Origin of the sequence: Ottowia beijingensis (assembly GCF_042680925.1) — a bacterium.
In the GTDB taxonomy this organism is placed as follows: domain Bacteria; phylum Pseudomonadota; class Gammaproteobacteria; order Burkholderiales; family Burkholderiaceae_C; genus Ottowia; species Ottowia beijingensis.
Genome location: NZ_JBHUEP010000018.1, coordinates 1 through 54,315, shown reverse-complemented (window position 1 = coordinate 54,315; position 54,315 = coordinate 1). Strand labels below are relative to the sequence as shown.

Sequence of the window (54,315 nt, the reverse complement as noted above, 5' to 3'; positions counted from 1 at the left end):
CACCACCTCCGCGCCAGTGCTAGCTTTTCGTACCGTCACTTATTGCACTGAAAACGAGGAGACCCCAACAGCACCGGCACCACATCGAGCGGCTTCGAGCAGTTCGGCGAGACGGTCAACCGGCTGGACCAGATCAGCAAAAGTGTGGCGGACACGACGGGGCTCACGCAATCTCAGGTGGCACGCATTGCCATGGGTGCATCCGGTCACGTGGGAATCAATACCCCCCTTGCGGGACTAGGCGCAAACGCGTCTGGCGACAAGAGCTATTTATCGGGGCTATCTGCCGCTGAACAAAAGGTGCTGACCTCCATGAACAGCGAGCAACTGGCCGAGTTCAAGCAGTTTGGCGACCGGGTGTCTCGGGACAGAAGCTTCATCAGCATGGTCGCCAGCGATAGCCGTGAAGCCCAGGACCTGTCCGCCCGGCTGGCATCGACCACCGCGCGGACCGAGCGGGCTGACGCCAGCCTGAACGAGCGTAGCGCCTTCGCAGAGCGGGTCTCGACGGCCTATGAGCGAGGAGAGACTATCTCGATCGATATCGCCCAGGATCCCCACAACCTCGCGATGTTCACCCGCTACGCCGAGCAGTATGGTGGCAACAGCGCGTCGGCGCGCGTGCTGATGGAAGCGGAGCTGGCCAGGCAGTCGCTGCAGCCCAACCGGGTGTTCTCGGACGGCACTGCAGTGCCGTCCGCCTTTGGGGACCTGTCCGTCCAGCACCTGCAGAATTCCAGCAGCCCTGCCCTTGCGCCGGATCTTGGAGGCCAGCACCGCGCCAACCAAGGCAGCGTGCGCAGCTCTGGCGGTGGGCCCAGGGCTGCGTCGCCGGGCGAGTCCCCGTCGGCCATGCGCAGCGAGGTCCAGGCAGAAGGCCAGCGTATCCGTGCAAGCTCCTCCGCGGATCAGGCCACCTTCGAGCGCAAAGCGCAGATCACCAAAACGCCGGATGGGACCCTGGCTTCGGAGCGGTCCCTGATGCTGCAAACTGGCAAGCAGGTGAAGGAGGATGCCGCCCCCATCGTTGAGGACGCCAAGCAAGCTGTCAAAGATGCGCTGAAGAAATAGACCCGTTAGAGGCTCTTGTCTGCGTCGTGCATGCGATTGCCGTACTCAGAGTGCGGCGGCTTCATGAACGGCGGATGTCCTTCGTCCCGCCAGTAGTTCGCCGCCAGGTCTCGACCGGAGGTACCCATTCCGGGGATCGGATTGAGTTCCTCCTCCGTCGGAGCTCGGCGAAGCAAACGCTGCCGCTTCCCAACTTGCGATAGCGCTCCTCCGATTGCCCCCCCGAACAGCATCCCCAAGACCATCATGACAACGCGTACCCCCCAGTCTTCGTGGCGCGCAGGCAGGTAGCCGAGACCTGCGCCCAGCACTAGGATGAAGAGGAAGATGGCTTTTCGCATAGAACCTCCTTGCGATACGAGACACCTTACTGATCGACAGCCAGAAATCAAGGCGATCGGCGCATCCGCCACCGAGCTTCAAGCTCCTGTAACGCGCTGAAGCTATATCAGATTGGCTACGAGCTGTTCCAGTGTGAGGCGTTCTCGCGGAAATTGCGCTCGCACCGCGCTAGGCTCGGCGATACCCAGTAGCAGTCCAACTTGCACTTCGTCCGCCCCTCTCGCATACAGCTTTGCCGCAACAGTATGGCGCGCTCGAAGCGCCGTCATATTCTTGAGCTCGGCATAGCAGAAGATCTTGCGATAGGCTTCCAGGATGCTGCGGCATTGAAACTGCCTCTGACCGTTCGCTTCGTACGGCGTGATTTCAAAACCCCGTCCACTGGAAGACAAGAACAGTCGAGTGGTTGGATCGAGCCCTCTATATGCCCTATCGTCACCAAGTCCGAGTTTTCGGAGAACGCGCTCGGCGAGATAGCTGCTCAGAACCTCATCTAGCCTAGAGCTGCGAAAGAACAATGGCCGCGACCGGCCATTGATCGCGACCTCTGGTCGAAACTCGGACGAGTGGCGCACGCCCCCAGTGGGGTCAAGGTAGTCTCGGATCTCCAGACGCGCGATCTCCAACGGTCGAGCCCCAGTGGCCAAGAGGAGAAAGTACAGCCCCAGATCTTCATGAGGCTGATGACTACGGCCGCGGATGCGTTGAGCACCTTCAGCGATCTCCTCTTCACTGAGGACGTGAGTGTTATGACTTGGCATAGGCTTCCCCCTCTGTCCGCCCACTTCGAGAATTGAATCGCCATCCGATGCAAGCGAACTTGCTGCACAAACCTCTCGTTCTGGACTCCTGAACGCCCCCCACCACCCTTACATCCTCCGAGCAGATACGTGCCCATTCAGTCGTCGTATCAGTTCTCGGACTCGACTCGCACACTCGCCCTCAGCCTTTGAGCGCGGCCAGCCCTTCGTCCAACATCTTCTTCGCATCCCCGAACAGCATGCGGTTGTTCTCTTTGTAGAACAGCGGGTTGTCCACGCCGGCGTAGCCCGAGGCCATGGAACGCTTCATCACGATGCTGGTCTTGGCCTTCCACACTTCCAGCACCGGCATGCCGGCGATAGGGCTGTCCGGGTCTTCCAGGGCGCTGGGGTTCACGATGTCGTTCGCGCCGATGACCATGGCCACGTCGGTGTCGGGGAAGTCCTCGTTGATCTCGTCCATCTCCATCACGATGTCGTAGGGCACCTTGGCCTCGGCCAGCAGCACGTTCATGTGGCCGGGCATGCGGCCCGCCACCGGGTGGATGGCGAAGCGCACTTCCACGCCCTTGGCGCGCAGGGTCTGGGTGATTTCGTTCACCGTGTGCTGGGCCTGGGCCACGGCCATGCCGTAGCCGGGTACGATGATGACGCTCTTGGCCTCGCGCAGCAGCTCGGCCGTTTCGACGGCGCTGATGGGCACCGCCTCGCCCTGCGGCTCGGCGGCAGCGGCGCCACCATCGGCCTTCTTGGGCGCGCCCGAGCCGAAGCCGCCGGCGATCACGCTGATGAAGTTGCGGTTCATCGCGGTGCACATGATGTAGCTCAGGATCGCGCCCGACGAGCCCACCAGCGCGCCGGTGACGATCAGCAGGTCGTTGTTCAGCATGAAGCCGGTGGCCGCGGCCGCCCAGCCCGAGTAGCTGTTGAGCATGGACACCACCACCGGCATGTCGGCGCCGCCAATCGCCATCACCATGTGCACGCCGAAGAGCAGCGCGATCACGGTCATCACGACCAGCGCCGTCATGCCCGCGCCGGGGCCGTGCGCGTTCAGGAACACGCGGCCGAACCAGATCACGACCAGGAGCGCGACCAGGTTGAGCCAGTGGCGCGCCGGCAGCAGCAGCGGCTTGCCGCCGATCTTGCCGTTGAGCTTGCCGAAGGCGATCAGCGAACCGGAGAAGGTGACGGCGCCGATCAGGATGCCGATGTAGATCTCCACCTCGTGGATGATCTTTTCCGCGCCCTGGAACTGCACCGAGGTGTCGATGTAGCTGGCAAAACCCACCAGGCAGGCCGCCAGGCCCACCAGGCTGTGCATGAGCGCGACCAGCTCCGGCATCTGGGTCATCTTGACGACCTTGGCCGCGTACAGGCCGATGGCGCCGCCGATGACCAGCGCGATGACGATCCAGGTGATGCCCGAGGGGCTGACGCGCGGGCCGAACACCGTGGCCAGCACGGCCAGCGCCATGCCGATCATGCCGAACAGGTTGCCGCGGCGCGAGGTCTCCGGGTTGGACAGGCCACCCAGGCTGAGGATGAACAGGATGGCGGCGCCCAGGTAGGCGACCGTGGCGAGACTTGGGGACATGGTGTTGTGCTCTCCTCGTTCTTCTTGTTGTGGCGATGCCTACTTGCGGAACATGGCCAGCATGCGGCGCGTGACGGCAAAGCCGCCGAACATGTTGACGGCCGTGAGCACCAGGGCGGCGAACGCCAGCCACATGATGAGCCCATCGGGCCGTCCGTTGGTCCCCGCCTCGGGGGGTGCGATCTGCACCAGCGCGCCGATGGCGATGATGCTGGAGATGGCGTTGGTCACGCTCATCAGCGGCGTGTGCAGCGCGGGCGTCACGTTCCACACCACCATGTAGCCGATGAAGCACGCCAGCACGAAGACCGTGAAGTGGCCCAGGAAGGCCGCGGGCGCATAGGCGCCAATGAGCCAGAACAGCACGGCCGCCACGGCGAAGATAATGGTCAGCGCCTTGGCGGACATGGGCGCGCCCGCGCCATGGCCGTGGCCGTTCTTCTTCTCGGCCACCGCCGCGGCCGCGGCCTTGGGCGCCGGTGCGGGCGCCTGCTTGAGGGGCGGTGCGGGCCAGGTGATGGCGCCGTCCTTGACCACGGTGAGGCCGCGGATCGCCTCGTCTTCCATGTTGACCACGGCCACGCCGTCCTTGGCCTTGCACAGCTCTTCGGTCAGGCGCAGCAGGTTGGTGGCGTACAGCGTGGACGACTGCTTGGCCAGGCGCGAGGCCAGGTCGGTGTAGCCGATGAGGGTCACGCCATGGCGCACCACGGCCTCGCCGGGCACGGTGAGCTCGCAGTTGCCGCCCTGCTCGGCGGCCATGTCCACGATCACGCTGCCGGGCTTCATGCTCTGCACCATCTCGGCGGTGATGAGCTTGGGCGCAGGCTTGCCGGGGATCAGCGCGGTGGTGATGATGATGTCGGCGTCCTTTGCCTGCTCCGCGTACATCTTGCGCTGCGCAGCCTGGAAGCCCTCGCTCATGACCTTGGCGTAGCCGCCGCCGCCCGAGCCGTCTTCCTCGTAGTCCACCTTGACGAACTCGCCGCCCAGCGACTTGACCTGGTCGGCCACCTCGGCGCGCGTGTCGTTGGCGCGAACGATGGCACCCAGGTTGGCCGCCGTGCCGATGGCAGCCAGGCCGGCCACGCCCGCGCCGGCGATGAAGACCTTGGCCGGAGGCACCTTGCCCGCGGCCGTGATCTGGCCGTTGAAGTAGCGGCCGAAGGCATTGGCCGCCTCGATGACGGCGCGGTAGCCGGAGACGCCGGCGGTGGAGGTCAGCGCATCCATCTTCTGCGCGCGCGAGAGCGTGCGCGGCAGGCAGTCGATGGCCAGCACCGTGGTCTTCTTGGCGGCCAGCTGCTGCATCAGCTCGGGGTTCTGCGCGGGCCAGATGAAGTCGATCAGCGTGCCGCCTTCGCGCATCAGGCCGACTTCGGCCTCGCTCGGCGGGCGCACCTTGAACACGATGTCCGACGCGGCCCACAGCGCGGCCGCGTCCGGCAGCACCTCGGCCCCGGCGGCGCGGTAGGCATCGTCGCTGAAGTTGGCGGCTTCACCCGCGCCGGATTCGATGGAGACCTTGAAGCCCAGCTTAATGAGCTTTTCGACCACGTCGGGCACGGTGGCGACGCGTTTTTCGAGCGGGAAGGTTTCGCGGGGAATGCCAATGCACTGGGCGTCACGGCGATGCATTGCTGCGCTGGGGGCTGACTGCATGAATACTCCTCTCGATATGTGGCATTCCTTCTGGTGCATAGCGGTGCACCTGCCCTCGAAGGAGCGTTGAAGAAACTACTTCGTCAAACCTCTTCTCTTCACCGCCTCTAGCAACCATCCCTCACTGGCGGGTATCCCGGAATGAACACCTGCAGCGGCATGAGATAGAGCGACGGTTTCGCAGGCGGCATTCCCAACGAGAATCCCCACCGGGGCTTCCCGCAGATTCAGGCCGCTTGACTGGCCGATTGCAGCATTCGCAGGTTCACGGCACAGAGAGTGACCGCGTCTGCAATACAAGCAATTGCCTCTTCAGAACGCTGCGTCAGAGAACTCCAGCGTGGCGCCCGAGCCAGAGACGATTGCATGCCGCAGCCCCGCCGATTTGGAAAGAACGTGGTCACCGTAGAAGCGGCAGGTCAAAATCTTGTAGGTCAAGAAGTCCGAGCCAGGATCCGATGCGAGGAGGCGGTCGGCAGCCAATGCGGCCCGTCCCATTTGCCATCCAGCCGCGACGATGCCCAGGAGTTCCAGGAACGGACCAGAACCCGCCAGGGCAGGCTTGGGACCGCCCTCCCAAGACTTCACAAGCGACTCCACTGCTGCCTCGAGGTCGCCGATACCCTTGTTCAACTGAGCACCAATGGCGCGGAGTTCGGCATGCGCATGGGATTCCAGGTCAGCCTGGACCTGCCGCATACGCACGATCACCGCACCAATCGCGCGTCCGCCATCGCGGCCGATCTTGCGTCCCACCAGATCCATCGCCTGGATGCCGGTCGTGCCCTCATAGATCGTCGTGATGCGGGCGTCGCGGAGATACTGCGCGGCTCCGGTTTCTTCGATGAAGCCCACGCCGCCGTGAACCTGGATCCCCATGGAGGCGATATCCAGACCGGTTTCCGTGAACCACCCCTTGGCGACCGGCATCATCAGTTCGACGAAGGCCTGGTGGGCATCCCGGACTTCCGGATCCTGATTCAGCGCAGCCTGGTCCATGCTTGCCGCCATCACCGCCGCCAGCGCGCGCATGGCCTCAATCCGGGATTTCATGCTCAACAGCATTCGGCGCACATCGGGGTGCCGGATGATCGCAACTTTGGCGCTGGTCTCACCGCCTTGCTCCACGCCTTGAACCCGCTCCCGCGCATATGCCCTGGCCTTCTGGTAAGCGCGTTCGGCCAGCCCAATGCCCTCCAGGCCCACGGCGAAGCGCGCCGAGTTCATCATGATGAACATGTACTCCAGCCCGCGGTTCTCCTCACCGACCAGATAGCCGACCGCTCCCGCACCGTCGCCGAAAGCCATGACGCACGTGGGCGTGGCATGCAGGCCGAGCTTGCGCTCGATCGACACTGCTCGCACGTCGTTGTGCTCGCCCAGCGAACCATCTTCATTGACCAGCACCTTCGGCACCGCGAACAGCGAGATCCCCTTGGTTCCGGCCGGGGCGCCTTCGACCCTCGCAAGCACCAGATGCACCACGTTCGGAACCAGATCGTGGTCCCCGTAGGTGATGAAGATCTTGGTGCCATGCAATCGGTACGAGCCATCGGCCGCGCGGGTGGCGCGGGTGCGCACGGCGGAAAGGTCAGAGCCTGCCTGCGGCTCGGTCAGCACCATCGTGCCGGTCCATTCACCGCTGACCATGCGCGGCAGGTACCGCTGCTGCAGTTCAGGCGAACCAGCGTGACGCAGCACGTTCACCGCGCCTCGCGACAGCAGGCTCAGCAGGCCAAACGCGACGCTGCCGCTGTTCCACATTTCTTCGACTGCAGCGGCCAGCACGCCGGGAAGATTCTGTCCGCCCTGCTCTTCAGGCGCGGACAGTGCAGGCCAACCGGCCTCGACGAAACGCGCATACGCCTGCGCCCAGCCCGCTGGCATACGGGGCGCGCCACCTTCAAGGCGAACGCCCTCAATGTCTCCCGAGTGGTTCAGAGGAGCGATGACCTCCGAGGCAAAGACTCCAGCCTCTTCCAGCACTGCGCGAGCAAGGTCGGGAGTGGCCTCGCCATAGCCGGGCAGCGCTGCGATTTCATGCAGGTCCGCGAGCTCATTCAGAACGAACTGCATGTCCTGCAAAGGTGGGGTGTACTGACTCATAGTGCCTCCTGTGGCGAAGCGCTTGCGTTCAACAACGCAAACAGATGGATAAATTTCTTATTCGGATCTCCAACCGTGTGCGATGCCTCGGTCGTGAAGTACCGCTGCCTGAGACATCGCAAGGGCTTGCTGCAAGAGCATGCCGCTCACTCGCCGGTGAAGTTCGGGGGCCGCTTTTGGGAGAACGCCTGCAGACCTTCCCGGTAGTCGGCACTCCAGCCCATTTCGCGAATGAAGCTGGCCTCCATGGACAGTTGCTGCTCCAGCGAATGGCTGGTGGCCGCATGCATCAACTGCCGGGTGCGTACCAACGCCTTGGTCGGCATCTGGGCGATTTGTGCTGCCAAGGCATCGATGGTGCCGGCGAACTTCGAGTCCTCGACCACCTGCCAGATGAGCCCCCACTCAGCCGCCGTCGCGGCTGGGAGCTTCTCGGCGAGCATTGCCAGACCCAGAGCACGCACGGTGCCAACGGATCGCGTGAGAAACCAGGTACTGCCGGTATCCGGCGTCAGCCCGATCCTGGAGAAGGCTTGCAGAAAGTAAGCGGATTGGGCGGCCACCACCAGATCGCAAGCCAGCGCGATGGATGCGCCGCCTCCCGCAGCCAACCCTTGCACCGCCGCGACAGTAGGAACCTGCAGGCTCTGCAAGCGCATCACCAGCGGCTTGAAGTACCGCTCCACCAGATTGCCGATGTCCGGCAACTTGCCATCGACCTCCTGCATGGCGGGATCGGCAAGATCCTGCCCCGCGCAGAAGGCACGTCCCGCCCCGCCAAGCACCAGCACCCGCAACTGGCGGTCGGCTTCAATTCGGGACATGGCCTCATGGAGCTCCACCATGGTCTCGGCGTCCAGGCTGTTGAGCTTCTCCGGCCGGTTCAGCACGATGCGCGCCACGCCGCTGTCCACCGTGAAAAGAATGTTCTTGAATGTCATGCTTCAACTCCTTCAGGACGTGATCGGAATCAGTTCGGCTTGCGCACGACGATCCCGACGCCGATTGCGGTGACGACCATCCCGGCGACCGTCAGCCCCGTGACCGGCTCGCCAAAAAGCACCCACGCCATCACCGCTGTCGTGGGAGGTACTAGGTAGAAAAGACTGGTGACGGAGGTTGCGGCGCCTCGCTGGATCAACAGATACAGCAAAGAGCTGCCTCCCAACGTCAGCCCCAGCACGGACCAGGCCATGGCCCCCGCCAGCTCCGAATTCAGGCCCCCAGCGGCGCCGACCCACCGCATCGGCTCCGTTTCCAGCAACGCCAGAGGTGTGGTCACCACAAACGCCGCCAGCAATTGGATGAAGCTGGCGGTCCGAACATCGCAGGGAGCCACGAAGCGCTTCTGGTACAGGGTTCCCATGGTGATGGCCAGCAGAGCCGTCAACGCGCAACCCAAACTGGCAGGGCCGACCTCCCCGAACCCCAGCTTTGCCCAAACCACCAGCAGCAATCCCAGCAGTCCGAGAACAAGCCCCACCCATTGGGCTCTTGTCACGCTGCCGCCTCGGCGGGAAAGCCAGATCGCCGTCAGAACGGGCTGCAACCCGACGAGCAATGCAGTCAGGCCCGCGCCCATCCCCATCTTCACTGCGGCCCACACGCCGCCCAAGTAGATGGCGTGCATCAGCATCCCGGTGACGCTCAGGTGCAGCCAGCTCCGGGCGTCCCGCGGCCACGTCGCCCGGGCGGCAACGGCCCAAATGCCAAAGCAGCCGACGGACAAGGCATAGCGAACCGCCAGGAACTTCATGGGCGGCGAATGCGGCATGCCGTACCTGGCCACGACAAAGCCCGTGGCCCAGATGACCACGAACACAAGGGGCATCGAGCGCACCAGCATCGGACTTGCCGCCGAATGCGCTGGCTCCCGGAGATCAGATGCGCTGGAAATAGGGACTCCCTGAATCAAAGACTGCGTGGGGAAACCACTCAGTGTCCGGTGAACAGAGGCTTGCGCTTGCCCAGGAAGGCAGTGACTCCTTCGACGGCATCACCGGTCTGGGTCGCCGCCGAGAAACACTCCGCCTCCTGCTGCAGCCCGTCCTCCATGCGCATGGACTGCGAATGCCGGATCGCCTCGAGCGCATGGCCCAGGGACGCCGGAAACGGCTCGCCGAGGCTCTTCAGATAGGCGACTCCCGCATCGATCGGATCCTCGACCTCGACGATGCGATGGATCAGGCCGATGCGCTCTGCTTCCTGGGCATCGATCGCACGGCCGCTGGCAATCAACTCCACAGCTCGCCCAACGCCCACCAGGCGCGGCAGCCGCTGCGTTCCCCCGTAGCCGGGAATCAGGCCCAGCTTGATCTCGGGGAGGCCGAGCCGCGACGTGGGCGTCGCGATCCGAAAGGTGCACGCCATCGCCAGCTCGAGCCCGCCCCCGAACGCCACGCCAGTGATGACTGCGACGGAAGGAATGCGCAGGCTGTCCAGCTTGGCGAACGCCAACTGACCACGCCGTGCGGTTTCGCGCTGCTCGCCGGCATTCTTGCCCTGCAGTTCGCTCACATCGGCGCCCGCGCAGAAGGACTTGCCGCCGCCTGCACCAACGATGAGCAGTGCCCGGGCGTCCGATACCGCGACCTCGTCAAGACGGTTGGAGATCTCTCCGACCATCTCGGCGTTCAGCGCATTCAAGGCCTTCGGGCGGTTCAGCGTCAGGATCGCGACACCATCACGGTAGGTCAGCTCCGCGCTCATGCCTGGCTGCCTTCGTCGGATTGGGGACGGAAACGCGGCTTGCGCTTCTCCAGGAACGCCTTGACACCCTCGTGAGACTCTTCGGTACCGTAGTACAGCGCCAGCGCCTGCATGCCCAGGCCGCCAATACCACGGATCGAATCCGAATCGGCGTTGAAGGAGCGCTTGGCGATGGCAATCGCTGTCGGGCTCTTTTCCATGATTTCCTGGCACCAGCGATCGACTTCGGCATCCAGTTCCGCCATGGGAACGACAGCGTTGACTAGCCCCATGGCGAGCGCTTCCTGCGCCTTGTAGCGGCGGCACAGATACCAGATCTCACGGGCTTTCTTCTCGCCAACCACGCGGGCGAGATAGGCCGTGCCAAAGCCGGGATCCACCGAGCCGACCTTCGGGCCGACCTGGCCGAACTGAGCCGTGTCCGCAGCAATCGCGAGATCGCAGCAGGTCACCAGCACGTTGCCGCCACCGATGGCAAAGCCATTGACGCGGGCAATCACGGGCTTCGGCACCTCGCGGATCATTCCTTGCAGTTCCTCGACCGGCAGACCGATCAGGCCCCGGCCGTCGTAGCCACCATCATGGGCCGACTGGTCGCCCCCTGTGCAGAACGCCTTCTCGCCCACGCCGGTGAGCACGATGACGCCAATGCTCTTGTCCCAGCCGGCACGGTGCAGCGCGTCGATCAGTTCGTCGCAGGTCTTGCCGCGAAATGCGTTGTACTTTTCGGGACGGTTGATGGAGATGCGGGCAACGCCGCCCTTCACTTCGTAGAGGATGTCCGTGTAGTTGCTCATGGTCGTCTCCTGGTGGGGTTAGCCGTGCATGGTCAGGCCGCCGGACACCGAGATGACCTGGCCGGTGATGAAGTTGGCGTCGTCGCTGGAGAGGAACGCCACGGCGCCGGGAATGTCCTCGGGCTGGCCAAGGCGCTTCAGGGGAATGGCCCGCTTGAGACCGTCGTAGATCTTCTGGCCGAACTCGCCGCCGCCCGTGAAGGACTGCAGCAGCGCGGTATCGGTGGGCCCCGGGCACACCACGTTGACGCGCACATTGCTGCGTGCCGTCTCACGGGCCAGCGTCTTGCTGAAGGCGATGATGCCGCCCTTGCATGCGGAGTAGACGGATTCGCCGGACGAACCGACGCGCCCCGCATCGGAGGCGATGTTGACGATCTTGCCGCCGCCGGCCGCCACCATGAAAGGCACCACGGCATGCTGCAGGCTCAGGGGGCCCTTGAGGTTGATCGCGATCAGTTTGTCCCACAGATCGGGCGTGGTCTCGACAAACTGCTTGGCCACGTCCCAGCCGGCGTTGTTGACGAGGATGTCGATCTGCTTGAGATCGGCGTGGATCTTCTGCACAGCCTTGGCAACCGCGTCGTGATCCGTGATATCCAGCTGAGCCGTGGTCAGCTGACCCGCGTACTGTTGGAACTGGCCCTTGATTTCATCGAGGCCAGCCTGGTTCAGATCCAGTGCGGCGACGCGCGCACCCTCCTCCAGGAAACGCTGCACCAGGCTGCGCCCGATGCCGCCGGCTGCGCCAGTGATGATGGCCACTTTGTCTTTGAGTCCACGCATGGGAATGCTCTCCTGTAAATAAATTGAGTCAGTGATTGCGGTTGGCGATGACCTGAGCGACGTGGTCGCGCAGCTTGAATTTCTGCAGCTTGCCGGTGGCAGTGCGCACGATGGGCTCGAAGAGCACGTGCTTCGGCGTCTTGAAACCCGGTAGCCTGGCGCGGCAGAACTGGATGACCTCTTCCTGCGTCAAGGTGCCGACGTGCTGCGGATGCAGCTCCAGCACTGCACAGGGGACCTCACCCCATTTCTCGTCCGGCACGGCGACCACCGCGGCCTGGAACACCGCCGGGTGCGTGAACAGGACCTCCTCGACCTCGATGGAAGAGACGTTCTCGCCGCCGGAAATGATGATGTCCTTGGAGCGGTCCTTGATCTCGATGTAGCCGTCCTCATACACCACGGCCAGATCGCCACTGTGCATCCAGCCACCCTCGAAGGCCTCTCGCGTAGCCTCGGGGTTCTTGAGGTAGCCCTTCATGCCCAGATTCCCTCGGAAAAGCACCTCGCCGATCGTCTTGCCGTCGCGGGACACGGGCTGCAGGGTATGGGGATTGGCCACCATCATGTCTCCCGCGACCGCCGTGCGAACGCCCTGACGGCCCATGTGGCGCAGACGCTCTTCAGCCGGCATGGCGGCCCACGAATCCTGAGGCACGCAGGTGGTGTTGACACCGTGCTGCTCAGTCATGCCATACACGTGCAGCACCTCGAAGCCCAGGGCCTCGGTTTGAGCGATCACCGACACTGGCGGCGAGGCTCCGGCGCAGGCGACCCAGATGGGGGAGCTTGGCTTGCTCCAGTTCTGCGGCTTGCCTGCGATCAGCGAACTGAGCACCGCCGGGGCGCCGCAGAAATGCGTCACGCTATGCTGGCCGATGGCGTCGTAGATGTCCTCCGCGACCACCTTGCGCAGGCACACACTCGTCCCGGCCACGGCGGCCAGGGCCCACGCATAGCACCAGCCGTTGCAATGGAACAGCGGCAAGGTCCACAGGTAGACCGGGACTCCTACGTTCAACCGCGCATAGAGGGAGGTGCCGAGCGCATTGAGATAGGCCGCACGGTGGTGGTAGACCACGCCCTTGGGGTTGCCCGTGGTTCCCGAGGTGTAGTTCAACGCGATGGCGTCCCACTCGTCCTCGGGGTAGCGCAGCTGCGCATCAGCAGGCGCATCGGCCAGGAAACGCTCGTAGTCGATCACACCCACCGGGTCGGCGTCTGGGACGTCGCTTGCACGGATGTCCACCACATCCATTTGCAAGCCGGAGAGCTTCACCGCCGCACGCGCCACCTCGGCAAATTGCTGGTCCACCATCAGCAACCGGGTCTCGGAATGCTGCAGGATGAAGGCGATCGCCGCCGCGTCCAGGCGGATGTTGATGGAGTTGACGACAGCGCCCGCCATGGGCACCCCAAACTGCGCCTCCAGCATCTCGGGGATATTGGCCGCGAGGATGGCGACCGTATCTCCACGCTGGATGCCCGCGCCGATCAACGCGCGTGCCAGGCTGCGGCAACGCTGGGCGTAGGCGGCCCATGTATAGCGCCGCTCGCCATGAATGACAGCGATGCGGTCTGGATGGATGTCCGCCGCTCGGTCGAGCAACGCCAGCGGGGTCAGTGGCTGGTAGTTGGCCGGGTTCTTGTCAAGACCTTGTTTGAATTTGTTCGTCATGCTTGTCTCTGAGTTAGGGCTGTCAAAGTCAGAACGAAACGGCCAGACGCGTTGCCTGGTCGATGGCGCGCAATGCGTCCAATTCGGCAGCAACATCGGCTCCGCCGATCACGTAGGGCTTGACGCCTCGCTCGGCCAAACCATCAAACAGCGTCCGGTTCGAGAGCTGTCCCGCGCAGAGGATGACAGTGTCCGCGTCCAATACGCGAGCCTCGCCATTCACGCTGTAGTGCAGGCCCTGGTCGTCAACGGCCTGGTAACTTGCTCCGGCCGTCATCGCCACGCCTGCCTTGCGCAGCTTGGCCTTGAGAATCCACCCGGTGGACTTGCCCAAGTTCTTGCCCAGTGACTCGGGCTTGCGTTGGAACATGTGGATGACGCGCTCGGTGCCGTGCTGCGCAGGCGCCTTGAGCCCGCCCGCGCTGCGAATGGCCGTATCCACACCCCAGGCATCCATGAATACCTTTGGCTTGAGCGACTCCTCGGCACTGCCGACCAGGTACTCGGCCACGTCGAAGCCGATTCCGCCCGCGCCGATGATAGCGACCTTGTTGCCCACCGGCACGCCGTTGGCCAGCACATCCAGGTAGCTGACCACCTTCGGGTGATCAAGGCCTTTGATCTCGGGCTCGCGCGGGATCACGCCCGTCGCAATCACCACCTCGTCGAACTCACCCGAACGCACACGCGCGGCGAGATCCTCCGCATCGGCTCGGGTTTTCAGATGCACCGCGACCTTCAGGCGCTCCAGCGAGACCCGGAAGTAGCGCAGCATTTCGTTGAACTCGTTCTTGCCCGGCACTTTGCGAGCCATATTCAGTTGGCCACCGAGCTGATCGCCTGCCTCGAACAAGGTGACCCGATGACCACGCTGCGCGGCATTGATCGCAAAGGCCATGCCGGCAGGCCCGCCACCGACAACGGCGAAATGCTTGGGCGCGGTGGTCTTGCTATCGTCGAACTCGATCTCGCGCCCTGCCCTCGGGTTCACCAGGCAAGTCGCCACGCGGTCGGTAAAAATGCGGTCAAGGCAGGCTTGGTTGCAGGCGATGCAGGTATTGATCTCGTCGGCGCGGTTCTCGCGCGTCTTGCGGGCGAACTCGGGATCGGCGAGCAGCGGACGGGCCATCGAAACCAGATCGGCAGCGCCGGAAGCGATGATCTCTTCAGCCACATCAGGAGCATTGATGCGGTTGGACGCCATCACCGGAATGCCGACCGCACGCTTCACGTTGCGGATCGCGTCGATCCATGCCGCACGCGGGACCGGCGCTGCCATGGTCGGCACGGACGATTCGTGCCAGCCGATGCCGGTGTTGATCATGTCGGCACCCGCCGCTTCGACCCGGCGGGCGAGTTCGGCCACTTCTTCGCCGGTCATACCCCCGTCCATCAGGTCGATGGACGAGATGCGGTAGATGACCATGAATTCGGGCGAGACCCGCGCCCGCACGGCCTTCACGATTTCAAGGGGGAAGCGGATCCGGCGATCAAAGTCGCCGCCGAACTCGTCGTCGCGCTGATTGGTCAATGCTGCGGTGAACTCGTTGATCAGGTAGCCCTCGGAGCCCATGATTTCGACACCCACGTAGCCAGCCTGCTCTGCCAGTGCCGATGTGTTCGCAAAGCTCTCGACCGTTGCCCAGACCTCTTCGGTCGTCAGCGCACGTGGAGGAAAGACGTTGATCCGCGCCTTGCCGGCCGACGGCGCCACACAGGTGGACACCTTGGCATAACGGCCTGCGTGAAGAATCTGCAGGACGATGCGTCCACCGGCCTCATTCACCGCCGAGGTGATCGCGCGATGCTCGCCCAAATCCCCGGGCTTTTGCAGCACCAGACCACCTTCATCCATCACCCCTTCGGGCACGGGGGAGTAGCCGCCGGTAAGGATGAGGCCGATCTCACCTGCGGCACGGGCCGCGTAGAAGGCCGCCAGTCTTTCATGGGGACGATCCATTGTTTCCAGGCGCGTATGCATTGCGCCCATCACCATGCGGTTCGGCAGATCTACCCCAGCGACGCGCAGGGGGCTCAGGAGGTGTGGATAGGTTGACATGTTTGTCTCTCGTGCTGGGTTTGGGGTGAGTGCAATGATCCTCGCCCCATCAATTTACGTCAAGATCATGACGTATTTTATTTGAGAAATACAGGGTTAACACCTACTTCATATAACATCTCAATCCAAATAACCATCAACATCACTACACAAATGAAAGCGATCGGCGCTACGACGATGACAGCTCCTACAGGCGTGCGGGGATGCCGAACCAGGTGTGGAACTCGCATTCGACGCGCGGCGCCCCCTCCCCCCGGCAAGGCGAGGTTGGGCTAGCAGCACCTGGCCAGGCCGCGAGGCCCCCACATCCATGCCACTCACGTGGCAGTACTCGTCTTGAGGGTCTTGAGGGTCAGTTCCGAAGCCGATCGGCCATGGTTGATGCACGCAAGCGCAATCGCTCCCACAACGCCTGCGGCACCGATGACCAGGAAGTTCTGCTCAAGAGGAAGTTGCAGGGACACGATCAACCCGATCAGCAAAGGCGCAGCGATCGCCCCCATGCGCCCGATGCCCGACGCCATGCCGATGCCGGTGGACCGAATGTCTGACGGGTAGTACTGGCCGCTGTAGGCGTAGACCACAATTTGCGCCCCCGTCGAGCAAGCCCCAACCGCTGCGATGATGAAATAGAGCACCTCCGTCGAGGTTTTCAGCGTCATCATGTACAGGAAGACGCCGCCCAACGCGTACATGCAGACCACGACCCATTTGATGTGGAACCGGTCCGCAAGCCACCCGCCGCCGATCGATCCGATCACCGCACCCACATTGAGTGCGATGACAAAACTCAATGCGGAGCCAAGGCTGTAGCCCGACATGGCCATCAGCTTCGTCAGCCAGGTGCTGAGCGCGTAGATCATGAACAAGCCAGTGAAGAAAGCCACCCAGAACATCACCGTGCTCAGTCCGCGCCCATCTTGGAACAGTTGCGCTACGGTGGCACCGGCCCCAGCATTGGTGGCCCGAGGCGGATGGAAGGTGTCGTTGGCGCCGATCTTCAACCCCGGATCGATGGATTGGGCGATCTGACGCAGTTGCGCACTGTCTCGCCGGGATACCAGGAACGACAGCGATTCAGGCATCGACTTCAGGATGAAGGGGATCAGCAGCACCGGGACACCGGCGGCAAAGAACACGATCTGCCAGCCAAACTGCGCAATGAACTGCTTTCCCAGCACGGCAGCCAGAATGCCGCCGATGGCGTAGCCGGAAAACATCACGGTCGTCAGGAAACTCCGGATCCGCTTGGGCGCGTACTCGGTCATCTGAGCTGTGATGTTCGGCATCACGCCGCCAATGCCCAGCCCCGCGATGAAGCGCGCGATGCTGAAGGTGACAGGATCTTTGGTCAGCCCCGCTGCCGCGGTGAATACGCTGAAGAGAAACACACAAAGAGAGATCGTCCAACGGCGGCCGATCTTGTCCGACAGCGCGCCCAGAAAGATAGCGCCGAACATCATCCCGAACAGAGCCGAGCTGGCCATGAAGCCAGCGGTCGCGGCTTCCACGCCCATCTCCTTCATGATGGCCGGAAGCGCCGCTCCAGCGACCGCCAAATCATAGCCATCAATGATGATGACCACGAAGCACCAGGCCAGCACCTTGGCATGGAAACGATTGAACTTGGCCTCATCGGCAAGTTCGTGCACGTTGATCTCTCGCATGGGTCTTGTCTCCTTGTTTCGGTAGGGATACATCGGAACCACGACCAAGACGTGCTACATCGGCGCGCTCATGCGAAGCACAAGCGACCAGAACAGACCTGCGCGCAGCCCATCGCTCTAGCGACGGCGCGATCTTTGCAGAGCCAGCAATTTATATCAAGTTATTGATACATAATTTCTCTAAAGACTAGGGTTTACACCTATATTTATACGGAAAATCAAACCGATCTATGCAAATATGATTACATAATTCCAAGAATCGACGCATCAGAATCATCAGCAGAATTGGGCAACTTGAGTCCGTAGTTTTGACACGTCCCCATCACCCCTCCCCCTCCGAGCAGCATGAAAGCCGTACTCATTCGTCAGTTCAGCGAGGACCCTCGCACACATCACGTCGAAGAAGTGGCCGAACCGGTTGTCGGCTCCGATGACATCCTGATCGCTGTCAAAGCAGCGTCTCTCAACTTTCCCGATCTCCTGGTCATGAGCGGGAAGTACCAAATCCTTCCCGAGCGCCCGTTCACTCCTGGAAAGGACGCAGCTGGCATCGTGGAGGCCGTCGGCCCGAACGTCCGCACCTTCAAGCAAGGGGACCACGTTGTGGCCCAAGTGGAGAACGGCTGCTTCGCAAGTCGCCTGTCCGTTCCTCAGTCGAGCGCACAAAAGATACCAACAGAAATGCCCTTCGCTGATGCGGCCGCGATGGGCCTCGTGTACCAGACGGCGTACTTTGCGCTCACGGACCGCGGCAATTTCCGCAACGGAGAGACCGTGCTGATCAGTGGAGCTGCCGGGGGTGTAGGGCTTGCCGCCGTTCAGATCGCCAAGGCCCTAGGCGCGAAAGTCCTCGCGGGCGTGACCTCGGAAGCCCAGGCGAAAGCAGTGCATCAATCCGGAGCCGATGAGGTGATTGACCTCTCGGCCGCCAACCTTCCCGAGTCCACTCGCGAGCAAGTGCATCGCGCTACGAATGGAAAAGGAGCCGACGTCTTCCTCGATCCCGTGGGCGGCGATGTGTTCGATGCGTGCATTCGCTCGCTCGCGCGGCGCGGCCGGGCGGTGATCATCGGGTTCGCCGCTGGCAAGATTCCGGTGATCAAAGGCTCCTACCTGCTGCTCAAGAACATCTCTGTCTCCGGTATGCAGTGGACGGACTACCCGACCTACTCGCCCGAGCTCGTCGCAGAGGCTCAAGCAAAACTGAACGAACTCTACCTGCAGGGACTCTTGCGCCCACACATCACGCAAGTGTTCGCTCTTGAATCTTTCGCTGACGCAGCCGCCCGGCTGACATCAAGAGGGGTGATCGGGAAGCTTGTCCTAACCATCCACTAGCACTGTTCACTACTCACTTCGGAGACTTGGATGAAAGGCTACGTGCTGGCATTCATTGACGTGGAAGATCCGTCAAGCTATGCCCCCTATGCAGCAGGCGCACCTGCAACGATCGCAGCCCATGGCGGCAAGTACCTCATCCGCAACGGAGCCAAGGAACTGCGCGAAGGAGCGCTTCCAGCAGACCGCCTCGTCGTCCTGGAGTTCCCGTCCGTGGCCCAAGCCCGCGCCTGGTACGAATCACCCGAGTACCAGGCGCTGGTACCAATTCGCCAAGGAGCCTCGAAAGGATCTCTCATGATCGTGGAAGGATTTGGCGAAGTTTCGTGAGGCGTGCAGACGGACACCCTTGCTCCCCGATCAAGCAAACGCTTGAACCACCGTTGCCGTTGCATTGCCTCGGATCCACCTCCGGCGACGTGGCGCCCTAGCCATGACGCTCAACCAGAACGCCCTACAGCGGACGATAACTCACCTCGGAATCTCGGTTCTAGCCCTCATCTTCCTCAGGGATAGCATCCATTTCCAAGGCGACCTTCGACATCCCGTCATTGAGCTGGTTAATGTGGTGCAGCAGAGAGATCTTGTCGTCGAAGCGAAAGCTTGCCACCGCTTGACGATAGAACTCGTAGATTCTTGGCTGGATTCCGTCCCAGAACGCCCGACCCGGTGGCAGCATCACAACTTTCTTGGCGCGCCTATCAGCTGGATCCACGACGCGAGCCACGTGCCCTTCGCGCTCCAGGCGCTTGAGAACCCCATCGAGACTCTGGCGGCTCACGACCAGATAGTCCGCCAGGTCGGAAAACGACATTCCATCCTTCACCTGCTTACGCGACAAGGCTCCCAGCGTCGCCCACTGGACTGTGGTGATGCCAAGCTCCTTGACGGACTGGCGATCCAAGGTGTTGCCAGCTTGGAACAGGCGAAAAAACAATCGGTTGTGAACGGCGGAAACCGATTGATCGTAGTTTTCGTTATCAGACATGCGCAGGTTAGTAGTCAGGGAGCTTCAAAGAGTTCAGAACCGAGCCATCAGGTAGCTGAACACCTCACGGGAACGACGGACAGGCGCCGTACCGCGATCCGCGAAAACGCGTCTTCCCCTAAGCGCCGCGAGCATCGACAGCCATTTGTCCATCTTAGCGGCTTTGCGCAAGGATGTTGACATAAACCCCCTTTGGATTGAAGGCCGGGCCCAAATTGCCCGTCAGGTACTCGCCAAGAGATGGGGCACTCCTCATGTCGGCGCTTTACCGCAGTTGCCGCGGTCGCCCGGATCATCGGCGTCGCCAAGAGTCGTTCAAGGAAGTCATCACCCCGCTGTCCGACAAGCTGACGCCCGCGGCCCGAAAGGAAAAGCGGCCTAGTCACACAAAGCCCATCACGGCGACGGACTTCGCGGCCGCTCGCGCAGTGTCTCGCGGCCTTGGCGCCCAGCAGTTCATCAGGGGGAAACATGGCACCCCAAACAGGAGCCAGAGCCAAGGACACCCCGGATTCACATCTACATCCTTATATACCTTAACCACCCACATCTCTCACACCACAGTAAAAGCCCCAGGTTTTCCCTAGTTTTTATATCAAGTTATTGACGTATATTCTCGGCATCCAAAAGACTTCAAGAAGTTTCACGAGACAACGTATGGGATCCGGTATCTGCTTTCCAAGGGCCGTCCACCCGGGCCGGCCCACTTCTTCCCGACAGCTTCGCACGACCGATTTAGCCACCCGGCGACGACCGAATGCGACCGAGGCCCTCGCCTCCCGCAACGCCTGACGCGCCGCTCTGCCCACCATCAGCCCGAGAAGGACGCCCATGGGATCCGACACCATCCTCGAGACCACCGATCTCACCAAGACGTTCAGTGGCTTCACTGCCGTGAACAAGGTCAACCTGCGCGTGCGCCGGGGTTCGATCCACGCCCTGATCGGCCCTAACGGCGCTGGCAAGACGACGGTGTTCAACTTGCTGACGAAGTTTCTGCCGGTGTCCAGCGGCACCATCCGCTACCGCGGCGACGACATCACCCACGAGACCCCCGCGAAAACTGCTCGCAGGGGCATCGTCCGGTCCTTCCAGATCTCGGCCACGTTCCCGCATCTCACCGTGTTGCAAAACGTGCGGGTTGCGCTTCAGCGCAGGCAAAGCGCGTCCTTCGAGTTCTGGCGCCATGAGAAAGCGTTGAGCGTGCATGACGCCAGAGCCATGGAACTGCTCGAGTCGGTCGGCCTCGGTGGCCTGGCCGGCGTGAAGGCCGTGGAACTGCCCTACGGCCGCAAGCGCGCGCTCGAACTAGCCACCACCCTGGCCCTCGAGCCAGAGCTGATGCTCCTGGATGAACCGACCCAGGGCATGGGCCACGAGGACGTGGGACAGGTGGTGGGCCTCATCCAAAAGGTCGCCGCCCACCGGACGATCCTGATGGTGGAACACAACCTGTCCGTGGTCTCCCAGTTGTGCGACACGATCACCGTGCTGCAGCGCGGCGCCATCCTCGCCGAAGGCGATTACCAGACTGTTTCGAACGACGCGCGTGTGCGAGAGGCCTATATGGGCGCCGAAGCGGAGGCAGCATGAGCGACATCCTCCTTGAAGTACGCGATCTGAACGCCTACTACGGCGAGTCCCACGTGTTGCATGGCGTTGACCTCGAAGTCCGCACGGGTGAACTCGTCACCCTGCTGGGCCGCAATGGTGCAGGCCGGACAAGCACCCTGAAGGCGATCATGAACCTCACCGACCGCAAGACCGGCGCGGTGCGATTCAAGGGCCAGGACATCGGCAAGCTCGAGCCCCATGAGATCGCCCGGCGCGGCATCGGTTACTGCCCGGAAGAGCGAGGCATCTACGCCGGCCTGTCGACGGAGGAAAACCTGCTGCTGCCACCCGTGGTGCAGCCGGGCGGCATGAGCGTGGACGAAATCTACGCCATGTTCCCCAATCTCCACGAGCGCCGTCGCAGTCCCGGCACGCGCCTTTCCGGCGGAGAGCAGCAAATGCTGGCCATGGCCCGCATCCTTCGCACCGGCGCCCGACTGCTGCTGCTCGACGAAATCACCGAAGGCCTCGCGCCGGTCATCGTGACCGCGCTGGGCAAAGCCATCCGCCAGCTCAAGGAGCGCGGCTACACGATCGTCCTCGTGGAGCAGAACTTCCGGTTCGCCGCACCGCTAGCCGATCGCCACTACGTCCTCGAGCACGGCCAGGTCGTTCTCACCATCGACCGGACCGAGCTTGCGGACCGCACCGATACCTTGCACGAACTGCTCGGTGTCTAACACCCCCACCCCACCCAGGAGACAGCCATGAAATTCAAGGCGCTGGCGCTTTGCGCCGCCATTTCCACCTTGTTCGGAGCATCGGCGCACGCGCAGATCTCCGACAACGTCGTGCGCATCGGCGTGCTGACCGACCTCTCCGGCACCTATTCCGACCTTGCAGGTCCTGGCTCGGTGGTCGCCACGCAGATGGCCATCGACGACTTCATCGCGAAGGAGAAGCCGAATTTCAAGATCGAGATGGTCACGGCGGACCACCAGAACAAGCCCGATATCGCTTCCAACAAGGCGCGCGAGTGGTTCGAGCGCGACAAGGTGGACATCGCCTCCGAGCTGGTGACCACCTCCGTCGGCCTGGCGGTGCAGAAGATCGCGAAGGAAAAGAACAAGATCGCGCTGAACACTGCGACTGCGTCGACCCGGGTCACCAACGAGGACTGCAACGACGTCACGATCCATTGGACCTACGACACCTACGCGCTGGCCAACGGCACGGCGCGTGCAATGGTGCAGAAGGGCGGGAAGAGCTGGTACTTCATCACTGCCGACTACGCGTTCGGGCATTCGCTCGAGAAAGACGCCTCCGACGTCATCAAAGCCAACGGCGGCACGGTCGTCGGGGCGGTGCGCCACCCATTCCCCGGCAATGACTTCTCGTCCTACTTGCTCCGCGCGCAGAGCTCTGGCGCGCAGGTGATCGGCCTGGCGAACGCCGGCAACGACATGATCAACACCATCAAGCAGGCGGCCGAGTTCGGCATCTCGCAGAAGCAATCCCTGGCGGGCCTGCTGGTGTTCCTGTCCGACGTCCATTCGCTTGGCCTGAACTACACCCAGAACATGTACCTGACCGAGGGGTTCTACTGGGATCTCAACGATGAGACCCGCGCCTGGTCCAAGCGCTTCTTCGAGAAACGCAAGAGCATGCCCACGATGATCCATGCGGGCCAGTATTCCGCGATCACGCATTACCTGAAGGCCGTCAAGGCCGTCAACAGCGACGACACCCAGAAGGTGTTGGCGCAGATGCGCAAGACGCCGGTCAACGACTTCTTCGCCAAGAACGGGCAGATCCGCGAGGACGGCCGCATGGTGCACGACATGTACCTGTTCCAAGTCAAGAAGCCGTCCGAGTCCAAGGCCCCCTGGGACTACTACCACGTCCGCGCGACGATTCCCGGTGCCGAGGCCTTCCAGCCGCTGTCCGCGTCGCGCTGCCCACTGATCAAGAAGTCCTGAAGTCCGGCCGGAGATCCCGATGAGCACCCAAGCCCTCCTGAGCCAGCTGCTGCTGGGCCTGATCAATGGCTCGTTCTATGCCATCCTGAGTCTGGGCCTTGCGGTGATCTTCGGCCTGCTCAACATCATCAACTTCGCCCATGGCGCGCTCTACATGATCGGCGCGTTCTGCGCTTTGCTGGCCATGCAATGGTTTGGCATCGGCTACTGGGGGGCGCTGATCATCGCCCCCGTCGTCGTGGGCGCGCTGGGGGTTCTTATCGAACGCCTGCTGCTGCGGCATCTCCACCAGCTTGACCACCTCTACGGCCTGCTGGTGACCTTCGGACTCGCTTTGATGGCCGAGGGCTTCTTCCGCTGGGCCTTCGGCATCTCGGGGGCGCCCTATCCCATCCCTGCCGCGCTGCAAGGCGGCGTGGACATCGGCATCATGTACCTGCCCCTGTATCGTGCATGGGTCGTGGTCGCCTCCCTGATCGTCTGCTTCGCGACCTGGTACGTGATCGAGCGCACGCCCATTGGAGCACGGCTGCGCGCAGCCACCGAACGCCCTCGGCTGACGCAAGCGCTGGGAATCAACGTGCCCGTCATGGTGACCGCGACCTATGCGGTCGGCGTAGCGCTGGCGGCTTATGCCGGGGTGCTGGCGGCGCCCATCATGCAGGTCAACCCGGTGATGGGATCGAACCTGATCATCGTGGTGTTCGCTGTCGTCGTGATCGGAGGCATGGGCTCGATCCTGGGCTCCATCGTCACCGGTCTGGGACTTGGTCTGCTCGAGGGCCTGACCAAGGTCTTCTATCCCGAGGCGTCGGCCATCGTCATCTTCGTCGTCATGGTCATGGTCCTGCTGGTACGTCCCGCCGGTCTCTTCGGCAAGACGGCCTGAGCGGCGCGTTCAACTCGAATCCAAGGAATCTCAGCATGCGCGCGCGCTACATCCTCCTAATCCTGCTGGCCATCGCGGCCCCCTTCTTCATCTACCCAACCTTCCTGATGAAGGTCCTGTGCTTCGCGCTGTTCGCCACGGCCTTCAACCTTTTGCTCGGCTTCGGGGGCCTGCTTTCCTTCGGTCACGCGGCCTTCTTCGGCGGCGCCGCGTACATCTGCGCGACGGTGGTCCAGCAATGGGGCCTGACGCCGGAACTGGGCATCCTGGCCGGTGCGCTGTACGCGCTGGTACTGGGGGCGATATTCGGCTGGATCGCCGTGCGCCGCGCCGGCATCTACTTCGCCATGATCACGCTGGCGCTCTCGCAGCTGATCTTCTTCCTGGCCCTGCAACTGCCCTTCACGGGTGGCGAGGAAGGCATCCAGGGTGTGCCGCGCGGCCGCCTGTTCGGTGTCCTCGACCTCTCAGACAACCTTGCGATGTACTTTTTCGTGCTCGCCGTCTGCGCAGCAGGCTTCTGGCTCATCCATCGAACCATCCACTCGCCCTTCGGACATGCGCTGACCGCGATTCGTGAAAACGAGCCCCGTGCGATCTCTCTCGGCTACGACGTGTCACGCTACAAGCTGCTGGCATTCATCCTCTCGGCGACGATGGCCGGCGTCGCCGGCGCGCTCAAGTCGCTGGTCTTCCAACTCGCGACACTGACGGACGTGCACTGGCACATGTCGGGCCAAGTGGTCCTGATGACGATCGTCGGAGGCCTAGGAACGATCTTGGGCCCTGCCGTGGGCGCGCTGACCATCGTCTCGCTGGAGAACCAACTCGCCGACCGCGTCGGCTCCTGGGTCACCGTGATCATGGGCGCAATCTTCGTGCTGTGCGTCATGCTGTTCCGCCGCGGGATAGTGGGCGAATTCAATGCGTGGCGCGAAACCCGACGCCGACGCTCCGCGCGAGGATCCTCCGGCCCGACCGACGCGCCCTGATTGCCTGCCTAGCATCCCGCTCTGACCAGATTCCCCCCCCCCGCACTCCGCGTCGGCACCGTGCTCAGTGAACTCATTCAGAGCATGCCGGCGCCGCGATCCACCCGAGACATCGGGCCCTAGCTAACCAGTGCCCGCATATGCCCATTGATCCCGTCCGCCTGAAGAATTGGCCCTTCCAAGAGGTCGTGCATGCCTACTCGGCGCGCGACACCATTCTTTACGCGCTGTCTGTCGGCCTCGGCGCCGACCCCACGGACCCCCATCAACTCCGGTACGTGTACGGAGAGGCACTTCAGGTGCTGCCGACAATGTCCCTGGTGCTGGGCGACTCCGCACTGTGGTTCCACGACCCCGAGTTCGGCCTCGACTGGTCCCGCGTGCTGTACGGTGAGGTCAGCATCGAGCTCCATGCGGCGCTGCCCAGTCAAGGGGTGGTGATCGGCCGAACGACGATCGACGACGTGATCGACAGAGGGATCAACAAGGGCGCCTTGATCTATACATCCCGCACGGTGACCGACCAATCGAGTGGACAACGGCTTTGCACAGTGCGCTCTACCTACGTCTGCAGGTCCGAGGGAGGATTCGGCGGCCCCGCTGCCACGGCTCGGCCTCTGCACGCACTCCCCGCGCGACACCCTGATGCCAGCTGCGAGCTCCCAACTCTGCCGCAGGCTGCACTGCTCTACCGCCTGAATGGGGACTCCAACCCACTGCACGCTGATCCTGTCGTGGCACAAGGCGCAGGATTCGAGCGGCCCATTCTGCATGGCCTATGCACGGTCAGCGTTGCCGGCCATGCCCTCCTCAAGACACTGTGCCACTATGACTCTGCGCGTGTTCGCAGCCTGCGCGCGCGCTTCTCCAAGCCGGTTTATCCCGGCGAAACACTCTGCACCGACATTTGGAGGGAGGCACAAGGGCTGGCGGGCTTCCGGTGCCGGGTGATCGAGCGCGGCATCGTCGTGCTCGACAACGGGTTGCTCGAGTACGAAGAAGCCTGATGCGTCAGCCGCTGGGACTGGCCATCCCAGACCGTTGGCCATTCTCCTGCGCTGAGCGCCGCGTCCTTCAGCTTCGGCAAGCTCTTCTCGGATGCCTCGGGATGCCTCGGGATGCCTCGGGATGCCTCGGGATGCCTCGGGATGCCTACAGGGTATTCCTGGGCAGACACCGGGCTCGCAGCAAAGGGGTGCAGAGGGTCAAACACACTTTGGATGCGCCGATCTAGCGTGATTGGCTCTGCAAGCCGCCTGCAATGGCTTTGATGTACTCATCCTCAAGGCCAAGCTCGATCAGCGCTTGGTGAAGTGCAAGAACATAGTCGGCGTTCGAGCCAAAGCGGCCTGCCGCCTTGGCAACCAATCGGGTAACCGTTTCCACAGATACATCCGTTTCATGCTGTGGGTGAGCAGGGTTACCCACGAAGGCCAGGGCCTCGACACTATCGCCACTAGCAAGCACAACGGGAACCCAGCTCGGCAAGTAGGCGCCCCCGGCCATCTCGCGCAGCCATAGGAGCCGCATTTCGGTGTCGACAACTTCTGGGCGGATGCGCAAGGCAACCCCCTGTACTTGTCCACCTGCTTCCAAAGCCAGCACACGGCCTGGGTGCTCTAGCGTGCCGCGGCCTGAGATCGAGCGCACGCTGAAGCTGCGATGCCATCCGTCGAGCACAGCCGGTGATTTGTCCGCCAGCTCCAGCATTGGATTCCACATCAACGAGCCGTAGGCGAACACCCAGATCATGTCGGATGGCCTGCCTTCAAGCGCTTGCGCCAGGGAACGATTGACATCTTCCTCAGACCAGGAAAAGTCTGCCGGCAACGCCAAGCGGGCCAGATAGCTTCCGTCGAGAAGGTGCTCGCGTGTCAAGATGTTCATCGGCGAAAAGGTTACCTCATGTGGTTGGACACGGGCGGCGCCTACATCCCGGCGTAGTTCGGCCCGCCGCCGCCCTCCGGGGTGACCCAGACGATGTTCTGCGTCGGGTCCTTGATGTCGCAGGTCTTGCAGTGCACGCAGTTCTGCGCGTTGATCTGCAGGCGCTCGCTGTTGTCGTCGTTCGTCACGAACTCGTAGACGCCGGCCGGGCAGTAGCGGCTCTCGGGCCCGGCGAACTTCGCGAGGTTGACCTGCACCGGCACCGCCGCATTCTTCAGCGTCAGGTGGGCCGGCTGATTTTCCTCGTGGTTGGTGTTGCTGATGAACACCGACGACAGCCTGTCGAAGCTCAGCCTGCCGTCGGGCTTGGGGTAGCTGATCGGCGAGAACTCACTCGCCGGACGCAGCGCGTTGTGGTCGGCCTTGTGGTTGTGCAGCGTCCATGGCGGGCTCTTGACGCCCAGCTTGGGCAGCAGCCACTGCTCAATGCCGGTCATCAACTGGCCGGTGGTCTTGCCCTTTTTGAACCAGAGCTTGAAGTTGCGGGTCTGCTGAAGCTCTTCGTTCAGCCAGCTCTTTTCGAAGGCTTCCGGATAGGCCGTCAGCTCGTCCTGCGCGCGGCCAGCCTCCAGCGCAGGGGCCAGCGCCTCGGCGGCCAGCATGCCGCTCTTGATGGCGGCATGGCTGCCCTTGATGCGGGCCGCGTTCAAATAGCCGGCATCGCAGCCGACCAGGCAGCCACCAGGGAAGACCGTTTTGGGCAGGGCCTGCGGCGTGCCGTTGTTGATGGCGCGGGCGCCGTAGCCGATGCGCTTGCCGCCTTCGATGTGGGCGGCGATGGCCGGGTGGGTCTTCCAGCGCTGCATTTCCTCGAAGGGGCTGATGTAGGGGTTGGCGTAGTCCAACCCGATGACGAAACCCATCGTGACCCGGCTGCCCTCGAGGTGGTAGAGGAAGCCGCCACCGAAGGTGTCGCTCTCCATCGGCCAGCCGGCCGTGTGCACGACCTTGCCGGGCTGGGCATTGTCGGCGGGGACCTCCCACAGCTCCTTGATGCCGATGGCGAAGGTCTGCACGTCCTTGCCTTCGGTCAGCTTGTACTTGGCAAGCAACTGCTTACCGAGATGGCCGCGCGCGCCCTCGGCGAAGACGGTGTACTTGCCCAGCAGCTCCATGCCGAGCTGGAAGTGGTCGGTTGGTTCGCCGTCCTTGCCCAGTCCCATGTTGCCGGTGGCCACGCCCTTCACGCGGCCCTGCTCATCGTAGAGCACCTCGGCGGCGGCGAAGCCCGGGAAGATCTCGACGCCCAGGCTCTCGGCCTGCTGGGCCATCCACTTGGTGACGTCGGACAGGCTGATGACGTAGCAGCCATGGTTGTGGAAGTTGCGCGGCACCAGCCAGTCGGGCGTGCGCGAGCTGCCCGTCGCGCTGAGGAAGAGCACGTCGTCGCCGGCGACGGGCTGACCCAGCGGGGCGCCCAGCTCCTTCCAGTTCGGGAACAGCTCCTCCATCGCGCGCGGGTCCATCACCGCGCCTGACAAAATGTGGGCGCCGGGCTCTGAGCCCTTCTCCAGCACAACGACACTGGCGTCGGGCTTGAGCTGCTTGAGCCGGATAGCGGTGGCGAGGCCCGCCGGGCCGCCGCCAACGACAACCACGTCGTACTCCATCGCTTCACGCGGGCCGTAGGTACTATGAATGTCCTCAGGGCTCATGGGTGGGTAGTCTCCATTGACTGTATTTCTGGCTATGCCACTGCTCCCCGTCCGGAAAAGCGGCCCACCGCGCCGGACAACGCGGTGATCGATTGGCTTGGAACGTCAGACTTTTTCGAGAATGACAGCGATACCCTGCCCCACACCAATACACATGGTGCACAGCGCGTAGCGGCCGCCCAGCGTGTGCAGCTGGTTCACGGCGGTGGTGGCCAGGCGTGCGCCCGAGGCGCCCAGCGGGTGGCCCAGCGCAATCGCGCCGCCCCACTGGTTGACGCGCCGGTCGTCGTCGGCGATGCCCAGGTCGCGCAGCACGGCCAGGCCCTGGGCGGCAAAGGCTTCGTTCAGCTCGATCACGTCCATCTGGGCCAGCGTCAGGCCGGTCAGCTCCAGCACCTTGCGCACGGCGGGCGCGGGACCGAAGCCCATGATGCGCGGCGCCACGCCGGCGGTGGCCATGCCGACCACGCGGGCGCGCGGCGTGAGGCCATACTGCTTGGCGGCCTCTTCATTGGCCAGCAGCAGGGCGCAGGCGCCGTCGTTCACGCCGCTGGCGTTGCCGGCGGTGACGCTGCCGTCAGGCCGCACCACGCCCTTGAGCTTGGCCAGCGCCTCCTGCGTAGTGGCGCGGGGGTGCTCGTCCTGGCTCACGACGATGGGGTCGCCCTTCTTCTGCGCGATGGACACGGGCACGATCTCTTTCGCCAGGTGGCCGGCGGCAATGGCTGCGGCGGCCTTTTGCTGCGAGGCCAGGGCCATGCGGTCTTGGGCTGCGCGCTCGATCTTGAAGTCGTCGGCCACGTTCTCGGCGGTCTCGGGCATGGAGTCCACGCCGAACTGGGCCTTCATCAGCCTGTTGACGAAGCGCCAGCCGATGGTGGTGTCGTACACGGCGTTGTTGCGGCTGAAGGCGGTTTCGGCCTTGGGCATGACGAAGGGGGCGCGGCTCATGCTTTCCACGCCGCCGGCGATCATCAAGCGGGCCTCGCCGGCCTTGATGGCGCGCGCGGCCGAGCCCACGGCATCCAGGCCCGAGCCGCACAGGCGGTTGATGGTGGCGCCGGGCACGTCGATGGGCAGGCCGGCCAGCAACGACGACATGCGCGCCACGTTGCGGTTGTCCTCGCCGGCCTGGTTGGCGCAGCCGTAGAGCACGTCGGCCACGGCGGTCCAGTCCACGTTGGGGTTGCGTTCCATCAGCGCCTTGATGGGCACGGCGCCGAGGTCGTCGGTGCGCACGCCGGCCAGGGCGCCGCCGTAGCGGCCGAAGGGGGTGCGCACGGCGTCGCAGATGAAGGCTTCTGAAGTGTTCATGATGATCTTTGAATCAGGTTGAAAGCAGCGGGTCGAGGTCGCCCAGGGTGAAGCCGAAGCCGGCCTCCTCCGCGAGACGCTGGAGATCGTTCTCGAGCTGGTCGCGATCCTGCTGGCGCGCCCAGAACACCGGGCCGCCCTCCCAGCGAGGAAAGCCATAGCCTTGCACCAGCACTACGTCGATGTCGCTGGGGCGGGACGCCACTCCTTCGGCGAACAGCAAGGCGGCCTCGTTGACCATGGCGAGTAGAGCCCGGCGTTGGATCTCTTCAGGTGCGAGCCTGCGCCGGGTGATGCCGCGCTGCGCGCTCGCCTGCTGGACCATATCGCGGACAGCCGCATCGGTGGTCTTCTCTTGCTTGCCGTCTACATAGGCGTAGTAGCCCGCACCTGTCTTGCGCCCCAGGCGCCCAGCCTCGCACAGCTGATCCAGAATGGACACGTAGCGTTCGCGCGAATCACGCGTCGCCGCCTGCGCCTTGCGCATGCGCCAGGCAATGTCGAGGCCGGAGAGATCGGCCACAGCGAACGGTCCCATCGCAAAGCCCAGCCCGGTCAGCGCGTTGTCCACATCCTCAGGCCAGGCTCCGTCCTCGAGCATGAACTCGCACTGGCGGCGGTAGGCGTTGTAGATGCGGTTGCCGATGAAGCCGAAGGCATTGCCGGTCAGCACGGGCATCTTTTTGAGGGTGGCACCGAGCGCCATGCCGGTGGCCAGCACATCAGGGGCGGTCTTTGCGCCGCGCACCACCTCCAGCAGCTTCATCACGTTGGCCGGGCTGAAGAAATGCAGCCCCAGCACATCCTGTGGCCGCAAAGTGGCCGCAGCAATCGGGTCGATGTTGAGGTAGGAGGTGTTCGTCGCCAAGACGGCACCCCGCCGCGCATGGGCGTCGATCTTGCGAAAGACCTCCTGCTTGACGGCCATGTCTTCGAAGACCGCCTCGATCACCAGGTCGACCTGCTGCAGACGTTCCCATTCGAGGCTGGTCTGAAGGCGTGCCTCATTGGACGACGCGGCATCGGCCGAGAGCTTGCCTGCAGCGACGCGCTCACGGTAGTGGTCCGTGATGCGTTGCCGCCCTCGTTCCAGCGCAGCTCCGTCCTGCTCAAGCAACAGCACGGCCAAGCCCGCGTCGAGCGCCGAGATGGCGATGCCCGAGCCCATGGTGCCAGCCCCGATCACGGCAATGGAACGCACCTCGCGCGCAGGAGCCTGAAACGCCTGCGGCAGCTTGGTGGCTTCCCGCTCGACCTTGAACTGGTATCGCAGCGCCTGGGCGGCAGTCGTGGGCACAAGGGCCAGAAACAGTTCGCGCTCCTTCTGCAGGCCTGCGTCGAACGGCAGCGTCGACGCAGCCAGCGCGTCGAGCAGCGCGCCATAAGCCGGCTGCAGCTTCTGACGGGCGGTGAGCTTCGCCCGCTGCGCAGCCACCGTGGACTGCACCTCCGCAGCATCGAGTTCGCCATCCCGAGCCCGCGGATAGGGAGCGCCCTTTTCCGCGAGCGCCGTCGCGCGCGCAGCGGCTGCGCCAATGACATCGCCGGCCACCACGTCGTCGAAAAGGCCCGACGTGGCGAGTTGTCGAGCGCCCTGGGGCTGACCGCCGGACATCAGCGCATGGGCGGCGGCAATGCCTACGAGGCGAGGCAGCCGCTGCGTTGCGCCAGAGCCGGGGATCAGGCCCAGCGTGATCTCGGGAAGCCCGATTCGGGCCTTTTCCTGTGCGATACGCCCATGGCAGCCCAGCGCCAGTTCCAAGCCACCGCCCAAGGCAACGCCGGAGATCGCGGCCACGACGGGCTTGCTGCTCGCCTCGAGACGGGCGATAACTGTGCGGAGGATGGGCTCCTGCAACTGGCGCGGCGTGCCGAACTCGGTTACGTCCGCACCGGCCGAGAATGCCTTCTCGCTACCGGTCAGCACAATGCCTCGCACGGCGGAGTCGGCCTCCGCGGCGTCGAGGTGCTGCACGATGCGTTCGCGCAATGCGTGGCCCAGACTGTTGACGGGCGGGTTGTCCAGGGCGATGACGGCGATGCCGTTGCGTATGTCGAGCATGGGCAACCTCACTCGGCCTTCATCAGCTGCTTGCCGATGACCAGTTGCTGGATCTGCGTGGTGCCTTCGTACAGGCGCAGCAGGCGCACGTCGCGGTAGAAGCGCTCGACCGGAAACTCGTTGATGTAGCCCGAGCCGCCGTGGATCTGCACGCCACGGTCGGCCACGCGGCCCACCATCTCGGTCGTGAACATCTTGGTGCACGAGGCGCGCATGCTCACTTCCGGATCGGTGACCCCAAAGGGCTTGGCGTCGTAGCGCTGGGCGGTTTCGCGCACCAACGCCCAGCCGGCCAGCAACTCGGCCTGGCTATCGGCCAGCATGGCCTGAACCAATTGGAAGTCGCCGATGCGCTGGCCGAACTGCTTGCGCTGCTGCGCGTAGGCCACACTCTCCCGCAGGATGCGCTGCGCCATGCCGCAGGCCAGCGCCGAGATGTGCAAGCGGCCACGGTCGAGCACCTTCATTGCCGTCTTGAAGCCCTTGCCTGCTTCGCCGCCGATGATGCTGGCGGCGGGAACTCGCACGTTATCGAGGTTGACGTCGCAGGTGCGCGTGCCTTTCTGTCCCATTTTCTTGTCGGACTTGCCAAGCGTCAGACCTGGCAGGCCGGCGGGGACGATGAAGGCCGAGATGCCGCCCGCGCCCGAGCCGCCGGTGCGCGCCATCAGCGTGAAGGCACCTGCGCGCGGCGCATTGGTGATGAAGCGCTTGGTGCCGCTAATCAGGTAGTCGCTGCCGTCCGCCACGGCCTTGGTCTTCAGCGAGGCAGCATCCGACCCCGCATCGGGTTCCGTGAGCGCGAAGGAGATGATCAATTCGCCGCTGGCGATGCGCGGCAGGTACTCGGCCTTCTGTTCGGGCGTGCCATCCATCAGGATGCCTTGCGAGCCGATGCCGATGTTCGTCCCCGCCACCGAGCGGAAAGCGAGCGCCGTCTGGCCGAGTTCATAGGCCACCTCGCACTCCTGTGCCATCGACAGGCCAACGCCGCCGTACTCCTCAGGAATCGAGATGCCGAACAGGCCAAGCTCTTTCATGTCGGCCACGATGTCGGCCGGTACTTCGTCGTGCTCTTCGAGATGGTTTTCGGCGGGCACCAGCCGCTCGCGGACAAAGCGTTGAACGCTGTCTTTCAGCAGTTGGAAGGTTTCTTGATCAAGCGCCATGGGGAATCTCCTTTGAATGGGCAGGATTGTTTAATGATCGAATGAACTTGACAATTAGAAAGAAAATGAACATTCTGTTCAAAAATTTCGACATATAGGATCCATGGACGCCCACGCACTCACACTCTTCGTCGACATCGTGGAAGCGGGGAATCTCAGCCTGGCCGCGCGCAACATGAAGATGAGCCGGGCCAATATCAGTTATCACCTGACCCAGCTTGAAAGGTCGGTCGGGATGCAGCTGATGCGGCGCACGACGCGGCGCGTGGAGCTCACGGACATCGGCCAGCGCCTCTACCACCACGGGTGTGTCATTCGCAATGAAGTGCTCGCCGCCAAGGAGTCGGTGGCCGTGTTCGGTAAAGGCCTGCATGGCGCGGTTCGGCTCAGCTTGCCCACCGGATTCGGGCACATGGTGATGTCCAGTTGGCTGATCGAGTTCAAGCGCCTCTATCCCGACATCGATCTCGATCTGCTGTTCGACAACCGCGTCGACGATCTCCTGCGCGACGAAGTGGACATCGCGGTGCGCGTCATGTCGGAGCCTCCGCAACAGATGGTGGCCATCGAGCTGGCCCAGGTGCGCTACGTCACCTGCGCATCGATCGACTACGCCCGCGGGCACGCGATGCCAGAGCGGCTGGAGGAACTCGGCAATGTTCCCCTGATCACGTCGGCTGTGGCAGGGCGCAACCTGAGAGTCTCGGCCTATCAAGAAGGTGAGGAACGGCGCGAACTCACGCTGCACCCCACCCTGGCATCGGAAAACTTCCAGTTCCTTCGCGAAGCCATCCTCGCCAGTCTGGGCGTCGGTCTCGTCCCCGACTATGTCGTCCGCCAGGATGTAGCCGAGGGACGCATGGTCACCGCTTTGTCCGATTGGCGCCTGAGCGTATTCGGTACCCGCATGTTCCTGCTTCGCATGCCCGGCGCCTATCAAACCGTTGCGACCCGCACGCTCATCGACTTTGTCGTCCAGAAGGCAAGGTCTTGGGCAACATAGGGTTGCGCCGGAGTTCGCTCTAGACATCTCCAGTACCTTTGATCTGGACTGAACTGGCAACCCGACAACGCCGCGTCTCAGTTGACCTGGCCGCTGCGCATCCAGCGCCCCATAGCCTGAGGGTCGGCAGAATCCACGTACTGCGAGACGCCCTTGAGCAGCCCCAGATCTAGTTGCGCGAGATCCGCCAGCTTCAACGCAAGGTGCAAGTCTTTGCTGACCACGTTGTAGATGGCGGTATAGGCCTCCTCCGAGCGCGCCCATGCGCGGTACTGCGCCCTGCCCGTTTGGGCATCGGCGGTGAGAAAATTCAGCCCAGTGCTCACGGCCAGGATCGGTGAGAGCCCCTCGAAGCTCACGCCATGCCGCTGCGCGAGCTCGATGGCCTCGGCGGTGAGGAACATGTTGGTCACGCACAGCATGTTGTTGATCACCTTGACCACCTCCGCCGCGCCCAGCGCGCCGCAATGGAAAATGCGTTCGCCCATGGCCTCCATCAGGGGCATGACGGCCTGCACGTCGGCGGCGTCGCCTCCCAACATGATGGTGAGCGTGCCCTGCTCTGCTCCCACAATGCCACCACTGATCGGCGCATCGATCAGGCGCGCACCGGCGGCTTCGATCGGGCCCTTCAGCGCCTGCAAGGTATCCGGCAAGGTAGTACTCATCATGCAGACAATGGGACGCTGCCCGGGCGCAATCGCCTGCACCAGGCCGCGCTCGCCCAACACGGCTTCCATGATCTGCGCATCATTGGCCAGGAGTACGACCACCGCATCCGCGCCTGCACAGGCAGCGACGTCAGTAGTGACCGTCGCACCCTCCTGAGCGAACGCCTCGAGCACGGCCTGGTTGCGATCGCAAACGATCAAATCGAAGCCGGCACGCCGGGCACAGCGGGCCATAGGCGCGCCCATATTGCCGACACCGATGAATGCTACGGTCTTGAGTTTCATGTGCATGTCTCCTTCGCTGCGGCGGCTCAGGCGCACCCTTTCCCGTGGGCCGGGCCTGCCACGAAGGCGCCTGACGCCACCACGGCGTCATGATTTCTTGGGATCTGCCATTCGGGCACACGGCCCGAATGCTCAGACAGGGGTACGCTGCGAGAACTTCGGCGCGCGCTTCTCCAGCAAGGCGGCGAGACCCTCCTGCGCCTCGGGGCCGCCAAACCCCATGAACTCCAGTGCCAGCGAGGTGTCGAAGATCGGACCTGCCTGGCGCAACCAGTTGTTCAGCGCGTACTTGGTCCAGCGCAGCGCTGCGGGCGCGCCGTTCGCCAGCTTCTGCGCCACCTCCAGAGCCTTCTCCTGCAGGGCGTCGTCTTCGACGGAAAGAGACACCAGCCCCAGCGCCTCGGCCTGCTCGCCGTTCAGGGGTTCGCACAGCATCAGGTGGTACTTGGCCTTGGCCATGCCACACAGCAGCGGCCAAACGATGGCCGCGTGGTCGCCCGGCGCAACGCCCAGCTTGGTGTGGCCGTCCACGATGCGCGCCGTCTTGGCCGCGATGGAAATATCGGCCAGTAGGGCTGCCACCAGACCCGCACCGACTGCCGGGCCATGGATGGCCGAGACGATGGGCTTCGAGCAGTTGATGATGTTGTAGACCAGGTCGCGCGACTCTCGCCACACCCTGGCACGCACGTTGAAATCGTCCGTCATCTCCTTGAGCATGGTGAAGTCGCCGCCCGCGGAGAAGGCGCGCCCTGCGCCGCGCAGCACGACAACACTGACGTCCGGGTCGGTATCGATTTCGCGCCAAACATCGGCAAGTTCGGCATGGCCGCGCGAATCGAGGGCGTTCATGCGCTCGGGCTTGTTCAAGGTCAGGCGCAGTACACCCTCCAGCGGACGATCGAACTCGATGGCTTCATAGCCTTGATAACGGTTGCTCTGGGTCATGTTCAGCTCCAAGGTAGTGAGAGGGTCAGACGAGGCCGGTGAGATAGAAAACGGCAATCACGAACAGGGCTGCCAAGGTCTTGATCAGCGTGATTGCAAAGATGTCCTTGTAGGCTTGCCGGTGCGTGAGCCCCGTAACCGCAAGCAAGGTGATGACCGCGCCGTTGTGCGGCAAGGTGTCCATACCGCCGCTGGCCATGGCCACAACGCGGTGCAGCACCTCCATCGGAATATGGGCGGCGTTGGCCGCAGCGATCAGGTTCTCCGACATGGCCGCCAGCGCGATGCTCATGCCGCCCGACGCCGAGCCTGTAATGCCCGCCAGCGTGCTCACGGAGACTGCCGCATTCAGCAACGGGTCCGGCACGCTGTGCAGAGCGTCCCGGATGACCAGGAAGCCGGGCAGCGCGGCGATGACCCCGCCGAAGCCATATTCGGATGCGGTGTTCATGGATGCCAGCATCGCCCCGCCCACGGCAGCCTTGCTGCCCTCGGCAAAACGCTGCTTCACCGCAGAGAACGCAGTAGCCAACACGACAAGAATGCCCAGCAGCAGCGCTCCTTGCACCGCCCAGACTGCCGTCAAGCCGGCGATTTGGGTTTCCACGGGCTTGGCCAGCCCCGGAAGGCTGACGCTGTGGAGTGCGCCGTACCACTGGGGGATCGCTTTCGTCAGCCAGAAGTTACCGATCCCCACCACGAGCAGCGGGAGCACGGCCAACAGCGGCGATGGGAGCTGCTTCCCTGCCAGTTGCTGCGGCTCATTGGTGTGATCGGAACCATAGCCCTCGCCGTTCCTGGCCGCTACGCGGCGGCGCCACTCCAGATACGCCAGGCCAGTCACGGCCAGGAACAAGGCGCCCAGCACGCCAAGCACCGGTGCCGCCCATGAGGTGGTGTTGAAGAAGGTCGTCGGAATGATGTTTTGGATCTGCGGCGTGCCGGGCAACGAGTCCATCGTGAACGAAAAGGCGCCCAGGGCAATCGCCCCGGGCATCAAGCGCTTGGGAATATTGCTTTGCCGATAGAGTTCAGCCGCAAACGGATACACCGCGAACACGACGACGAACACCGATACGCCGCCATAGGTCAGCAGTGCGCAGACCGAGACGATGATGAGATTGGCTCTGGAGCGGCCAAAGTAGCGGATCGCGGTCGCCACAATCGATTCCGCGAACCCCGACAACTCGATCGCTTTGCCAAACACCGCCCCCAGCATGAAAACCGGGAAGTACAGTTTGAGAAAGCCCGCCATTTTCTCCATGAAGACGCCGGCGAATACCGGTGCGACGGCGGATGGCTCGAAAAAAATAACGGCACCGAGTGCCGCAATCGGCGCCGCCAATATGACACTGTAGCCGCGGTATGCGGCGAGCATCAAAAATACCAGGGCGCACAGCACCACAACGAATGACATATTTGTCTCCAATGCCTATTATTTCTACGGCTGCGGCAAATAATTAGAAGCCGAGCGTGGCGTTAGTCGCCGAGCACCTACGAGCAAATATTCGCTGAAGGCTTTTAAATTATCTGGTGCACCATTGCTTCGCGAAAGAAAACGATTGCACCCTTGTTGTGCACTGATGCACAATAAGCCTATGAAACAGCTTCCGGAATGGAATGACCTAAGAGTCTTCTTGATGGTGGCCCGCCTGGGCACGATTTCTTTGGCCGGAGAGAGGTTGGGTATCGAGCACTCCACGGTCTCGCGCCGCATCGACCGTCTGGAAGAGAAGCTGGGCGCGGTGTTGTTCGACCGTCGCCGCAGCGGCTACACGCTCACCGACGCCGGTCGAAGGCTGATTCCAAATGCCGAGAAGATGGAGGCTGCCCTGCTCGAAGCGGTTGAGCAGAGCCTGGGCCAGGCGGAAGTCATCGAAGGCACGGTGCGGGTGGGAACGCCCGAGGCCTTCGGCATCCACGTCCTCGCGCCCAGCTTGGCGCGGTTGCGTGATCAGCACCCTGGGCTGCACATCGAGTTGATGGCACAACCCCAGTTCCCCAGCCTCGTGACCCGGGAGGTCGAGATTCTGGTGACCCTGGAGCCCCCGGAAGCGGGTCGCTACAAGGTCGCAAGGCTGGCGCAGGTGGACTACTTCCTGTATTGCTCACCCGGCTACCGGACCTCGCACCCACCCATCCGGGAACTTGGTGACGTGGTCCACCAAGAGTTCGTGGACTACATCCACGACGGATCGGTCAGCGATCGCTACCGGATCCTGCAAGAGTTGACGCCCAACGCGCGTCGCAGCTTTTCTACCACCAGCGTCCTGGCTCAACGCACAGCAGCGGCGGCGGGCCTGGGCCTTGTCCTGCTGACGCCGTATGTCGCGCGCCAGGGCAACGACCTTGTGTGCGTTTTTCCCGACCAGCCGCTGATGACGCGTGGCCTGTGGATTGCCGCGCCAGAAGATCTGCTGAAGATCAGGCGCTACCGCTTTGTCTGGGACCACATTCGCCAACTGATCGAGCAGCATCCGGATCTGTTCCGCCGCCCGAGCTGATCGCAGAATGCGCAATCAAATTGTCATCGTTGTGCATAGGTGCACCCTTATTTTGCACCCATAGCTGTTGCCGAATCGGCCGCTGCCTCGCTAGCATCAGCCTATTGAATGGCATTTCCTCGCCATTTGATTTGTCTTGAAAGGCTGATTCGGAAATGAGAAAGATATATGGAGACTCGGCGGCCGCTTTAGGCGATGTGGTCAAAAGCGGCCAAACCATTGCCGTCGGGGGTTTTGGCTTGTGCGGAATTCCCTCCGCTTTGATCGAAGCACTGCGCGACAGCGGCGTCAATGGGCTGACCTGCATCAGCAATAACGCCGGGGTCGATGATTTTGGACTGGGATTGCTGCTGCAAACCCGCCAGATCAAGCGCATGGTTTCTTCCTACGTGGGAGAAAACAAGGAATTCGAGCGGCAATACCTGAACGGGGAGTTGGAGCTTGAATTCAATCCGCAGGGCACGCTGGCCGAGCGGCTGCGCGCCGGCGGCGCGGGCATACCCGCCTTTTTCACGCGTACCGGCGTTGGCACGGTGGTAGCCGAGAACAAGGAAACGCGCGAATTCGACGGGCAAACCTATGTCATGGAGCGTGCCTTGAGAGCGGATGTTTCCCTGGTCAAGGCCAAGAAGGCGGACTCATCGGGCAATCTGGTGTTCTCCCGCACCGCGCGCAATTTCAATCCTGAAGTGGCCATGGCCGGGACTGTGACGATCGCCGAAGTGGAAGAGATCGTGGACTTGGGCCAACTGGACCCCGATGAGGTGCATCTTCCCGGCATCTTTGTGGATCGCATCGTCGTCGTTCCGAATCCCGAGAAGCGCATCGAGCGCAAGAGCTTCCGCACCCGCAACCTTTGAGAGATCGACATGGCTTGGACACACGAACAAATGGCGGCCCGCGCCGCCAAGGAACTCCACGACGGGGACTATGTGAACCTAGGGATCGGGCTGCCGACCAAGGTGGTGGACCACGTGCCCGAGGGAATGGAAGTCTGGCTGCAATCGGAAAACGGCCTGATCGGCATCGGTCCGCCGCCTTTCGAAGACGAGATCGATCCCGATCTGATCGATGCCGCCAAGCAGACCATCACCATGGCCCCTGGGGCTTCGATCTGCTCCTCCGCGATGTCTTTCGCCATGATCCGTGGCGGCCACATGGATCTGACCATCCTCGGCGGCATGCAAGTCAGCGAACGCGGGGATCTGGCCAATTGGATGATTCCCGGCAAGATGGTCAAGGGCATGGGCGGGGCGATGGATCTGGTGGGCGGCGCGCGCCGAGTGATCGTGTTGATGGAGCACGTCGCGCGCGACGGCGCGTTGAAGGTGCTGAAGGCGTGCTCGTTACCTCTGACCGGCCAACGCGTGGTGAACCAGATCATCACAGACTTGGCAGTGTTCGACGTAACGGACGGCGGACTCGTGGTCAAGGAGCTTGCGCCCGGCGTCTCCCGCGATGATCTGCAAGCCAAGACCGAACCGCAACTGACGTTCGACTGCGCCTGATGGACGGCGGGGCTTCGCCAGAGGCTCGACGCACGATCGCCTCAGTGTCGACTGAGCGACTGTCGGCTTGGATTCAGAGGCAGTCGTCCGCCAGGAGGCCCCACCCTCAGGCACTGAGATAGGTTGTTAGTTCCATCAAGCTGACCGCTCTCTCTAGGTCCTCTGCGCCAGATTGGGCGGCTTCTTGTGCAAGCAAAGACGAGGACGCTTCATGACCCACTCTGCCAACCCCAACTTCAGGCAAGATGTTGCTGCCAGCTTCGACAAGCAGAGGGCCATGCGCTTGATTCGGGCGACGTTGCCTGCTATCGAACAGGGCGCCACCGAGATCCATGTCCCACACTGGGATGGCATCGAGCAGCAGCACGGATTTGTGCATGGCGGAGTGGTTGGGATGATTGCTGACGCGGCGGCTGGTTTCGCGGCGATGACGATGACTCCTGCAGGCGCTTCGGTCTTGACGGTTGAGTACAAGCTGAACTTCCTCGCCCCAGCGGACGGCGAGAAGCTCATTGCTCGCGGGCAGGTGGTTCGTCGGGGCAGAACGCTGATCGTTACGAAGGCCGAGGTATTCGTCGTCAAGAATGAAGCGGAAGCGTTGTGCGCGCTCATGCAGCAGACCATCATCGTCGTCCAAAAGACGGAGCGCTAGGAACGTTCGACCAACCCGTCCGACAAAGTGCGCCGGACATGGAGGCGATGGAAGAACACTCAGCCACGCCTTGCGCTTCGGCTAGCCGCATTGAGAATTCACGACAACGGCCTTCCCCTTGGGCCGCACTGATGTGGATGCAGCCACGGCGCGCGTGAGGCACCGAGCGGCCACATTCGTTCACGCCAACAATTGCCGCAGCAGAAGCGCCGCACCGATGCCTACCGCCACCGTGGGTAGCGTCGGCAGTCACGCGGCTGCAAGGACCGTAGCGACCAAGGCGAGCAATTCGGAAAGCTCGCCGGCGACGAAGTGCGGCACGACGACGGCAACAGCACGCACCCGGGGGTCGCCTCCATCGCCACCTTTGCTCGAGCCCCCAGTGTCCGGTTCCGAGACCGAATTCGCTCGCGATATTGCGTACCAGATCGTAGGCAAGGACCGGGTCGTCGATCAGGGGCCTCTCATGCTCGGCAGCGAGGACTTCGCCTACATGCTGCAGGAAGTGCCTGGCTGCTACTTCTTCGTTGGGAACGGAGCGGGAGACGCGATGGGAGCCTGCGCCGTCCACAACCCGAAATATGACTTCAACGACACCCTCATCGGTGTGGGAGCCAGCTACTGGGTTGCCTTGACGAACCAGTTTCTCGTGCCCTGAGCTTCGCGGCAATCGACCGAATCTGTGTAGCGCCCCCGCACGTACACATGGAGCGCGCACTGTGTTGCATAGACCTTCATCCCATTTGCGCTTGTTGACACCCGGAGACAACCATGAATCCTCTCTCATTGCTCACCGCCCTCGCAGTATTCGCCGCCGCCGGATTGGGTAGCGCCAACGCGAGCGAGCCCTACCCCTCTCGGCCGATCACCATCGTGGTTCCATATCCCGCCGGCGGCAGTGACATCCAGGTTCGCAAGATCCAAACGGCACTGTCCGAGTCACTTGGCCAGCCCGTCATCGTTGAAAACAAGCCGGGCGCATCGGGTGCAATCGCTGCCGTGAGCGTCGCGCGCGCGAAGCCGGACGGGTACACCCTCCTGCACGCAAACAACGGCCTGCTCATCACTCCCATCGTGAACAAGCGCGCTGGCTACAACCTGCTCAAGGACTTCAAGCCAGTCAGCACCTTGACGACATCTCCCATGGTTCTTTTGGTGAAGTCGGACTTCCCCGCAAAGAACCTCGCTGACTTCCTGCACTATGCCCGCGAACAACCCAACGGACTGCGCTACGCCTCGTCAGGCACTGCTTCACTCACTCATATTGAAACCGCGCGTCTTGGCGACGCCGCGCGAATCAAGCTGCAGCACATTCCTTACAAAGGTCAATCCAACGGTGCGCTCGCGTTGCGCACCGGCGAAGTCGACATCCTGCTGACGCCCCCTTCCGCCGACATGCTGAGCCTGGTGGAACAAGGAACATTGAGGGCTTTAGGTATCGCGAGCGCCAGCCCCGGCCACCCCATCGCTCCCAGCATTCCTACCATTCAGTCAGCCGTTCCCGGCTACGTCTCCGAGGCTTGGTTCGGTCTGCTGGCTCCCGCTGGCACGCCAGATGAAGTGATCGCCAAGCTGAATGCCGCACTGCGAAAGGTAATGACGGATCCACAGGTTCGCAGCGGGATGCTTATCAGCGGGGCGGTCGCCCAAACCTCCACACCTGGCGAATTCCAGGCACTCATGAGCAGAGACGCGGCCCAGCTAAGCGAGGCCGTCGCCAAATACCGGATCGATACAGAGTAGAGGAAACTCGGCCCGCCTCCGCCTGATCGGGGGCTCTCTGCGGCAAACCTGCAGCCAGCCTGAGCCCTCCGGCGTTATCAGTTCACGTCGCGCAAGAAATTCGCAATCGCCACGTTTACCGTGTCCCGCTGATCACGATGAGGGGAGTGACCACAGTCAGCGATTTCCAGCAGCAGAGCGGCAGGCACAGCGCTCTGAACATCGCGAATCTGGGCCAGCGTGCCGTATCGATCCTGCTCACCTTGAATGCACAACAAGGGCGCTGTGATGGCGCCGAGTTCCTTGCGAATATCGAAGGCTCGGAAGGCAGGAGAAAGCCACACGTCGTTCCATTGCCAGAAGGCACTGTCCACGTCGTCATGATGACGTGCCAGGCGCTCGCGCAGCGAGCCGTGTTCGTATTCGTGTCGCGCTTCCTCGATGCCGCTGACCGAAATGTCTTCCACCATCACATGCGGTGCCAGTGCCACGCAGGCTGACACAGGGTGGTGTGCGGCATGGATGAGTGCAATGGTCCCGCCATCGGAGTGGCCCACCAGCACCGGTTGCCTGATACCTATGCGCTCAAGCAGAGCAGGCAACACCTGCAACGCTTCTCGATGCATGTAGTCGGGCCCAAGGCGCCCTGCGCCACGCACGTCCGGCACGGGGCTGGAGCCACCGTAGCCGCGCCGCGAATACACCACGCCTTCCCGCCCAGTCGCCGCGCAAAGGCTGGCCGGCCAATCGCCCCACTGAGCGATGGAACCCAACCCCTCATGCAAAAAGACAAGCGGTGCCCGATGATCAGAGGCAGGAGAATCGCCAATGCGCTCAACCTCTAAATGGTTTCCATTGATTTCGACAAGTTCCATAACCAGCATACTAGTTGGAAATCAATATTCATGGCAGCGACTGTCAAGTCCTCTTTACGCCCCATCGATGCCGAATTCGATACACGCGGAAGCCGGCACAATGACTCAATGCTGTGCCTCAGGTATATCGGCCCTACAGGGCATATGGACTGCAGCCAGGTATGCGGCGTGCCGCATAGTGATTACCCTCTGTCGACGCTGGACCCAGCAGCTATAGCTCTAACGGGAGTTCTGCAGATCGGCGTGCCGCACCACGTACTGCTCGTCCAACCAACGATTTGAAGCCTTGCGCCTCAAGCAGGTTGACTGCGGCTTCGGTAGTTCCGTGCGGCGACGTCACTTGTCGCCGAAGCTCCTGGAGGGCGCGTCCTTGATCAGATGCCAATTGCGCGGCACCGAGAATCGTCTGCCGAGTCAAGGTCTCCGCGACTTGAGACGGTAACCCCAATTCCTTTCCTGCCTCAACCATGGCCTCCATGAGCAAGTATGCATAGGCTGGCCCGCTCCCCGAGAGAGCAGTTACCGCATCGAACTGACATTCATCGCCCACCCAGATAGCCCGCCCCACCGAGGACATCAGGCTGTACGCGCACTCCTTCTGAGAAGGACTAACGGCGGCACTTGCGTACAACGCCGTCATCCCAAAGCCAACTGAAGCTGGGGTATTGGGCATACACCGGACTATCGCCCTTGCAGACGTTCGTGAAGAGTTGAGCCACGCCAGCAAGTTCAAAACAGGAATCCCTGCCATGATTGAGAGGATCAATGCATCGTCGGACAGATGCGGTGCAATTTCCCGGCATGTAACCTGCGCCACTTGCGGCTTGACAGATAGGATCACCACGTCTGCGCCGGCAGCGCACTCCCCAGCGCTGGAGTGAACATCAACCCCGTAGCACGATTTCAGCAGCTCTCGCTGTTCAGGCCGCCGAGCGCTTGCTGATATGCGACCTCCATCAATACCCATGGCAACCATTCCGGCTATCAGGCTGGAAGCCATGTTTCCGGCACCAACGAAGGCAATTCTCATAGCGCTCTCCACTCTCGGCCTCAATGCGCAGCCCATTGAATGGTGCTGAGGTCAATCCCGTCCTTGTACATGTCCCACAGCGGCGAAAGCTCGCGCAGCTTGGCGACGTGCTGCTTGATGACGGCCACCGCCGTATCAATCTCGTGCTCCTGAGTGAAGCGGCCAATGGTGATCCGCAGGCTCGAGTGCGCCACCTCGTCGCTCAGGCCCAAAGCGCGCAACACATAGCTGGGCTCCAGGCTGGCTGAAGTGCACGCCGATCCGGACGAGACCGCAACGGCCTTGATGCCCATGAGCAACGATTCGCCCTCGACGTAATTGAACGATGCGTTGACCGAGTGCGGAACGGAATGCTCCAGGTTGCCGTTGATCGTGACCTGCTCGATCTCCTGCAAGCCACTCAGCAGCTTGCGCTGCAACATCCGAACGCGCTCGCGCTCCGTCCCCATCTCAAGGCCAGCGAGCCGGAATGCCTCGCCCATGCCGACGATCTGGTGCGTGGGCAAAGTGCCGGATCGCATGCCGCGCTCGTGGCCGCCGCCATGCATCTGCGCCTCGATGCGGATGCGCGGCTTGCGCCGGATGTAGAGCGCACCGATGCCCTTGGGGCCATAGGTCTTGTGCGACGCCAGGCTCATCAAATCCACGGGCAACGTCTTGAGGTCGATATCCACCTTACCCGTGGCCTGGGCGGCATCGACGTGGAAGACGATGCCGCGCTCCCGGCAGATGGCGCCGATGGCCGGAATGTCCTGGATCACGCCGATCTCATTGTTCACGAGCATCACCGATGCCAGGATGGTGTCGGGGCGCAGTGCCGCCTTGAAGGTCTCGAGGTCAATCAAGCCGTCCGACTTCACGTCGAGATAAGTCACATCAAAGCCCTGCCGCTCCAGTTCGCGCATGGTGTCGAGAACGGCTTTGTGCTCGGTCTTGACCGTAATGAGGTGCTTGCCCTTGCCCTGGTAGAAGTGGGCTGCGCCTTTGAGGGCGAGGTTGTCTGATTCGGTGGCGCCCGAAGTCCAGACTATTTCGCGCGGATCTGCGCCCACCAGCGCGGCGACGTGCGCACGGGCGCGCTCTACGGCCTTCTCGGCCTCCCAACCCCAGGCGTGGGTGTTGGATGCGGGATTGCCGTAGTGGTCCCGGAGCCACGGAATCATGGCATCGACGACGCGCGGGTCTACCGGAGTCGTGGCGCTGTAGTCCATATAGATTGGGAGATGGGGGGTCTGCATATCGGGTTCCTGGGTTGTCGGTATGGAAAGTGGGGAGTTCGGGGACAGGCTTAGCAAATCACCGCTTCGTGACTGAGCTCCTGGGCCAAGACCTCAAGGCGTGCGAGCCCTTCATCGATCTCGGGATAGCTAATGTTGAGGCTAGGTGCCAGCCGCATCACGTCCTGGCCTGCCTGCAGCACCATGACGCCGTGCGCCAGCGCTGCTTTGGCAACCTCTCTGGCCTTGCCACGCCAAGGCTCGGCAAGCACGCAGCCGATCAGCAGACCGATGCCGCGGACTTCCTCGAAAACGCCGTAGCGCTTACCGATCTGTCGCAGTCTGCTGACCAGGTAGTCATGGCGCTCCCGAACGCCGTAGAGCAATTCCGGCTGGCTGATCGCATGCAGCGCGGCCTCGCCCACCGCGCAGGCCAAGGGGTTGCCGCCAAATGTGGTTCCATGCGTGCCCTGCCCCAGGTGCTCGGCGAATTTGTCCATCGTCAGCATGGCCGACAGCGGAATGCCGCAGCCGATGGCCTTTGCGATAGTCATTACATCCGGCACCACGCCGAAGTGCTCATAGGCAAACAGGGTTCCCAGCCGCCCTACCCCCGTCTGCACTTCATCGAAGATGAGCAGCGCATTGTGGCGGTCGCACAGGGCACGGGCGCACGCGAGGTATTCCCGCGTGGCCGGAAGCACACCGCTTTCCCCCTGGACGGGCTCCAGCACCACGGCGCAGGTGTTCTGCGACACGGCATGCTCCAACGCGCCCAGGTCGTTGAACGGCACGTGCCGGATCCCTTCGATGGCCGGGCCGAAACCATTCGAGTACTTGGGCTGCCCGCCCACGCTGACGGTGAACAGCGACCGGCCGTGAAAGCTGTTGTGCGCCGCGACGATTTCGTATTTCCGCGGCGACTGGTGCAAGCCATAGCGGCGCGCGAGCTTGAAGGCCGCTTCGTTCGCCTCCGCGCCAGAGTTCGCAAAGAACACCCGCTCCGCAAACGTCAACCGGATAAGCGCTCTGGCAAGGCGCAGCGTGGAATCCGATTTGTAGGTGTTGGAGATATGCCAGAGCCGATGGGCCTGGGCTGTCAGCGCCTCAATCAGCGCGGGATGGCAATGGCCCAGGGCATTGACGGCAATTCCACCCGACAGGTCGATGTACTCCTTGCCTGCGGCGTCCCAGACCGTCGCGCCCTGCGCTCGAACCGCCAGAACATCCAGCGGGGAATAAACGGGCACCATGACTTCGGTGTAGGCATCGGCAGTCTGCGGGGCCCGAAAAGGCGTCCCCATGCCAGGTGCCGGGTGGATGTGTGATTGACTCATAGCGCATCTGCGGCGGGTGTGGATCATTCAGTGGGAGAACAATAAATCCATACACTTTTATTTTGTATGCGTTAAAATAAAAGTGTATGTGTATTATAGTCACTAGCGTATGAAACATCGACAAGCCCATGAACGCGGCATGGCCGTGAGCCAGGGAGCGGACATGCAACGGCGCCCCGCTTGGCTCAAGCCGCTCGTTGCAGGCAGCGGGCCAAGATACCTACAGATTGCCGATCTGATCGCGCATGCCGTGCGCAACGGGGAACTGAAGGCTGGCGATCAGGTGCCGCCGCAAAGATGGCTGGCTACCGAGCTCGGTGTTGACCTGACCACCGTGACGCGCGCCTATGCCGAAGCGCGAGTTCGAGGGCTGCTGGCTTCGTTCGGTGGACGGGGCTCCTTCATCGCGGAACCCTACGATCCTTCACAGCGGGGCATGGTCGACCTGGCCATGAACATCCCGCCGCAGCCCGCCAATAGAGCCTTGGCTGACCACATCAAGGCGGGCATGTCCGAGGTAGTGACCCGGCACGATGCGGAATCTGTCAGCGGCTACCACCATCCAGTGCTTGAGCCGACAGCCTTGCAGGCGGCACGGACCTGGCTGGGCCCGATGCTGGACGCCATGGGCCAAAGCCAAGTGCTGATGTGCGCCGGAACGCAAGGAGCCATCTTCAACCTGCTACAGGCGCACACCCGGCGCGGCGACGCCGTGCTGTGCGACCCATTGACCTATCCAGGCTTCCTACGGGCAGCAAGGGCGCTGGGCCTCAAAATCATCGGTGTGCCAGGCGACGCCTCCGGCATGCTTCCCGACGCGCTGGAGCGCAGTTGCCGGGACACGGGCGCGGGGCTGCTCTATCTGAATCCCACGATCCAGAATCCCACGGCCTCAACCATGCCCACTGCACGGCGCCAGGACATCGCAGCAGTGCTGCGCAAGTCGAAGGTGACCTTGATCGAGGATGACCCGTATCGTCATTTGCTCAACGACGCACCTCTGCCTATCTCGGCGTGCACATCAGGGGAGCGCTCGTACTACCTGGCTTCGCTGTCCAAATGCCTGTCACCGAGCCTGCGCGCAGCCTACGTAGTAGCGCCGTCCGGTCAGGCCACCACCACTCTGCTGGAGAGCTTCGCCGCGACCAGCATGGGCTGCTCAGCACTGCTCGCCGGTCTGGTCCAGACCTGGATCGTGAACGGCACCGCCAAGTCGCTGCTGGGAGAAATCCAGCTCGAAGCCCGGTCGCGGCAGGCTCTGGCGCGCTCGATTCTGCCAGGGAGCATCCAGGCGCACCCGAGTGGCATTCATCTGTGGCTGCCCTTGCCGCCGCAATGGCGGCCAACTGCCTTCAGCCAAGCCCTGGAAGACATGGGTGTCCGCATCGCCGCAACGAATGCCTTCGGCGTAGAGGACGAGTTGCCCTCAGGCGTTCGCATCTCCGTCGGTGGAGCAAGAAGCCACGCCGAACTCAGTGCTGCGCTGCAGAAGATCCAGACTCTGCTCGGGAAAAGTCAGATCGCCAGCAGCCGCATGGTTGTCTAGCGACAAGGCCGATCCCTATGTGCACCTGCAATCAGGCGTCATGGTGCCGAAACGCGCAGCCAGACTCCATTGGCGCCGCTGCAGGCAGAATGGATTTCAGCTCGACGCCGCCGTGAGACCCGTGGGGCGAGAGCATGCCCTCTCACGAGGACGACCGCTAAGAAGTGGGGGGTACCACGGCCACATCACGGAGGCTTACGTGTCCAGATGAGCTGATCAAGCCACTTATTCTGCTGACTCCAGGCCCAGCACCGACATATACAGGGCTTGGGCCGTCATGAATCCAGGACTCCACCATGTCTGCCCAGTCCTGCAGCATTCCTCGCCGTTGTTGCGCGTATTCAGCTTTGTTGTAGACCGCGCGGACGCCTTTTTGCTCATGCGCGAGACACTTCTCTATCCAGTCGGTGTTGTAACCTGCCTCATGTAGCAATGTGCTGGCCGTACGCCTGAGGTCGTGTACGGTAAAGGGATCAATCCCCTCACCCCGCTTCTGGACCACATCTCTGCCGACCATCAGCACGCGATTCAACGCGCTGTTACTGATAGGGAAATCGCGTTCATGGCGTCCGGGAAGCAGATAGGAGCTCCCTGCGCAGCAAGCCTTGAGTGTCATCAGAATGCCCATCGCCTGCTGACTGAGATAGATGTTGTGTGGACGGCCTGCTTTCATACGCGCCTTCGGAATCGTCCATATGCCCGATTCGAAGTCAATCTCGTCCCATTTGGCCTGGATGAACTCACTTTTGCGCACCATCGTCAGCAGCAAGAACTTGACGGCTAGGCGCAATGTCGGGGCAGAAGCGACCTCATCCAGAGCATTGAAGAACGTGTGGATCTCGGCTGGTGACAGCGCCCTGTCCCTCGCCCTGAAGGTCGCAATCGCGCTCGGACGGATTGCTTCTGCCGGGTTGGCAATTTTCAAACCTCTCGCCTGAATGAAACGATAGACCTGCAGCACGATCTCGCGGGCCAGCACCGCAGACGCCGCCGCACCTCTCTCCTTGATCTTCTCGCATCTTGCCATCAGCCGGACGGGAGTAATTTCTTCCAACATCAAACGGCCAAACTCCGTCGCGAGATTCCGGTCGTAGACTGACTTACGCATTGCTCGAGTGGAGTCCGCCAGCCCTGCTTCGGCAAAGTACTTCTCTGCCCACTTACCGAACGTCAATGCCTCGCTGGCTTCGATCCGCTTCTCCACCTTCGATCGGGACGGACTCTCTCCCTGCTCCAGGGATCGTCGCGCCCGTGTCAAAAGCAATCTCGCCTCCGCAAGCGACAACGGCATGCCGAAATGGAGTTGCTCCAATTCGCGCTGATGCTTGGCGCCCAGATCCGCGTCGTACTGGCCAATGACTAGCGTCTCGCGGCGCCCGTGAAGTCTGTAGTCGTAGCGAAAGCTTATGTTTCCCGAGCGCAAAACAGCGGCATATAGTCCCTGCTGATCAGCGATCTTGTAGACCTTGTTGGACGCTTTCAGCATCTTCAACTGCTTGTCAGTCAACATCTCAGTCCTTCATCAGATGGAGAGGTAGCTCCATTTGACGAGGCCAACCGATGCCGTTCAAGCGTTGGGGAATGAGCGCCACCGACAACGGCGCTGTATCCGGCTGACTTTCCTATGGCACCAGATTTCGCTTTATGTCCTTGCTCCGCGTCGAGGTGTTCAACTGAGCAATCGCGGCGCAACGGGATCTGAACAATCGGGACGATGCGTGAGAAGGAGGCTCGCACCAACCTCCTCCCGCACGTTCCATGCTGCTTGCCGGCGCTCCGCAGCGTCCTGATCACACGGCCTGGGCTGGCCCCAGCAGTTGAAACTCCTCCAAGCGCGTCTCCGGCGGCAAGCCCAGATTGATGGGCCGAACAGGACTGGGCCCATTCGCGATCCAGGTATCCACCATATCTGCCCACGACTGAAGCATCGCCCGTCGCTGCTCGGCATACTCCGCCTTGTTGTAAACCGCGCGCACGCCCCGTTGCTCGTGAGCAAGGCACTTTTCGATCCAGTCGCTGTTGTATCCCGCCTCATGCAGCAGGGTACTGGCGGTCCGCCTAAGGTCGTGCACCGTAAACGGCTCGAACTCTTCACCACGAGCGACGATCACCTCGGTGCCAGCGACAACGAGCCGGTTCAAGGTTCCATTGCTCATCGGGAAATCCGACTCGTAGCGTCCAGGATGGAGGTAGGGGCTAGCACCGTAGCAGGTCTTGAAGGCCACCAGGATGTCGATGGCCTGCTGGCTGAGATAGACGTTGTGGGGTCGACTCGCCTTCATCCGCTCCTTGGGAATCGTCCATACGCCCGTTTCGAAATTGACTTCTTCCCACTTGGCCTGGGTGAACTCGCTCTTTCGCACCATCGTCAGCAACATGAACTTGACTGCGAGGCGCAAGGTCGCAGCCGAAGAGACCTCCTCGAGCGCATTGAAGTACTTGTGGATCTCTTCAGGCGATAGGGCCCGATCCCTGACTTTGAAGGCAGCAATGGCGCTCGGACGAATTGCTTCCGCGGGGTTCTCGATCCTCAACCCTCTCGCCTGAATGAAACGGAAGATTTGCAGCACTATGTCTCGCGACTGGACGGCTGGCGCTGGTGCACCGCGTTCTTTGATTTTTTCGCATCTCGCCATCAATCGTGATGGCGTGATCTCTTCCAACTTGAGGCGGCCGAACTCGTTAGCTAGGTTGCGGTCGTAGACGGACTTGCGCATCGCACGGGTTGACTCTGCCAACTTGGCTTCAGCGAAGTACTTTTCGGCCCACCCGCCAAACGTCATCCCCTCATTGGCTTCCGCCCGCCTCTCCACTTTCGCACGAGACGGGCTCTCGCCCTGCTCAATGGTTCGCCGTGCATTCGCCAGAAGCAAACGCGCCTCGGCAAGCGACAAGAGCATGCCGTACTCGAGCGTCGCCATCTCACGCGGTTTCCTGGCCGCAAGCGCCGGATCGTACTGCCCGATCACCAGGGTTTCACGGCGTCCATTGAGCCGATAGTCGTATCGAAAGCTGATGTTCCCCGTTCGCAGAACCGTTACGTATAACCCTTGCTGGTCGGCGACCTTGTAGACCTTGTCAGATGCCTTCAGCGCCCGTAACTGCTTGTCAGTAATCATCTTTTCCTCCAACGTGATACCGTCAGTTGATACCGTCAGACCAGATGACGGTATCAAGTTGGGTATTTGGAGGATCAGGTGACCGGTACCGTCACCCGTACCGACAAAGCGTCGGGCACCGGTGAAACGGCATGACACCGAGTGAGAAGCTAACCCCTTGTCAGAACTATGCTTCCCGGAAAAACCGGAACGCTATGGGAAGTCCTGAAACTGGAGAAATTTACTCCCACTCAATCGTCGCCGGCGGCTTGCTGGACACGTCGTAGGTCACGCGGTTGATGCCGCGCACTTCGTTGATGATGCGGCTGGACACGCGCTTGAGCAGGCCGTAGGGCAGTTCGGCCCAGTCGGCGGTCATGAAGTCGCTGGTCTGCACGGCGCGCAGGGCGACGACGTAGTCGTAGGTGCGGCCGTCGCCCATCACGCCCACGCTCTTCACGGGCAGGAAGACGGTGAAGGCCTGGCTGGTCAGGTCGTACCAGCTCTTCTGCGAGTTGGGCTCGATGGTGGAGCGCAGTTCCTCGATGAAGATGGCATCGGCGCGGCGCAGCAGGTCGGCATACTCCTTCTTCACCTCGCCCAGGATGCGCACGCCCAGGCCGGGGCCGGGGAACGGGTGGCGGTACACCATGTCCTGCGGCAGGCCTAGGCCCACGCCCAGTTCACGCACCTCGTCCTTGAACAGGTCGCGCAGCGGCTCCAGCAGCTTCATGCCCAGCTGCTCGGGCAGGCCGCCGACGTTGTGGTGGCTCTTGATGACCACGGCCTTCTTGCTCTTGGCGCCGCCGGATTCGATGACATCCGGATAGATGGTGCCTTGCGCGAGGAACGTCGCGCCCTTGTGGCCCGCGCCGCTGGCCTTGAGCTTCTCGGCCTCGGCCTTGAACACGTCGACGAACAGGCGGCCGATGATCTTGCGCTTCTGCTCGGGGTCGGCCACGCCGGCCAGCTCTTTCAAAAACAACTCGCTCGCGTCCACCCGCACCACCTTGGCGTGCAGCTTGCCTTCGAACATGTCCATCACCATGTCGCCCTCGTGCAGGCGCAGCAGGCCGTGGTCGACGAACACGCAGGTCAGCTGGTCGCCGATGGCGCGGTGGATGAGCGCGGCGGCCACGCTGGAATCGACGCCGCCCGACAGGCCCAGGATCACCTCCTCGTCGCCCACCTGGGCGCGGATGGCCTGCACGGCTTCCTCGATGTGGTCGCGCATCACCCAGTCGGCGCTGGCGCCGCAGATGTCGAGCACGAAGCGATCCAGCACCGCCCTGCCCTGCACGGTGTGCGTGACCTCGGGGTGGAACTGCACGCCGTAGAAGCGGCGCTCTTCATCGGCCATGCCGGCGATGGGGCATGAGTCGGTGCTGGCCATCAGCTTGAAGCCCGGCGGTAGCTCGGTCACCTTGTCGCCGTGGCTCATCCACACCTTCAGCATGCCGTGGCCTTCGGGCGTGGTGAAGTCGGCGATGTCCTTCAGCAGCGCAGTGTGGCCGCGCGCGCGCACTTCGGCGTAGCCGAACTCGCGGTTGTGCCCGCCCTCCACCTGGCCGCCGAGTTGCTGCGCCATGGTCTGCATGCCGTAGCAGATGCCCAGCACAGGCACGCCCAGCTCGAACACGGCGGGCGGTGCCTTGTCATCCACCTCGTACACGCTGGCGTGGCTGCCGGAGAGGATCACGCCCTTCAGCTGCCCGTCGGCCGCGTACTGGCGCACCCAGTCGTCTGTCACGTCGCAGGGGTGCACCTCGCAATACACATGCGCCTCGCGCACGCGGCGGGCGATGAGCTGGGTGACCTGGGAGCCGAAGTCGAGGATGAGGATCTTGTGGTGGGACATGAGAGCAGCCGAGGGGCGCGCGGAGCGGATAGGGCGGTGTGCCGGAAAACCCTCTATTTTGGCCGATGCGGCCGCGCGCGGCACAAGCGCGCCGCCTCCGCAAGGCCAGCGCACGCCGCGGCCACGGCTATGTTGCGAGGCAGACCAGTGCTTCGGGCACGCCGGGCGCTTCTCCTACTGCCGCAAGCGCCATGCACCGGTGCGGTGGGCGCGGCTGCGACCACAAGATGGCGGTGTGTGGTCGCGCCTGACGGCGCGCTCCTCGCACTTCTCTTCCAACACATATCAGGAGTTCCCCATGTCCAAACGCAACACGCTCGCCTTCACCGCCGCCCTGCTGATGGCCGGTGGTGCCTTTGCACAGGCCCCCGTCAACACCACCACCACGCCGCCCCAGCCCACCGCCACCGAGCAGGGCCAGCCCCGCCCCGGCCAGTTCAACCCCGCAGGCCCCGCAGGTGCGGCCAGCCAGCCCGCGCCGGCTGCAACCACCACGACCACTGCACCGGCCCCCGCACCCGCGCCGGCCCCGCGTGCCCCGCGCGCCGACCGCGGCTGATCAGGCACACAGCCTCAACGTCAAAGCCCCGCCATGGCGGGGCTTTTTCATGGGCGCAGCACTGTGGCGCGCGGGCGGTGCAAAGAAGGTGGAGCGTACCGTCAGCACATGGTGGTGAGGTGTGCGGGGTGCGGTGTGCCGGGTCAGGGGTGGCGGGCTGATGGGTCATCGTGTGGCGCTGCCCTTCGCGCCAATACGCTAGGCCCCAGTATGTTTTCAACCCCCTGGCGCCCACGCCGGGGTCTTGTGCTCGCCCGGTACGCTCCAGAAACATCAGGTTTGCAGGTTCACTAAGGGGGGGGACCTCTCAAATTAGGGTCTTAGGAAGCAAACGCTATCAAAGCGGATTGTTTCTGAGCAAGGATAGCAATGCTTGGTAG

At 62.7% G+C, this 54,315-nt stretch carries 46 protein-coding genes; 18 read left to right on the top strand and 28 right to left on the bottom strand.

Going from position 1 to position 54,315, the window contains the following annotated elements:
* The first annotated feature begins 312 nt into the window (after positions 1-312).
* The gene (locus ACFSCU_RS18390) at positions 313-1,071 is read left to right on the top strand and encodes a hypothetical protein (RefSeq protein ID WP_257645894.1); all 759 of its coding nucleotides are present in this window, start codon (positions 313-315) and stop codon (positions 1,069-1,071) included.
* Between the two features lie 5 nt (positions 1,072-1,076).
* Here ACFSCU_RS18390 and ACFSCU_RS18385 read toward each other — a convergent pair whose 3' ends face one another.
* The 12 genes from ACFSCU_RS18385 to ACFSCU_RS18330 form a co-directional block, all read right to left on the bottom strand.
* Complete coding sequence (locus ACFSCU_RS18385; RefSeq protein ID WP_311231534.1) at positions 1,077-1,412, bottom strand: hypothetical protein; 336 nt, start codon at positions 1,410-1,412, stop codon at positions 1,077-1,079.
* Positions 1,413-2,355: 943 nt separating this feature from the next.
* Entirely contained in the window at positions 2,356-3,771 is a 1,416-nt protein-coding gene (gene pntB / locus ACFSCU_RS18380; protein WP_180551539.1) for a Re/Si-specific NAD(P)(+) transhydrogenase subunit beta, read from the bottom strand.
* 39 nt (positions 3,772-3,810) lie between these two features.
* Positions 3,811-5,409: a Re/Si-specific NAD(P)(+) transhydrogenase subunit alpha gene (locus ACFSCU_RS18375; protein WP_377561324.1), complete on the bottom strand. Its 1,599-nt coding sequence runs from the start codon at positions 5,407-5,409 to the stop codon at positions 3,811-3,813.
* Positions 5,410-5,745: 336 nt separating this feature from the next.
* Positions 5,746-7,539 (bottom strand): acyl-CoA dehydrogenase, encoded by a 1,794-nt coding sequence (locus ACFSCU_RS18370; RefSeq protein WP_180551540.1) that lies wholly within the window; start codon positions 7,537-7,539, stop codon positions 5,746-5,748.
* 146 nt (positions 7,540-7,685) lie between these two features.
* A complete protein-coding gene (locus ACFSCU_RS18365) occupies positions 7,686-8,480 on the bottom strand; it encodes an enoyl-CoA hydratase-related protein (protein ID WP_180551541.1) in 795 nt (264 codons plus the stop codon).
* A gap of 29 nt (positions 8,481-8,509) precedes the next feature.
* Positions 8,510-9,385, bottom strand: a complete 876-nt coding sequence (locus tag ACFSCU_RS18360; RefSeq protein WP_311234604.1) for a DMT family transporter — start codon at positions 9,383-9,385, stop codon at positions 8,510-8,512.
* Positions 9,386-9,474: 89 nt separating this feature from the next.
* Positions 9,475-10,248 (bottom strand): enoyl-CoA hydratase/isomerase family protein, encoded by a 774-nt coding sequence (locus tag ACFSCU_RS18355; RefSeq protein WP_311234603.1) that lies wholly within the window; start codon positions 10,246-10,248, stop codon positions 9,475-9,477.
* Positions 10,245-11,045, bottom strand: coding sequence for a 2-ketocyclohexanecarboxyl-CoA hydrolase (gene badI, locus ACFSCU_RS18350; protein WP_180551542.1), 801 nt, complete (start codon positions 11,043-11,045; stop codon positions 10,245-10,247). The genes ACFSCU_RS18355 and badI overlap by 4 nt, the downstream gene beginning before the upstream one ends.
* An 18-nt stretch (positions 11,046-11,063) precedes the next feature.
* The gene (locus ACFSCU_RS18345; RefSeq protein WP_180551543.1) at positions 11,064-11,831 is read right to left on the bottom strand and encodes a glucose 1-dehydrogenase; all 768 of its coding nucleotides are present in this window, start codon (positions 11,829-11,831) and stop codon (positions 11,064-11,066) included.
* A gap of 28 nt (positions 11,832-11,859) precedes the next feature.
* Positions 11,860-13,509, bottom strand: coding sequence for an AMP-binding protein (locus tag ACFSCU_RS18340; protein ID WP_311234602.1), 1,650 nt, complete (start codon positions 13,507-13,509; stop codon positions 11,860-11,862).
* A 28-nt stretch (positions 13,510-13,537) separates the two neighbouring features.
* A complete protein-coding gene (locus tag ACFSCU_RS18335) occupies positions 13,538-15,568 on the bottom strand; it encodes an oxidoreductase (RefSeq protein WP_311234601.1) in 2,031 nt (676 codons plus the stop codon).
* A gap of 317 nt (positions 15,569-15,885) precedes the next feature.
* On the bottom strand, positions 15,886-17,235 hold the full coding sequence (locus tag ACFSCU_RS18330) for an MFS transporter (protein WP_180551544.1): 1,350 nt from the start codon (positions 17,233-17,235) through the stop codon (positions 15,886-15,888).
* A gap of 345 nt (positions 17,236-17,580) precedes the next feature.
* Between ACFSCU_RS18330 and ACFSCU_RS18325 the strand changes: the two genes are divergently transcribed.
* On the top strand, positions 17,581-18,573 hold the full coding sequence (locus tag ACFSCU_RS18325; RefSeq protein ID WP_180551545.1) for an NADPH:quinone oxidoreductase family protein: 993 nt from the start codon (positions 17,581-17,583) through the stop codon (positions 18,571-18,573).
* 30 nt (positions 18,574-18,603) lie between these two features.
* Positions 18,604-18,903, top strand: a complete 300-nt coding sequence (locus ACFSCU_RS18320; RefSeq protein WP_180551546.1) for a DUF1330 domain-containing protein — start codon at positions 18,604-18,606, stop codon at positions 18,901-18,903.
* Positions 18,904-19,063: 160 nt separating this feature from the next.
* Here ACFSCU_RS18320 and ACFSCU_RS18315 read toward each other — a convergent pair whose 3' ends face one another.
* On the bottom strand, positions 19,064-19,561 hold the full coding sequence (locus tag ACFSCU_RS18315) for a MarR family winged helix-turn-helix transcriptional regulator (protein ID WP_311234600.1): 498 nt from the start codon (positions 19,559-19,561) through the stop codon (positions 19,064-19,066).
* A gap of 831 nt (positions 19,562-20,392) precedes the next feature.
* Here ACFSCU_RS18315 and ACFSCU_RS18310 point away from each other — a divergent pair.
* The 6 genes from ACFSCU_RS18310 to ACFSCU_RS18285 all read left to right on the top strand — a co-directional run bounded on the left by ACFSCU_RS18310 (position 20,393) and on the right by ACFSCU_RS18285 (position 25,982).
* The gene (locus ACFSCU_RS18310; RefSeq protein WP_311234599.1) at positions 20,393-21,154 is read left to right on the top strand and encodes an ABC transporter ATP-binding protein; all 762 of its coding nucleotides are present in this window, start codon (positions 20,393-20,395) and stop codon (positions 21,152-21,154) included.
* Entirely contained in the window at positions 21,151-21,855 is a 705-nt protein-coding gene (locus tag ACFSCU_RS18305) for an ABC transporter ATP-binding protein (RefSeq protein WP_180551547.1), read from the top strand. The genes ACFSCU_RS18310 and ACFSCU_RS18305 overlap by 4 nt, the downstream gene beginning before the upstream one ends.
* Before the next feature lie 27 nt (positions 21,856-21,882).
* Positions 21,883-23,094: an ABC transporter substrate-binding protein gene (locus ACFSCU_RS18300; RefSeq protein ID WP_311234598.1), complete on the top strand. Its 1,212-nt coding sequence runs from the start codon at positions 21,883-21,885 to the stop codon at positions 23,092-23,094.
* Positions 23,095-23,113: 19 nt separating this feature from the next.
* Positions 23,114-23,983, top strand: a complete 870-nt coding sequence (locus ACFSCU_RS18295) for a branched-chain amino acid ABC transporter permease (RefSeq protein ID WP_311234597.1) — start codon at positions 23,114-23,116, stop codon at positions 23,981-23,983.
* A gap of 35 nt (positions 23,984-24,018) precedes the next feature.
* Positions 24,019-24,975, top strand: a complete 957-nt coding sequence (locus ACFSCU_RS18290; RefSeq protein ID WP_180551548.1) for a branched-chain amino acid ABC transporter permease — start codon at positions 24,019-24,021, stop codon at positions 24,973-24,975.
* Between the two features lie 140 nt (positions 24,976-25,115).
* Positions 25,116-25,982 (top strand): MaoC/PaaZ C-terminal domain-containing protein, encoded by an 867-nt coding sequence (locus ACFSCU_RS18285; RefSeq protein WP_311234596.1) that lies wholly within the window; start codon positions 25,116-25,118, stop codon positions 25,980-25,982.
* 223 nt (positions 25,983-26,205) lie between these two features.
* Here the strand turns inward: ACFSCU_RS18285 and ACFSCU_RS18280 are convergent, their stop codons facing one another.
* The 5 genes from ACFSCU_RS18280 to ACFSCU_RS18260 all read right to left on the bottom strand — a co-directional run bounded on the left by ACFSCU_RS18280 (position 26,206) and on the right by ACFSCU_RS18260 (position 33,122).
* Positions 26,206-26,862, bottom strand: a complete 657-nt coding sequence (locus ACFSCU_RS18280; RefSeq protein WP_311234595.1) for a gamma-glutamylcyclotransferase — start codon at positions 26,860-26,862, stop codon at positions 26,206-26,208.
* A gap of 41 nt (positions 26,863-26,903) precedes the next feature.
* Positions 26,904-28,577 (bottom strand): electron transfer flavoprotein-ubiquinone oxidoreductase, encoded by a 1,674-nt coding sequence (locus tag ACFSCU_RS18275; protein ID WP_180551549.1) that lies wholly within the window; start codon positions 28,575-28,577, stop codon positions 26,904-26,906.
* Positions 28,578-28,682: 105 nt separating this feature from the next.
* Complete coding sequence (gene pcaF, locus ACFSCU_RS18270; protein ID WP_377561322.1) at positions 28,683-29,891, bottom strand: 3-oxoadipyl-CoA thiolase; 1,209 nt, start codon at positions 29,889-29,891, stop codon at positions 28,683-28,685.
* 13 nt (positions 29,892-29,904) lie between these two features.
* Entirely contained in the window at positions 29,905-31,953 is a 2,049-nt protein-coding gene (locus ACFSCU_RS18265) for a 3-hydroxyacyl-CoA dehydrogenase NAD-binding domain-containing protein (RefSeq protein WP_311234593.1), read from the bottom strand.
* A gap of 8 nt (positions 31,954-31,961) precedes the next feature.
* Positions 31,962-33,122: an acyl-CoA dehydrogenase family protein gene (locus ACFSCU_RS18260; protein ID WP_180551550.1), complete on the bottom strand. Its 1,161-nt coding sequence runs from the start codon at positions 33,120-33,122 to the stop codon at positions 31,962-31,964.
* Between the two features lie 103 nt (positions 33,123-33,225).
* On the opposite strand from ACFSCU_RS18260, the gene ACFSCU_RS18255 reads away from it, so the two are divergent.
* Positions 33,226-34,125 (top strand): LysR family transcriptional regulator, encoded by a 900-nt coding sequence (locus tag ACFSCU_RS18255; RefSeq protein WP_180551551.1) that lies wholly within the window; start codon positions 33,226-33,228, stop codon positions 34,123-34,125.
* 77 nt (positions 34,126-34,202) lie between these two features.
* Here ACFSCU_RS18255 and ACFSCU_RS18250 read toward each other — a convergent pair whose 3' ends face one another.
* The 3 genes from ACFSCU_RS18250 to ACFSCU_RS18240 all read right to left on the bottom strand — a co-directional run bounded on the left by ACFSCU_RS18250 (position 34,203) and on the right by ACFSCU_RS18240 (position 37,446).
* A complete protein-coding gene (locus ACFSCU_RS18250; protein ID WP_180551552.1) occupies positions 34,203-35,081 on the bottom strand; it encodes an NAD(P)-dependent oxidoreductase in 879 nt (292 codons plus the stop codon).
* Between the two features lie 132 nt (positions 35,082-35,213).
* On the bottom strand, positions 35,214-36,029 hold the full coding sequence (locus ACFSCU_RS18245) for an enoyl-CoA hydratase/isomerase family protein (RefSeq protein WP_180551553.1): 816 nt from the start codon (positions 36,027-36,029) through the stop codon (positions 35,214-35,216).
* Between the two features lie 25 nt (positions 36,030-36,054).
* Positions 36,055-37,446 carry a GntP family permease gene (locus tag ACFSCU_RS18240; RefSeq protein ID WP_311234592.1) on the bottom strand — a complete coding sequence of 464 codons (1,392 nt, stop codon included), beginning with the start codon at positions 37,444-37,446 and terminating at the stop codon, positions 36,055-36,057.
* Positions 37,447-37,591: 145 nt separating this feature from the next.
* Between ACFSCU_RS18240 and ACFSCU_RS18235 the strand changes: the two genes are divergently transcribed.
* The 6 genes from ACFSCU_RS18235 to ACFSCU_RS18210 all read left to right on the top strand — a co-directional run bounded on the left by ACFSCU_RS18235 (position 37,592) and on the right by ACFSCU_RS18210 (position 42,436).
* Entirely contained in the window at positions 37,592-38,533 is a 942-nt protein-coding gene (locus ACFSCU_RS18235; protein ID WP_180551888.1) for a LysR family transcriptional regulator, read from the top strand.
* 155 nt (positions 38,534-38,688) lie between these two features.
* Positions 38,689-39,393 carry a CoA transferase subunit A gene (locus ACFSCU_RS18230; protein WP_311234591.1) on the top strand — a complete coding sequence of 235 codons (705 nt, stop codon included), beginning with the start codon at positions 38,689-38,691 and terminating at the stop codon, positions 39,391-39,393.
* A 9-nt stretch (positions 39,394-39,402) separates the two neighbouring features.
* Positions 39,403-40,041, top strand: coding sequence for a CoA transferase subunit B (locus ACFSCU_RS18225; RefSeq protein WP_180551554.1), 639 nt, complete (start codon positions 39,403-39,405; stop codon positions 40,039-40,041).
* 211 nt (positions 40,042-40,252) lie between these two features.
* Positions 40,253-40,693 (top strand): PaaI family thioesterase, encoded by a 441-nt coding sequence (locus ACFSCU_RS18220; protein ID WP_180551555.1) that lies wholly within the window; start codon positions 40,253-40,255, stop codon positions 40,691-40,693.
* Between the two features lie 217 nt (positions 40,694-40,910).
* Positions 40,911-41,351 (top strand): M20/M25/M40 family metallo-hydrolase, encoded by a 441-nt coding sequence (locus ACFSCU_RS18215; protein ID WP_377561321.1) that lies wholly within the window; start codon positions 40,911-40,913, stop codon positions 41,349-41,351.
* Between the two features lie 113 nt (positions 41,352-41,464).
* Entirely contained in the window at positions 41,465-42,436 is a 972-nt protein-coding gene (locus ACFSCU_RS18210; protein ID WP_180551557.1) for a Bug family tripartite tricarboxylate transporter substrate binding protein, read from the top strand.
* 77 nt (positions 42,437-42,513) lie between these two features.
* Here the strand turns inward: ACFSCU_RS18210 and ACFSCU_RS18205 are convergent, their stop codons facing one another.
* The 4 genes from ACFSCU_RS18205 to ACFSCU_RS18190 all read right to left on the bottom strand — a co-directional run bounded on the left by ACFSCU_RS18205 (position 42,514) and on the right by ACFSCU_RS18190 (position 46,841).
* Entirely contained in the window at positions 42,514-43,290 is a 777-nt protein-coding gene (locus tag ACFSCU_RS18205; protein WP_311234590.1) for an alpha/beta fold hydrolase, read from the bottom strand.
* A gap of 211 nt (positions 43,291-43,501) precedes the next feature.
* On the bottom strand, positions 43,502-44,320 hold the full coding sequence (gene proC / locus ACFSCU_RS18200; RefSeq protein ID WP_180551558.1) for a pyrroline-5-carboxylate reductase: 819 nt from the start codon (positions 44,318-44,320) through the stop codon (positions 43,502-43,504).
* 20 nt (positions 44,321-44,340) lie between these two features.
* Positions 44,341-45,558, bottom strand: a complete 1,218-nt coding sequence (locus tag ACFSCU_RS18195; protein ID WP_311234589.1) for an IscS subfamily cysteine desulfurase — start codon at positions 45,556-45,558, stop codon at positions 44,341-44,343.
* A 50-nt stretch (positions 45,559-45,608) separates the two neighbouring features.
* The gene (locus tag ACFSCU_RS18190) at positions 45,609-46,841 is read right to left on the bottom strand and encodes an acetylornithine/succinyldiaminopimelate transaminase (RefSeq protein WP_377561323.1); all 1,233 of its coding nucleotides are present in this window, start codon (positions 46,839-46,841) and stop codon (positions 45,609-45,611) included.
* Between the two features lie 172 nt (positions 46,842-47,013).
* Here ACFSCU_RS18190 and ACFSCU_RS18185 point away from each other — a divergent pair, with 172 nt between their 5' ends.
* Complete coding sequence (locus ACFSCU_RS18185; RefSeq protein ID WP_311234587.1) at positions 47,014-48,420, top strand: aminotransferase-like domain-containing protein; 1,407 nt, start codon at positions 47,014-47,016, stop codon at positions 48,418-48,420.
* A 157-nt stretch (positions 48,421-48,577) separates the two neighbouring features.
* On the opposite strand, the gene ACFSCU_RS18180 is transcribed toward ACFSCU_RS18185, so the two are convergent.
* The 3 genes from ACFSCU_RS18180 to guaA form a co-directional block, all read right to left on the bottom strand.
* Complete coding sequence (locus tag ACFSCU_RS18180; protein ID WP_311234586.1) at positions 48,578-49,930, bottom strand: tyrosine-type recombinase/integrase; 1,353 nt, start codon at positions 49,928-49,930, stop codon at positions 48,578-48,580.
* Positions 49,931-50,210: 280 nt separating this feature from the next.
* Entirely contained in the window at positions 50,211-51,539 is a 1,329-nt protein-coding gene (locus ACFSCU_RS18175) for a tyrosine-type recombinase/integrase (RefSeq protein WP_311234585.1), read from the bottom strand.
* A 220-nt stretch (positions 51,540-51,759) separates the two neighbouring features.
* Complete coding sequence (gene guaA / locus ACFSCU_RS18170) at positions 51,760-53,376, bottom strand: glutamine-hydrolyzing GMP synthase (protein ID WP_180551560.1); 1,617 nt, start codon at positions 53,374-53,376, stop codon at positions 51,760-51,762.
* Positions 53,377-53,674: 298 nt separating this feature from the next.
* On the opposite strand from guaA, the gene ACFSCU_RS18165 reads away from it, so the two are divergent.
* Entirely contained in the window at positions 53,675-53,935 is a 261-nt protein-coding gene (locus tag ACFSCU_RS18165) for a hypothetical protein (protein WP_180551561.1), read from the top strand.
* Positions 53,936-54,315 lie beyond the last annotated feature (380 nt).

Excerpts from the sequence above, each read along its gene's own strand:
- ACFSCU_RS18185 (WP_311234587.1), top strand. The coding sequence starts at position 47,014 with ATGGCCGTGAGCCAGGGAGCGGACATGCAACGGCGCCCCGCTTGGCTC.
- ACFSCU_RS18265 (WP_311234593.1), bottom strand. The coding sequence starts at position 31,953 with ATGCTCGACATACGCAACGGCATCGCCGTCATCGCCCTGGACAACCCG.
- ACFSCU_RS18165 (WP_180551561.1), top strand. The coding sequence starts at position 53,675 with ATGTCCAAACGCAACACGCTCGCCTTCACCGCCGCCCTGCTGATGGCC.
- ACFSCU_RS18340 (WP_311234602.1), bottom strand. The coding sequence starts at position 13,509 with ATGACGAACAAATTCAAACAAGGTCTTGACAAGAACCCGGCCAACTAC.
- ACFSCU_RS18370 (WP_180551540.1), bottom strand. The coding sequence starts at position 7,539 with ATGAGTCAGTACACCCCACCTTTGCAGGACATGCAGTTCGTTCTGAAT.
- ACFSCU_RS18365 (WP_180551541.1), bottom strand. The coding sequence starts at position 8,480 with ATGACATTCAAGAACATTCTTTTCACGGTGGACAGCGGCGTGGCGCGC.
- badI (WP_180551542.1), bottom strand. The coding sequence starts at position 11,045 with ATGAGCAACTACACGGACATCCTCTACGAAGTGAAGGGCGGCGTTGCC.
- ACFSCU_RS18345 (WP_180551543.1), bottom strand. The coding sequence starts at position 11,831 with ATGCGTGGACTCAAAGACAAAGTGGCCATCATCACTGGCGCAGCCGGC.
- ACFSCU_RS18280 (WP_311234595.1), bottom strand. The coding sequence starts at position 26,862 with ATGAACATCTTGACACGCGAGCACCTTCTCGACGGAAGCTATCTGGCC.
- ACFSCU_RS18290 (WP_180551548.1), top strand. The coding sequence starts at position 24,019 with ATGCGCGCGCGCTACATCCTCCTAATCCTGCTGGCCATCGCGGCCCCC.
- ACFSCU_RS18220 (WP_180551555.1), top strand. The coding sequence starts at position 40,253 with ATGACCCACTCTGCCAACCCCAACTTCAGGCAAGATGTTGCTGCCAGC.
- ACFSCU_RS18250 (WP_180551552.1), bottom strand. The coding sequence starts at position 35,081 with ATGAAACTCAAGACCGTAGCATTCATCGGTGTCGGCAATATGGGCGCG.
- ACFSCU_RS18230 (WP_311234591.1), top strand. The coding sequence starts at position 38,689 with ATGAGAAAGATATATGGAGACTCGGCGGCCGCTTTAGGCGATGTGGTC.
- ACFSCU_RS18210 (WP_180551557.1), top strand. The coding sequence starts at position 41,465 with ATGAATCCTCTCTCATTGCTCACCGCCCTCGCAGTATTCGCCGCCGCC.
- ACFSCU_RS18205 (WP_311234590.1), bottom strand. The coding sequence starts at position 43,290 with ATGGAACTTGTCGAAATCAATGGAAACCATTTAGAGGTTGAGCGCATT.
- ACFSCU_RS18180 (WP_311234586.1), bottom strand. The coding sequence starts at position 49,930 with ATGTTGACTGACAAGCAGTTGAAGATGCTGAAAGCGTCCAACAAGGTC.
- ACFSCU_RS18390 (WP_257645894.1), top strand. The coding sequence starts at position 313 with ATGAACAGCGAGCAACTGGCCGAGTTCAAGCAGTTTGGCGACCGGGTG.
- ACFSCU_RS18190 (WP_377561323.1), bottom strand. The coding sequence starts at position 46,841 with ATGGGGACGCCTTTTCGGGCCCCGCAGACTGCCGATGCCTACACCGAA.
- ACFSCU_RS18300 (WP_311234598.1), top strand. The coding sequence starts at position 21,883 with ATGAAATTCAAGGCGCTGGCGCTTTGCGCCGCCATTTCCACCTTGTTC.
- ACFSCU_RS18310 (WP_311234599.1), top strand. The coding sequence starts at position 20,393 with ATGGGATCCGACACCATCCTCGAGACCACCGATCTCACCAAGACGTTC.
- ACFSCU_RS18175 (WP_311234585.1), bottom strand. The coding sequence starts at position 51,539 with ATGATTACTGACAAGCAGTTACGGGCGCTGAAGGCATCTGACAAGGTC.
- ACFSCU_RS18245 (WP_180551553.1), bottom strand. The coding sequence starts at position 36,029 with ATGACCCAGAGCAACCGTTATCAAGGCTATGAAGCCATCGAGTTCGAT.
- ACFSCU_RS18295 (WP_311234597.1), top strand. The coding sequence starts at position 23,114 with ATGAGCACCCAAGCCCTCCTGAGCCAGCTGCTGCTGGGCCTGATCAAT.
- ACFSCU_RS18375 (WP_377561324.1), bottom strand. The coding sequence starts at position 5,409 with ATGCATCGCCGTGACGCCCAGTGCATTGGCATTCCCCGCGAAACCTTC.
- ACFSCU_RS18215 (WP_377561321.1), top strand. The coding sequence starts at position 40,911 with ATGCCTACCGCCACCGTGGGTAGCGTCGGCAGTCACGCGGCTGCAAGG.
- ACFSCU_RS18225 (WP_180551554.1), top strand. The coding sequence starts at position 39,403 with ATGGCTTGGACACACGAACAAATGGCGGCCCGCGCCGCCAAGGAACTC.
- pntB (WP_180551539.1), bottom strand. The coding sequence starts at position 3,771 with ATGTCCCCAAGTCTCGCCACGGTCGCCTACCTGGGCGCCGCCATCCTG.
- ACFSCU_RS18195 (WP_311234589.1), bottom strand. The coding sequence starts at position 45,558 with ATGCAGACCCCCCATCTCCCAATCTATATGGACTACAGCGCCACGACT.
- ACFSCU_RS18330 (WP_180551544.1), bottom strand. The coding sequence starts at position 17,235 with ATGCGAGAGATCAACGTGCACGAACTTGCCGATGAGGCCAAGTTCAAT.
- ACFSCU_RS18325 (WP_180551545.1), top strand. The coding sequence starts at position 17,581 with ATGAAAGCCGTACTCATTCGTCAGTTCAGCGAGGACCCTCGCACACAT.
- ACFSCU_RS18285 (WP_311234596.1), top strand. The coding sequence starts at position 25,116 with ATGCCCATTGATCCCGTCCGCCTGAAGAATTGGCCCTTCCAAGAGGTC.
- ACFSCU_RS18335 (WP_311234601.1), bottom strand. The coding sequence starts at position 15,568 with ATGTCAACCTATCCACACCTCCTGAGCCCCCTGCGCGTCGCTGGGGTA.
- guaA (WP_180551560.1), bottom strand. The coding sequence starts at position 53,376 with ATGTCCCACCACAAGATCCTCATCCTCGACTTCGGCTCCCAGGTCACC.
- ACFSCU_RS18240 (WP_311234592.1), bottom strand. The coding sequence starts at position 37,446 with ATGTCATTCGTTGTGGTGCTGTGCGCCCTGGTATTTTTGATGCTCGCC.
- ACFSCU_RS18260 (WP_180551550.1), bottom strand. The coding sequence starts at position 33,122 with ATGGCGCTTGATCAAGAAACCTTCCAACTGCTGAAAGACAGCGTTCAA.
- ACFSCU_RS18255 (WP_180551551.1), top strand. The coding sequence starts at position 33,226 with ATGGACGCCCACGCACTCACACTCTTCGTCGACATCGTGGAAGCGGGG.
- ACFSCU_RS18305 (WP_180551547.1), top strand. The coding sequence starts at position 21,151 with ATGAGCGACATCCTCCTTGAAGTACGCGATCTGAACGCCTACTACGGC.
- pcaF (WP_377561322.1), bottom strand. The coding sequence starts at position 29,891 with ATGAACACTTCAGAAGCCTTCATCTGCGACGCCGTGCGCACCCCCTTC.
- ACFSCU_RS18320 (WP_180551546.1), top strand. The coding sequence starts at position 18,604 with ATGAAAGGCTACGTGCTGGCATTCATTGACGTGGAAGATCCGTCAAGC.
- proC (WP_180551558.1), bottom strand. The coding sequence starts at position 44,320 with ATGAGAATTGCCTTCGTTGGTGCCGGAAACATGGCTTCCAGCCTGATA.
- ACFSCU_RS18355 (WP_311234603.1), bottom strand. The coding sequence starts at position 10,248 with ATGAGCGCGGAGCTGACCTACCGTGATGGTGTCGCGATCCTGACGCTG.
- ACFSCU_RS18360 (WP_311234604.1), bottom strand. The coding sequence starts at position 9,385 with ATGCTGGTGCGCTCGATGCCCCTTGTGTTCGTGGTCATCTGGGCCACG.
- ACFSCU_RS18385 (WP_311231534.1), bottom strand. The coding sequence starts at position 1,412 with ATGCGAAAAGCCATCTTCCTCTTCATCCTAGTGCTGGGCGCAGGTCTC.
- ACFSCU_RS18315 (WP_311234600.1), bottom strand. The coding sequence starts at position 19,561 with ATGTCTGATAACGAAAACTACGATCAATCGGTTTCCGCCGTTCACAAC.
- ACFSCU_RS18275 (WP_180551549.1), bottom strand. The coding sequence starts at position 28,577 with ATGAGCCCTGAGGACATTCATAGTACCTACGGCCCGCGTGAAGCGATG.